Raw genomic sequence first — 55,190 nt, forward strand, 5'->3', positions numbered from 1 at the left:
TCGTGAAGGTGCCGCGCCTCGTCGTGACGGTGACCGCCGTGAGGGTGGTTACCAGAAGCGTGATGGCGCTCCGCGCCGCGACGACAGCCGTGGGTCAAGCGGGGGCCGCGGTTTCCCGCAGCGCGGGGGAGCCGGGCGCGAGCGTCCTGACCGTCAGGCCGACGATCGTCCGCGCTACGACGCGCCGGAGATTCCCGACGAGATCACGGGGAAGGACCTGCACGCGTCTGCTCGTAACGAGCTGAAGACGCTGAGCAAGGAGAACGCCGAAGAGGTGGCACGTCATCTCGCGATGGCCTCGCAGCTGATCGACGAAGATCCCGAACTCGCGCACAAGCACGCTCTCGCGGCATCCCGTCGTGCCGGTCGCATCGCGATCGTGCGCGAGACGCTCGGCATCACCGCCTATGCGATCGGCGACTTCGCCCTCGCGCTGCGCGAGCTGCGCACCTACCGCCGCATCTCCGGCAAGGACGACCAGATCGCCCTCATGGTCGACAGCGAACGCGGTGTCGGTCGCGCCGACCGTGCCCTCGAGGCAGGACGCGCCGTCGATCGTGCCGCGCTGCCGACCCCCGTGCGCGTTGCGCTGGCGATCGCCATGTCCGGTGCCCGCCTCGACCAGGGCGAGCCGGAACTCGCGCTCGGCGAACTGCAGATTCCGGAGCTCGACCCGAACCGTGCGTTCGAGTGGAGCCCGGCTCTGTTCGGCGCCCACGCCGCGGTGCTCGAGGATCTCGGACGCGATGAGGAGGCGGCTTTCTGGGCCACCCGCGCCGAAGTCGCCTCCGAAGCCCTCGGCATGAACGATGACGACGAGGACGAGATCTTCGTCGAGGACGGCCTCATCGAAGGCGAGTTCGACGACGAGCCGGCTGTCGAGACGCCGGTGACGGACGACGAGCCGGCTGACGAGACGCCGGCGACCGACGACGAGCCTGCCGAAGCACCGGTGGTCGACGACGAGTCGACCACCGAAGAGCCCATTGAGGACGCACCGACCGAGGACACCCCGGCCGCGGAAGAGCCCGGTGAGGACGCGCCGAAGGAGGATTCCTGAGTGGGACTCTTCTCCAAGGCCCGTCCGACACCTCTGGACGGCGTCGACGTCGTCCTCGCTGACCTCGACGGCGTCGTCTACGCCGGCGCAGGCGCGCTCCCGCATGCAGTGGAGAGCCTGAACCGCGTCGCCGAGAAGCGCCGGGTCGGCTACATCACCAACAATGCCTCCCGCACCGACGCCTCTGTCGCTGAGCACCTCACCGACCTGGGCCTCTCGGTCGCGGCGAACGACGTCGTCACCAGCCCTCAGGCGGCGATGCGCCTGCTCGCGTCCATTGTCCCTGCCCCAGCAACTCTGCTGATCGTCGGGGGAGAGGGCCTCGTCGTCGAGGCGGAGAAGGCCGGCTACCGGGTGACCCGCAGCGCAGAGGATGCGCCGGATGCTGTGGTGCAGGGCTTCTCGCCCGACGTCGCCTGGACCGACCTCGCCGAAGCCGCGTTCGCGCTCAAGCTCCCCGAGGACGAGGGCGGCATCCCCTGGATCGCCACCAACAACGACTGGACGATTCCGCGCGAGCGCGGGGTCGCTCCGGGCAACGGCACGCTCGTGTCCGCCGTGCACACCGCCGTCGGACGCCTCGCGACCGTCGCCGGCAAGCCCGAGATCCCGATCTTCGAAGAAGCCATCGCACGGTTCGGGGCGAACAAGACGCTCTTCATCGGCGACCGGCTCGACACCGACATCATGGGCGCTGCCCGCGTCGGCATCGACTCGGTCCTCGTGCTGACCGGTATCGATCGCCCGAAGCACGTACTCGCCGCACCCGAGGGCTCGCGCCCGACCTACGTGCTCAGCGACCTGCGCGAACTGCACGAGCCCTACCCGCAGACCGAGCGCAAGGACGGCGTCGTGACCGTGAACGGCGCGTCGGTCCGCGTCGTCGGCGGAGACGTCCAGATCCTCGCAACCGGCAAGCGCCACATCGACCTCGTGCGCGCCGGTGCGACCGCGATCTGGGAATCCGGCACCCCGATCTTCGTGCTGAACGTGCCCGAGCAGCTCTACGACGACCCGTTCCACCGCCCCTGAGTGCGCCTCGGCGGCCCGGCCGTCGACGCGTCGTAAGGTGGAGGGGTGAGTGACGAGATCCCCCAGCCGACCGATGGCCTCTGGAGCCGTCTGCGCCTGATCGAGGGGCAGCCGCTTGCGGCTCGTGCAGACGCCTACACGGTCGTCCACGATGAGCTGTTCCGCCGGCTCGAGAGCGGAGCGAAGCTCGACTCCCAGGAGAAGTCGGGAGACCGGTGACGCGCCTCGACGCTGAACTGGCATCGCGCGGTCTCGCGCGCTCCCGAACCCACGCCGCGACGCTGATCGCCGCCGGACTCGTGAGCGTCGACGGCCGCGAAGTCATCAAGCCGTCGACGGCCGTCGACGATGCCGCCGAGATCGTCGTCGCCTCCACCGATCACTACGTCAGCCGCGGCGCGCACAAGCTCGTCGCCGCACTCGACGCGTTCGACGTTCCCGTCGAGGGGCGACTGGCACTCGACATGGGGGCCTCGACCGGCGGGTTCACGCAGGTGCTCCGTGAGCGCGGCGCTAGCAAAGTTCTCGCCGTCGACGTCGGACACGGGCAGCTCGCGGCATCCGTCCGCAGCGACCCCGGCGTCGTCGACGTCGAGGGATACAACGTCCGCCACATGACCCGCGAGAACCTCACCGAGGTCACCGGCGAAACTGCAGCGCCCGACCTGATCGTCGGCGACCTCTCCTTCATCTCCCTCGAGCTGATCCTCCCCGCCGTCGCAGCGGTCGCGGCATCCGGAGCCGACATCGTCGTGCTCGTCAAGCCCCAGTTCGAAGTCGGGCGCACCGCCGTCCGAGGCGGGCTCGTCACGGACCCCGCCACCAGGGCCGACGCCGTCGCGCGCGTCGTCTGGCACGGCTGGGATGCCGGCCTCGGGATGCTGGGGATCATCGCCTCACCGATCCTCGGCACGCACGGAAACGCCGAGTTCCTCGTCCACATGGCGCCCGGACGCGGGAGCAATCCGACAGAATGGACAGGACGCATCGACGAGCTGACAGGAGGACGATGAACGAGCGCAACATCCTGGTCGTCGCCCACGCCGGCCGGGACGACACCGTCGCCGCAGCCCGCCGTGTCATCGAACTGCTCCGCAGCGCCGGCGCGCGTCCCGTGCTCTCGGTCGACGACCGCGCCGAACTGTGCGCGGTCGACGGCGACTTCTTCTCAAGCGTCGACACGCTGATCGACGATGTCGCCGTCGACGATCTGGAACTCGCGATCGTCCTCGGCGGCGACGGCACGATCCTGCGTGCGGCTGAACTCGTCCGCGGCATCCACAGCGCACCGGTGCTCGGGATCAACATGGGGCACGTCGGTTTTCTCGCCGAGATCGAGCGCGACGCCATGGACGAAGCCGTGGAGCGCGTCATCGCACGCGACTACGTCGTCGAGGAGCGCCTGGCCCTCGCCGTGCGCGTCAAGGATGCCGCAGGCAAGGTCGTCTACGAGACGTGGGCACTGAACGAGGCCACGGTCGAGAAGGCGAGCCGGGAGCGCATGATCGAGGTCGTCGTCGAGATCGACGGACGACCGCTCTCCAGCTACGGCTGCGACGGCATGGTGATCTCGACGCCGACCGGATCCACCGCCTACAACTTCTCCGCCGGAGGGCCGGTGATCTGGCCGACTGTCGAGGCGATCGCCGTCATCCCGCTCTCCGCACACGCCCTGTTCGCCCGCCCGCTGGTGCTCGGACCCGAGACGTCCGTGGCGATCGAAATGCTCGAGCGCACCACGGGTACCGGCATCCTCTGGTGCGACGGCCGGCGCTCTCACGAACTGCCGCCCGGCGCACGCGTGGTGGTGCGACGCTCGTCGCGCCCCGTGCGCCTCGCACGTCTGCACCCGACCGAGTTCACCGACCGGCTCGTCCGCAAGTTCCAGCTGCCGGTCGCCGGCTGGCGAGGGGCTTCCGCGTGATCGAGGAGATGCGGATGCAGGGCCTCGGCGTCATCGATGACGCGGTCCTCCCGCTCGGCCCCGGATTCACCGCGATCACCGGCGAGACCGGCGCGGGAAAGACCATGGTCGTGACCGGACTCGGGCTGCTGCTCGGCCAGCGCGCCGATTCCGGTGCGGTGCGGGCCGGCGCGAACCAGGCGTCCGTCGCAGGCGTCTGGATCGTCGCTTCCGAGGGCGCCATCGCCGACATCGTGGCGGATGCCGGGGGAGAGCTGGAGTCGTTCGGCGACGCGCAGGGCGAGCTCTACGTCTCGCGCACCCTGAGCGCCGAGGGACGCAGCCGCGCCAGCGTCGGAGGACGCGCGGCACCTGCCGGCGTCCTGTCGGCCCTCGCCGATGAGCTCGTCGTCGTGCACGGCCAGTCCGAGCAGCTGCGGCTGCGCTCGGCGGCAGCGCAGCGCGACGCTCTCGACCGCTTCGGCGGCGCTCCGATCGCCACCGCCCTGGACGCATACACCGCCGCCTACGCGCGGTGGCGCGAGCTGGATGCCGAGATCACCGAACTCTCCGACAACCGCGACCGCCGAGCCGAAGAGGCCGACCGGCTGCGCGAAGCGCTGGCGCTGATCGAGGCCACCGCTCCTGAGGAGGGCGAGGACGTCGTCCTCGCCGAGCGCGCCGAGCGGCTCGCCAACTCCGAGGAGCTGCGGCTCGCGGCATCCCTCGCCCGGAACGCCATCTCGAGCGAAGAGGGCGAGGCCGACGCCGCAGCACTCGTCGCCGAGGCCCGCCGTCACCTCGAGAAGGCAGCGGACTCCGCCCTCGGAGAGATCGCCGACGGCATCGCCGATGTCGGGTACCGCCTCGCCGACCTCGCGCTGCAGCTGTCCGCATATCTCGCCGATCTCGACGAGAGCGGTCCGCACGAACTCGCCGCCGTCGAGGAGCGCCGGGCCGCGCTGACCACCCTCGTCCGCGCGCACGGAACGCTGGACGAGGCGCTGGAACTGTGGCGCACCGGCTCCGCTCGCCTCGCCGAACTCGACGACGACGGCGGCCGGCTGGAGCGACTGCAGGCAGAGCGCGACGCCGCACGCGGCGATCTCAACACGGCCGCCGCAGCGCTGACCGCGGCGCGCACCGAGGCGGCAGGTCGCCTGGGCGCCGAAGTCACCGAAGAGCTGCACGCCCTCGCCATGCCGGACGCCAGACTCGAGGTCGCCGTCAGAGAGGGCGCGGAGAGCTCCCACGGCCGAGACGACGTCGCGATCCTGCTCGCCCCGCATCCGGGCGCCGAGCCGCGTTCGGTGGCCAAGAGCGCTTCGGGTGGCGAGCTCTCGCGCGTCATGCTCGCGATCGAGGTCGTGATCGCCGGCACCGACCCTGTTCCCACGTTCGTCTTCGACGAGGTGGATGCCGGCATCGGCGGCGCCGCGGCGATCGAGGTGGGGCGGCGACTCGCCCGACTTGCAGAATCGTCTCAGGTCATCGCCGTCACGCACCTGGCGCAGGTCGCCGCGTTCGCGTCCAATCACCTGTCCGTCGTGAAGTCCAACGACGGCGCGGTCACCGCCTCGAACGTCAGGCGTCTGGAGGGCGGCGAACGCGAGGCGGAGATGGCCCGCCTGCTGTCCGGCCTCGCCGATTCGGATGCCGCACTCACTCATGCCCGAGAGCTTCTCAGCCTCGGGGCCGCCGCGAACTGTTAGGATTGAAGCCCGTGATGAACTCTTCTGAGGCGGGGCCCGAAAACGACACGACCAAGCACATCTTCGTGACTGGTGGTGTCGTTTCTTCATTGGGCAAGGGGCTTACCGCAGCCAGCCTCGGCAACCTGCTCACCGCTCGCGGACTCCGCGTGGTCATGCAGAAGCTCGACCCGTATCTGAACGTCGATCCGGGCACGATGAACCCGTTCCAGCACGGTGAGGTGTTCGTCACCGACGATGGGGCGGAGACCGACCTCGACATCGGGCACTACGAGCGCTTCCTCGACATCAACCTGTCGCAGGCCGCCAACGTCACCACCGGCCAGATCTACTCGCAGGTGATCGCCAAGGAGCGCCGCGGCGAGTACCTCGGCGACACCGTGCAGGTGATCCCGCACATCACCGACGAGATCAAGCGCCGCATGCGCCTGCAGGCGACGGAAGAGCCGCGCCCCGACGTCATCATCACCGAGGTCGGCGGCACGGTCGGCGACATCGAGTCGCAGCCGTTCCTCGAGTCGGCCCGCCAGCTGCGTCACGAACTCGGCCGCGACAGCGTGTTCTTCGTGCACGTCTCGCTCGTTCCCTTCATGGGCGCGTCCGGCGAGCAGAAGACCAAGCCCACCCAGCACTCGGTCGCAGCGCTCCGTCAGGTCGGCATCCAGCCCGACGCGCTCGTGCTGCGCAGCGACCGCCCGGTGAGCGAGTCGAACCGCAACAAGATCGCGCTGATGTGCGACGTCGACGCCGAAGGCGTCATCAACACGGTCGACCTGCCGAGCATCTACGACATCCCCTCGACGCTGAACGATCAGGGTCTGGACTCGTACATCGTCCGCCGCCTCGGCCTCGACGCCAAGGCCGCGCCCGAGGTCGACTGGTCGCGCTGGCAGAAGGTGCTGCAGGCGGTTCACAACCCCAAGCACGACGTCACGATCGGCCTGGTCGGCAAGTACATCGACCTGCCGGACGCCTACCTGTCGGTCACCGAGGCGCTGCGCGCCGGCGGCTTCGCGCACGAGGCGCACGTCAACATCCGCTGGATCCCGTCGGACTCCTGCGAGACCCCCGAGGGCGCTGCCAAGGCGCTCTCCGATCTGGACGGCATCTGCGTTCCCGGCGGCTTCGGCATCCGCGGTATCGAGGGCAAGCTCGGCGCTCTCCGCTTCGCCCGCGAGCAGGGCATCCCGACCCTCGGCCTGTGCCTCGGTCTGCAGTGCATGGTCATCGAGTACGGCCGCACCATCGCCGGCATCGACGGAGCATCCTCCACCGAGTTCGATCCGGAGACCCCGGCACCGGTCATCGCCACGATGGCCGAGCAGGTCGAGATCCTCGACGGCGGAGACCTCGGCGGCACCATGCGCCTCGGCCTGTACGAAGCCGCCCTCGCCGAGGGATCGCTGGCAGCCGAAGTGTACGGCAGCACGAAGATCTCCGAGCGCCACCGTCACCGCTACGAGGTCAACAACGCCTACCGCGACCGCCTCTCGGATGCAGGACTGGTGTTCTCGGGCCTCAACCCCGAACTCGACCTCGTCGAGTTCGTCGAGCTGCCGCGCGATGTGCACCCGTACTACATCGCCACGCAGGCGCACCCCGAACTGCGCTCGCGCCCGACCGACCCGCACCCGCTGTTCCGCGGCCTGATCGGCGCGGCGATCGACCGCCACCGCTCCAGCGAGCTGTTCGATGTCGAAGAAGATGCCTGAGCTTCGGCACGATGTGCTGAGGGACGAGCCCTTCGAACCGGAGGTCATCCAGAGCGACCTGGTCTACAAGGGCTGGGTGTGGGATGTCCGCTCCGACCGCGTGGCGTACGGCGACGGTGAGATCGTCCGCGAGTACGTCGATCACACAGGTGCCGTCGCGGTCCTCGCGCTCGACGACGACGGCCGTGTGCTGGTGATCCAGCAGTACCGGCATCCGATCCGCCACCGCGACTGGGAGCTGCCCGCCGGCCTTCTCGACATCGAGGGCGAAGATCCGATGGTCGCCGCCCAGCGCGAGCTGGCCGAGGAGGCCGACCTCGTCGCACGCGACTGGCAGCCGCTCGTGTCGACGTGGACGACGCCCGGCGGCAACAGCGAACTGATCCGGATCTACCTCGCCACCGGCATCCAGGCGGCTCCCGACGCGTTCGCCAGGGAGGACGAGGAAGCCGACATCCGGCTGGAGTGGGTTCCGCTCTCGGATGCCGTCGACGCCGTGCTCGACGGGCGGCTGCGCAACGGCATCCTGTCCCTCGGCGTCCTCGCGGCCGAGCGGAGACTGCGGGGCTGACGTGCGCCTGGATCGTGCGATCGACGCCTACCTGCGGCACATCACGATCGAGCGCGGCCTGTCCGACCACACGATCGGCGCGTACCGTCGCGACCTCGCCGTGTACCTCGACTGGCTGACGGATGCCGGCATCGACGACACCACGGCCGTCACCGGCGCGATCATCGGCCGCTTCATCGCCGACCGCTCGGGCATGATGCCGGTTCCGGCGGCGACGAGCCTCGCCCGGCTGCAGTCCTCGGTCCGCGGGCTGCACCGGTACCTGATCCGTGAGGGGATCGAGGTGGAGGACCCGACCGGCCGACTGCGCCCGCCGAAGACTCCGCAGCGGCTGCCGAAGGCGCTGACGATCGACCAGGTAGAGCGTCTCCTGGCGGCGCCGTCTGCAGAGGAGCCCATCGGCATGCGCGACCGCGCACTGCTGGAGCTGCTGTACGCGACCGGCGCCCGCGTCTCGGAGGCTGTCGGTCTCGACGTCGACGATCTCGCGCACGGCGACGTGCTGCGGCTGCGCGGCAAGGGCTCGAAAGAGCGGATCGTGCCGATCGGATCGTTCGCGAGGGATGCCGTCGACGCCTACCTCACGCGAGTGCGCCCTGCCCTCGCGGCGAAGGGCAACGCGTCCGCCCGGCTGTTCCTCGGAGCGCGCGGCGCACCGCTGTCGCGGCAGAGCGCGTGGCTGGTGATCCGGTCGGCTGCCGAACGCGCGCAGATCACCGCCGAGGTCTCACCACACACCCTGCGGCATTCGTTCGCCACCCATCTGCTGCAGGGCGGGGCGGATGTGCGCGTCGTGCAGGAACTGCTCGGGCACGCATCGGTGGCGACGACGCAGATCTACACGCACGTCTCGGTCGACACTCTGCGCGACATCTACGCGACCTCCCACCCGCGCGCCCGCTGAGCCGCTCTCGGGGATCGCCGGGGCGGGAGCCCGCGGATCGGCACGTGAATCGCTAGAATCGACCAAGCACGAGGGAAGCAGGAGATTCGGTGGCTCAGAACGCGGCGAAGACCAAGGGTAAGACGTCGAAGGCTGACGACACCCCCATGGGTCCCACCGGGCGTCCCTATCACGGCTTCGCGATCCCCGCGCCGCTCGCTTCGCACGGACCTGCGCGCATCATCGCGCTGTGCAACCAGAAGGGCGGCGTCGGCAAGACGACCACGTCCATCAACCTCGCGGCGGCTCTCGCCGAGTACGGCCGCAAGGTGCTCGCCGTCGACTTCGACCCGCAGGGCGCTCTGTCTGCCGGCCTCGGCATCCAGACGCACGATGTGCCGACCGTGTACGACCTGCTGCTGGACACCAAGCGCGACGCGCACGACGCGATCGTGAAGTCCGGTGTCGAGGGACTCGACGTCATGCCCGCGAACATCGACCTGTCGGCCGCAGAGGTGCACCTCGTCAACGAGGTCGCCCGCGAGACGATTCTCGCCCGGGTGCTGCGCCAGGTGGCGGGGGAGTACGACGTCATCCTGATCGACTGCCAGCCCTCGCTCGGCCTGCTGACCGTGAACGCGCTCACCGCGAGCCACGGCGTGCTGATCCCGCTGGAGTGCGAGTTCTTCGCGCTGCGCGGCGTGGCCCTGCTCATCGAGACGATCGAGAAGGTGCGCGACCGGCTCAACCCCGCGATCCAGCTCGACGGGCTGCTGGCCACCATGTACGACGCTCGCACCCTGCACTCGCGTGAGGTGCTGGAGCGCGTCGTCGAGGCCTTCGGCGACGACGTGCTGGAGACCGTGATCGGCCGCACCGTGAAGTTCCCCGACGCGTCGGTGTCGGGGGTCCCCATCACCGAGTTCGCGCCGGAGCATGCCGCCGCCCAGGCGTACCTGCGACTGGCCCGGGAGCTGGTCGCCCGTGGCGCCGTCGCGTAGCGAGCTGCCAGTCTCGGACGCTTCGACAGGCTCAGCGGCCGAGTCTGTCGCGGTCCCTGAGCCGGTCGACGAGCCGTCCGAAGGATTCCGCGTCTCGCTGACGAACTTCGACGGCCCGTTCGACCTGCTGCTGAACCTCATCTCCAAGCACGAGATGGACATCACCGAGGTCTCGCTGAGCGCCGTGACGAACGAGTTCATCTCGTACCTGAAGGAGCTCGAGGCCGACGAGGAGCTGGATCAGGCATCCGAGTTCCTGGTGGTGGCAGCGACGCTGCTCGATATGAAGGTCGCCGGCCTCCTTCCGCAGGGCGAGCTCGTCGACGCCGAGGCTGTCGCGCTGCTCGAGGCGCGCGATCTGCTGTTCGCCCGTCTGCTGCAGTACCGCGCCTTCAAAGAGGTCTCCGCCTGGTTCGCCCGCTGTCTGCAGCGCGAAGACCGACGGCACACCCGCGCCGTCCGCCTCGACGAGAAGCACCGGCGTCAGACGCCGGAACTCGTCTGGACGCTCAGCGCCTCGGACTTCGCGGCCCTCGCGCTGCTCGCGTTCGCCCCGAAGGAGATCCCGAACGTCGGGCTCGACCACCTGCACGCTCCGCTGGTCAGCATCCGCGAGCAGGCGGCGATCGTCGTCACCCTGCTGCGCAACACCGAGTCGCTGACCTTCCGTGAGCTCGTCGCCGGCACCACCGAACCCGGCATCGTCGTCGCGCGGTTCATCTCGGTGCTCGAGCTGTACCGGCACGCGGCGCTGTCCTTCGAACAACTGGAACCGCTCGGCGAGCTGACGCTGCGCTGGGCCGCCGACTCCTGGTCGGACGAGACACTTGCGAGCCTGGGGGCCGACTATGACCGATGAGATGACCGAGACGATTCCGTCCGAGACGCAGTTGCCGCTCACCGAGCGGCTCGAGGCGATCCTGCTCATCATCGACGAGCCGCTCGGTCTCGTCGCCCTCGCCGCCGCAGTCGGCGCGCCCGTGCCCGCCGTGCGGCAGGCGATCGAGACGCTCGTCGACGACTACGACGGCAACGGTTCAGGCCCCAGGCGCGGCTTCGAGCTGCGCGAGGTCGGCGGCGGCTGGCGCCTTTACGTTCGCGAGGACCACGATGGCCTGGTCGCCGAGTTCGTCGGCGGACAGGCGCCCGCGCGGCTGTCGCAGGCCGCGCTCGAGACGCTCGCCGTGATCGCCTACAAGCAGCCGGTCACGCGCAGCCAGGTGGCATCCATCCGCGCCGTGAACGTCGACTCCGTCGTACGCACACTGCTCGCGCGAGGGCTGATCACCGAGCTGTTCGCCGACTCAGAGACCGGCGCCATCAACTACGGCACCACCGACGCCCTGCTGCAGAACCTCGGCATCAACTCGCTCGACGAGCTGCCACCGATCTCGCCGCTGCTCGACGACGGCGCCGACGGATTCGACGAAGGAACCATCCGATGAACATGAACATCGAACCGTTCGGCGAGGCGCCCCAGGGCGTCCGCCTCCAGAAGGTGCTCGCCGCCGCGGGCGTGGCATCACGTCGCGTCGTCGAGCAGTACATCGTCGAAGGGCGCATCCGCGTCAACGGCGTGGTCGTGGAAGAGCTCGGCCGACGCATCGACCCCGAGACCGATCTCGTGGATGTCGACGGCACGGCCATCCAGCTCGACGTCTCCAAGCGCTACGTCATGCTGAACAAGCCCACCGGCGTCGTCAGCACCATGAAGGACGAGAACGGCCGCCCCGACCTTCGCCGCTTCACGAAGGACTACGAGGAGCGCCTGTACAACGTCGGCCGATTGGATGCCGAAACCAGTGGCCTCCTCATCCTCACCAACGACGGCGAACTCGCGCACGTGCTCGCGCACCCGTCGTTCGGCGTGACCAAGGTGTACATCGCCAAGGTCGAGGGCACGGTCACCGCGCAGGTCATCCAGAAGCTCACCACCGGATTCGACCTCGAGGACGGCTTCATCAAGGCCGACAAGGCCCGGCTGCTGGACACCTCGAAGGGCGCGAACCCGTCGAGCCTGGTGGAGCTCACGCTGCACTCCGGGCGCAACCGGATCGTGCGCCGCATGCTCGCCGAGGTGGGGCATCCGGTCACCGAACTCGTGCGCCGTCAGTTCGGCCCGCTCCACCTGGGAACCCTCCCGGCGGGGAAGTCCAGGGAACTGACTAAAATCGAACGTGGTGCGCTTCTGACTCTCGCGCGCCACGATGCCCCTGCGGACGCCACGCCGGGAGACGCCCAGGAGATAGAGTGACCGACACTGCCAGGACCCATGGCAACGGCAATGCGCCGCGCCTCTCGGGGACCGTCCGCATCGTCGGCGCAGGGCTCCTCGGCGCGAGCATCGGGCACGCGCTGCGAGCCAAGGGCGTCGACGTCGTCCTCTCCGACACGTCACCGGCGCAGCTGCGCCTGGCGATCGACTACGGCGCCGGACGCGCGGCCCGCGACGACGACGCGCCCGCGCTGATCGTCGTCTCCGTGCCGCCGGACGTCACGGCCGACGTCATCGAGGCCGAGCTGACCGCGTTCCCGGATGCCGTCGTCACAGACGTCGCGAGCGTCAAACTCGAGCCGTTCCGCGCCCTCAAGGACCGCGGCCTCGACCTCACCCGGTACATCGGCTCGCACCCATTGGCCGGCCGTGAGCGCGGGGGAGCGATCTCCGCGCGTGCAGACCTGTTCATCGGACGCCCGTGGGTCGTCTGCCGCGACGAGGAGACTCGTGCCGCCGACCTCGCGCTCGTGGAGGACCTCGCGCTCGATGTCGGCGCCATGCCGCTCGAGATGACGCCGGAGGAGCACGACCGCTCGGTCGCGCTCACCTCGCACGTGCCGCAGGTCGTCGCCAGCCTGCTCGCCGCACGCCTCGCGACGGCGGACGAGGACGCGCTCCGGCTCGCCGGTCAGGGCGTGCGCGACACGACGCGCATCGCGGCATCCGCCCCGGAACTGTGGGTGCAGATCCTCGGCGCCAACGCGGAACCCGTCGTCGACGTGCTCGATGCTCTCGCCTCCGACCTGACGACGGTGGCTGAAGCGCTCCGCGCGCCCGAGGCGCCCGGCGCCCGACGGGTCATCGCCGAGACGATCCGCCAGGGCAACGACGGCGTCGAGCGTCTGCCGGGCAAGCATGGCCAGAACCGCAAGTTCGAGCAGCTCGTCGTCATGGTCGACGACACCCCCGGCCAGCTGGGGCGCCTGTTCGGCGAACTCGGCGAACTGGGAGTCAACGTGGAAGACCTGCGCCTGGAGCATTCGCCGGGCGCGCAGTTCGGTCTCGCCGAGATCAGCGTGGCACCTGCCGCACTGCACGGTGCGACGGAGGGGCTGCAGGAGCGCGGATGGCGGATTGCAGGAGCGACCAATGAGTGAGTTCATCGCGATCGACGGGCCGGCGGGCTCCGGCAAGTCGAGCGTCTCCAAGGCGATCGCCCGCCAGCGCGGCTACGGCCTACTCGACACCGGTGCCGCCTACCGGGCGCTGGCCTGGTACGTCCTCGAGCAGGGCGCGGACACGGATGACGTCGATGCGGTGCTCGCCGCGGCATCCGATTTCGATCTTCGGCTCGGGCTCGATCCCGACGACCGCACAGTCGCCGTCGGCGACACCGACATCACCACCACGATCCGTGAGTCGCGGGTCTCCGGCGCCGTCAGCGGCGTCGCGCGCGTTCCCGCCGTGCGCGAGCAGGTGAACATCTTCTTCCGCTCCCTGGTGGCGAACGCCGCGTACCCGGCCGTCGTCGTCGAGGGGCGCGACATCACCACCGTCGTCGCACCCGACGCCCCCGTGCGCATCCTGCTCACGGCATCCCCCGAGGTGCGCGCCGCACGACGTGCCGGTGAGCTGACCAGCGAGAACGCCGCCGATGTCGCCGAAGCGCTGCACAAGCGCGATGCCTCCGACAGTGCGGTCGTCGACTTCCTGAACGCCGCGGACGGCGTCGAAGTGGTCGACACCACGCATCTCGATTTCCCACAGACCATCGACGCCGTACTCGCGGTGATCGACCGAAAGCAAGGAGCGGAACATGGCCGCTGACGAAGAGTACGAAGGCGGCCCCGACCGCCTCGCCGAGAAGATGGACGAGCTCGACGAGCAGCTCGCCGAACAGCGCGCGGAGGCTCTGCGCGCAGGCCTCGCCGACTACGACCTGGACGAGGAGGATGCCGCGCTGCTCGCCGGCCTCACCCTCGCCGAGGGTGGCGTCGAGTTCCTGCCCGCCCTGCCGGTCATCGCGATCGTCGGGCGCCCGAACGTGGGCAAGTCCGCGCTGGTAAACCGCATCCTCGGTCGCCGCGAGGCCGTCGTGGAGGACACCCCCGGCGTCACGCGTGACCGCGTGACCTACAAGGGCGAGTGGAACGACCGTCGGTTCTCGCTGGTCGACACCGGCGGCTGGGAGCCCGACGCGAAGGGCATCGACCGTTCCGTCGCCGCGCAGGCCGAGGTCGCGATCGACCTCTCCGACGTCGTGCTGTTCGTGGTCGACGCGATGGTGGGCGCCACGTCCACCGACGAGCACGTCGTGAGGCTGCTGCGCAAGAGCGGCAAGCCGGTGTTCCTCGTCGCCAACAAGATCGACGACACCCGCCAGGAGCCCGAGGCCGCGGCTCTGTGGAACCTGGGTCTCGGCGAGCCGTACCCGACCTCTGCCGTGCACGGCCGCGGCGTCGCCGACCTGCTCGACGCCGTGCTCGAGAAGCTGCCCGAGGTGTCGGCGGTCGCCAAGCAGGAGATCGGCGGGCCGCGCCGCGTGGCGATCCTCGGACGCCCGAACGTCGGCAAGTCGTCGCTGCTGAACAAGGCCGCCGGCGAAGAGCGCGTCGTCGTCAACGACCTGGCCGGCACGACCCGTGACCCGGTGGACGAGGTCGTCGAGCTTGGCGGCCGCCTGTGGCGCCTGGTCGACACCGCCGGCATCCGCCGTCGCGTGCACCTGCAGCAGGGCGCCGACTTCTATGCGTCTCTGCGCACCTCCGCCGCCCTGGAGAAGGCCGAGGTCGCCGTCGTCGTGCTCGACGTCTCCGAGTCGCTCAGCGAGCAGGACGTGCGCATCATCGACCTGGTGCTCGAGTCGGGCCGCGCGCTCGTGCTCGCGTTCAACAAGTGGGATCGCCTGAACGACTCCGACCTGGAGAACCAGGACCGCCGTCGCTACCTCGAGCGGGAGATCGAGCAGGATCTCGCACACGTCAGCTGGGCGCCGCGCGTCAACATCTCCGCGAAGACCGGCCGCCACCTGGACAAGCTCGTCCCGGCGCTGGAGACCGCGCTGGAGAGCTGGGATCGTCGCATCCCGACCGGCAAGTTCAACGCCTTCATCTCCGAGCTGGTCGCCGAGCACCCGCACCCGCTGCGCGGTGGCAAGCAGCCGCGTATCCTGTTCGGCACGCAGGCGTCGACGCGTCCGCCGACGTTCGTGCTGTTCACGACCGGATTCCTGGACCCCGGCTACCGCCGGTTCATCCAGCGCCGCTTGCGTGAGCTGTACGAGTTCGAGGGCACGCCGATCGTCATCAACATGCGCGTTCGGGAGAAGCGCCAGCGCTGAGTCACCTCGGTGCCAACGCGTCCTGGATGCTCGCGCTGAGCCCTGGCGGGATGTCGACCTCGACAGCGAGGGCATGCAGGGCGCGGCTGAAGTAGTTGCGCACCGATGCTGCCAGCGCGATGTCGACGATCTCGCGGTCGGTGAATCCGACGTCGCGCAGACGGAGGCTGTCGGCATCCGTCATGGATGCTGAATCACGGCTGAGCTTGGCGGCGAAGTCCATCAGCGCCATGTCCGCGTCGCTGAGGCGGGCGTCGTGGTAGTCGCGGAGGATCCGCTCCAGCTGCTCCTCGTCGAACAGGTTCAGCGACTTGCGCGCGTGCGCGTACCGGCATGACTGCGACCCGATCGCGTCGGCCGCGGCGAGAGTGGCGAGCTCGTACCTGCGCACTCCGAGCTGTGCGACGATCGTGCGCACCAGCTGCTGGAAGGCGCGGAAGGCCTCCGGGTTCACCGCCATCATGCGGGTATGGCTGGGAACGTAGCCGAGCTCGGCGATCTCTGAGGCGTACAGGTCGGCTACGGCCTCATCGGCGTCATCCGGGGTGGTGATGATGGACATGGCAGATTCTCCTCGGTTCAGGTGGTCATGCGAACGGCGTCGCCAGTCCGTGCTGCAGGGCGTACAGGCTGGCGCCGACCCGATTGCTCGCGCCGATCTTGACGTAGACGTGCTCCATGTGGTTGCGCACGGTCTTCTCGCTCAGCACGAGCGTCTCGGCGATCTGCCGGTTGCTCAGCCCGCGAGCGACGTGTGCGAGCACCTCGCGTTCGCGCGCGGTGAGACCGTCGTCGCTACGAACTCGTCGGGCCTCGTGTCCGGCGACGCTCAGCACGGCCTCAGTGCACTCGGGATCCAGCTGACCGTGCGCGCTGCGCTCGCGCACCTCCGCGGCAGCCGCGGCCGGATCCCGAGCTTCCCGATATGGTCGCGGCTCGAGTGCGGATTGGTAGGCGACGGCGACGGCCAGGATGCGTTCGCCTCGGCCGAGCGAGGTGGCCGACGTGCCGAGCGGGTAGCCGCTGCCGTCGAGATGCTCATGGTGGGCGCGCGCATACGTCCGCTCCCGTTCCAGGCCGGAGATCCGCGACAGCACCCGGTCTGTGAGGTACGGGTGCATCCGCACTCGTTCCCACTCCGACGCCGTGAGGTCACCGGGCTTCGACCAGATCTGGCTCGACACGCCCAGTTTGCCGATGTCATGCAGGTGCCCTGCCCGGCGCAGGGCGTGGACCTCGTCGGCCTCCCGGCCGAGCAGTGCCCCGGCGTCTGCCGCAAGCGTGGCGACGGCACGCGAGTGCCCCAGCGTGAAGGGACACTTCAGATCGGCGAAGTCACCGATCGCGCTCACGAGCCGGCCGAGGCTCTCCTGGTCCAGTCGAGTCTCGGCATCCGGAGCCTCCTGGATCGCCGCAGACCAGACATCGCCGTCCGACGCCTCGGCGAACAGCGGTTCCGGGTCGTCCACGACTGCGTCGACGATGACCGGATCGAAGTGCCCGCCGCGGCGAGCGCTCAGCGTCGCGACGGCGGCGTCGATGCCGCGCATCCGATGGTGGACCTCGGCGACATCCGCGATCTGGGCGATTCGCATCTCGATCGGGATCTCGTCCCCTGTGCATCCGCGGGGCAGTCCGGAACCGTCGAATCGCTCGAAGGTGAATCCCACGGCCTGCTCCACGTCTGAGGGCAGCCCGATGTGATCGGCGAGTTCGGCGGCAGACATGCAGTGCGAGTGCATGAGCGCACCGAGCTGTCCGCGGGCGTCGCGGAGCAATGTTCCGATCGTCAGCACGCGCTTGGCCACGGGTTCGCCGCGGCCGATGTTGCCGAGCAGGAAGCGCATGAACGGCATCCCGGACCAGTCGACCGAGTACGAGTCGCGGCGTACCGCGATGTCGTCGCCGAACCACCGTGCGTACTCCTGGGAGTCCGCATTGCAGCCGATCCACATGATCAGGGCCGTGTAGTACGTCGTGGCACGCTGTGCGCTGCTCAGCCCGAGTCGGTCGGCGAGCCAGCAGGCGATGACCGCAGTGCGGAGCATGTGCTCGGCGGGCTGCCCGAGGCCGAGGTCGATCGCCACCGAGAGCCCGGCCAGGACCTCGATTCGGCGTGGCAGGAGTCCATGCCTCTGCGGCGCACTGGGGTCCATTTCTCAAGTGTGCTCCGGATCAGTTGCGAACGGGAGTGCTCGTCCGGACGGGGGCGAAGCTCGCTCGCCCCACGAAGAAGATGCCGCGCTGGGGGAGCCAGAAATCGGCGAGGTGGCTCTGCTCGGGTAGCGGCCCGATGCGGCCCAGATCCTGGCCGTCGAGCACGGCCCGACCACCGGCCACGCGCCACACCTGCTGAGGGGCGGCCTTGTAGAGCGGGCCGTTCGGAGTGGCCCCGCGCAGCCTCGTGCGTCCGATCCCCAGGAACGCCGCTGCCATCGGTCCCATCGACGCGAGTACTGCCTCGCTGTTCCAGGCGTCGTCGGGCAGGGCGCCGCCTGCTGCGGTCATCATTCGCGTGGCCGGTGTGCTCGCCAGCTCGAGCCGCCACGACAGCCGGTCGCCCATCGTGACCTCGCACGTCCATTCATCCGGCCATGCGATGTCGATGGACGGCACCTGTTCGCCTGGTGCTTCGGAGCCGAAATACCGCGGGCAGCTCGCCTCGGGCGCGACCGTGGTGAAGATCTCCCACCCGGCGTCGGGGTCCCGATGCCACACAGCCCGGTAGGCCGGGCCGATCGAGGTGGCGACGAACGCCCGCAGCGCGAGGTAGTGGCCGCTGGCGTACGGCAGCCCCATGACGCCGTAGCCCGTGAATCGTTCGTCGGTGCCTTCGGCGAGGTGAGGACCGACCTCCTGGGTCGCCGCGGCCGCGCGGGGTGTGGTGCTCATGAGTTCAGCGTGCGCCCGGGGGAGGCAGTGCGCCTGAGGCATCGGCCTCAAGTCTGCGCACCCTTGCCGAAAGGCAGACCGGGTGGTGCAATGGAAGGTGGATGCCGTGACCACGCGGCATCCACTACCCGCGCCCACAAGGCCTGCCGAAAGAGGATGCAATGTCGCACACCCTGCCCCTTCCCGAGTTCTCCCACGAACGGGTGGAGGTGATCACCGGCCGGCGCAGCGGACTGTTCATCGCCGTCGCCCTGCACTCATCCGTTCTCGGCTCCGCCCTCGGCGGCGCGCGACTGTGGACCTACCCGCACTGGAGCGATGCGCTCGGTGACGCGCTGCGCCTCTCGGCCGCGATGACGCTGAAGAACGCGACCGCCGGCCTCAACGCCGGCGGAGGCAAGTCCGTCATCGGGCTCGAGCCCGGGACTGTGCTCGACGCCGAGCGTCGCCGTGACGCGTTCCTCGACCTCGGCGACGCCGTCGAGTCATTCGGCGGGCTGTACCGCACGGCGGAGGACGTCGGCTCGACCATGAACGACATGGCCGTCGTCGGCGAGCGCACCGCGCATGTCGTCGGGCTGCCCGACAGCACCGGCGGTTCCGGCGAGCCCGCCGGCCCGACCAGCCTCGGCGTGTACGAGTCGCTGCGCGCAGTGCTCGAGCGCACCACCGGCAGCGCCGATGTCGCCGGGCGCCGCATCACCATCTCGGGTCTCGGGCAGGTCGGTGGCCGGCTGGCCGTGCGTCTTGCCGCAGAAGGTGCGGCTCTCGCCGTCACCGACGTGAACCCCGACCGCCGGCACCTCGCCGGAGAACTCGGCGCCAAGTGGGTCGAGCCGGGCACCGAGCACCTGGTGCCCTCTGATGTCTTCGTGCCGGCCGGCATCGGCGGGCTGCTGACCGACGAGGTGATCGACGCGCTCGACACCCGTGCGGTGTGCGGGCCGGCGAACAACCCGCTCGCCTCGCACAGCGGTGCGGAGCGGCTCGCCGGGCGCGGCATCCTGTACGCCCCCGACTTCGTCGTGAACGCGGGTGGCGTGATCTACCTCGACCACGAGGCCAAGCAGCTCGGCACGCGTGCCGAGATCATGGAGCGCGTCGCGCAGATCGGCGACACGGTGCGCCGTATCCTCGCGGATGCCGAGGAGCGTTCGATCACTCCGCTCGAAGCTGCCGAGGAGCTGGCGGCCGAGCGGCTTCGCGCCGGGGCATCGGCACTGGCCGGCTAAACCCCGTAGACCTCGCGGACCCGGTCGCGCAGTTCGTGGCTGCACGCCGTGACGGCCTCGGTCCAGGTGGTGTTCGCATCATCCTGGGCCCGGTCGGACACGGCCTTCCAGATGCGGATCGGCACGTCGAACTGCGCGGCCACCCAGGCGTACGCGAACGACTCCATGTCGACCAGGCGTCCGCCGAGGGAGAGGATGAGCTGCACGGCCTCGGCGTCGTCGATGAAGCTGTCGCCCGTCGCGATTGAGATGTCGCCCTCGCCGAGCTGCATGCGCTGCGGCATCGACACGTGCTCGCCGCGGACGCCCTCTTCGTTGATGACGTCGTGCTGGAAGGTCCAGTGGATCTCGTGGACGCCGGCACCGATCGTCTCGTCGAGGGCTCCGGCGGTGCCGACAACGAGGATCTCGTCGTACTTTGCGGCGTCGAGGGCGCGGGTCAGCGCATAGGTCGCCTTGAGCTTGCCCGGACCGGTGACGAGCCGGTCGAAACCGGGCAGCTGCTCGGGGAAGGCGACGAGTTCGGAATCGAGGGCGGCGACGAGAAGCTTCACCCCCTCATTCTCCCAGACCCGCCCGCCCCTCGACTCTCGTCTCGCGGGCCCTCGTGCGTGGCCTCGTCTCGCGGGCCTTCGTGCGTGACCTCTTCCGCGGGCCTCCATGCGTGCGCTTGTTTCCGCGGGTCGTTGAGCGTAGGCGCGGAGCGCCGAAGACGAAACGCGTTGAGCGAGCCGCAGGCGAGTCGAAACGTCACCCAGGCCCATCGAAACGTAGCCCCAGCCGAGTAACCCACCGTCACCCACACCCCGATCCCCAATTCCTGTGAAAAGCTGAACAGGTGACGATCGTTCCCCCCGAACCCGGCGAACCGCGACGCCCGCTAGGACCGCGTGACCCGGGCGACGCATGGGTTGTCGCCGAGACGGGGGAGCGGTACTGGGGCCGATTCGGCGCAGCGGGCCTTCTCGCGGTGGATGCCGAGCGCGGCATCCTGCTGCAGCACCGGGTGAGCTGGAGTCACTTCGGCGGCACCTGGGGCCTGCCCGGCGGTGCCCTGCACGAAGACGAGACGCCGATCGATGGCGCGATCCGCGAGGCGACCGAAGAAGCCGGCATCCCTGCAGGCTCGGTCGAGGTGCGCTTCACCAGCGTGCTCGACCTCGGCATCTGGTCGTACACGACAGTCGTCGCTGACGTGGTCGCGCCGTTCGAGCCCGTGATCAGCGACCCGGAGAGCGTCGCGCTGGAGTGGGTGTCGTTCGACGAGGTGACCGAGCGGCCGCTGCATCCGGGGTTCGCCGACGCGTGGCCGCGCCTGCGCGAGCGTCTCGGATAGCGTTAGTCGCGTCCGCGCAGGCGGTCGATGTCGCGACGCTCGCGCTTGGTGGGGCGTCCGGCGCCGCGGTCTCGCACGCCCAACGCAGCCATCGGCTCGCGTGGCGGGGTGCGATCCTCGTAGGCGAGGGCGGCGACGGGTGCGCCGACGCGCTTGGTGAGGGTCTGGCGGACGATCAGGATGCGGTCGAAGCCGCTGATGCGCACGCGCAGCTCGTCGCCCGGCTTCACGGTCTGCGCGGCCTTGGCCTTGTCGCCGTTGACCCGCACGTGACCTGCACGGCACGCGGTCGTGGCTGCCGAGCGGGTCTTGTAGACGCGGATCGCCCACAGCCAGCTGTCCACGCGCACCGGCGACGTCATGAGCCGCCCGGTCATCGGGTGCCCCGCTTCCGCAAGGCGACCAGCGCTCCGGTGACGATGAGGCCCTGCCCGAGCGTGTAGGTGAGCATGACGAGGGGGCTGGTCCACGCGGGCATCGCCTCGGAGAGGAACAGGCGGAACGCGAGGATCGTGTCGCTGAGCAGGAAGAACACGCCGCCGGTGACGACGAGCGGGTGGCAGCGGGCGGCGAAGGCCGCGGTGCCGCCGAGCACGATTCCGTAGGCGGCGACGGCGGGCAGAAGCGCGCCGGTGTGCGGTCCGAGGACGGCGATCATGGCGATCCACCAAGCGACGTAGACGAGCGTCCACCACGGCATCCGGCGCACCCGCAGCACGCGGGCGAACAGCACGATGTACGCGATGTGGGCGAGTCCGAAAAAGAGCAGCATGAGCGGCAACTCGGGTCCGGCGGGGAAGAACGCGCCGGCGCCGTCGCCGAGCCATGACAGCACGATGGCTGCGAGCAGCAGAGCGATGGCGAGTACGGGTCGCAGGCGGAGCGAAACCAGCACTGGGATCGCGAGCAGCGGCATCAGCCAGAGCTTCGTGGGAGCGGCGATGTCGCTCTCGATTGCGAGGGCGGCGACGTGCACGATCGACATCGCGATGTACGGGACGAACGCCCAGGGCAGAAGCGTTCGAGACGGGATGCTGCGCGGCATCCCACCATCGTAGGGCGACGGGGTCAGGCGACTGCGAGGCTGACGAGCGGGCGTTCGGGTTTGGGTCCGTCGATCTTGGTGAAACCGGCCGCGAGGAACGTGGAGAGCGCGCCGTGGAACAGGTCGTTGACGCGGACGTTCGTCTGCGAGGTGTCGATCGGGTAGCCCTCGATGACGCGGGCGCCGGACTCTCGGGCGAAGGTGATCGCCGCGTCCAGGAGCGTGGCGTTCAGGCCTTGCCCGCGGTGCTCCTTGCGGACGACGAAGCAACTGGCCGCCCAGACGCCGTCGTCCTCGAGAGGCTCGTGAGTGGTGGCGATGACGTTACGAGTGCGGGCCAGTCGTCGCTGCGCGGGGCGAGGGCCGATGCGGACCCATCCGGCGGCTTCGCCGTCAACGTAGGCGACGATTCCCGGCGGGCGATCGGATGCCACTTCCTGCTGGAACAGCGCGGTGCGCTGATCGAGGTCGGTGGTCTCCCACTCCTTGTTCGTCAGCACCGGCCAGACGCATTGGCAGCTGCGACCGTCGCCGCCGCCGCTCAGCGCGTGCTGGATGTCTTCCCAGACCTCTGGACTTGCGAGCGCGGTGGTGATCGTGGGCATGTGCGGCAGGCTACGCCCAGGGTCGGACACGGGCAAGAGTGCTGGTTCGCGAAGGCTGCGCGGTGCGGCTAAGATAGGGGAGTTGCCTGCGTGAGAACGCACGACAACGGGCTGTGGCGCAGCTTGGTAGCGCACTTGACTGGGGGTCAAGGGGTCGCAGGTTCAAATCCTGTCAGCCCGACCGAAGAGAAAATACCCGATCAGAAGGTATCTTCGAGAGGTCGTGAGGTCGGCGTTCGCGCCGGTCTTGTACCCAAGATTGTACCCGCTGAGCCCCTTGACTCGACATGGTCAAGGGGTTCAGGCGTCTCTAGTTGCTCATCGCGGCCTCCCGAAGGTGCTCGTTCATTCGTGCTGCAGCGTTTTGCAACGCTGTGTTGTCAGTGTGAAGGTACGCACGCGTCGTCTCGACCGATGCATGTCCGAGGATGTCGCTCACAACGTGTATCGGGATGCCGATGTTTGCGAACCAGGTTGCACCCGCATGTCGGAGGTCGTGACGGCGCAGCCCTGGCAACCCCAGCGATGCAACCAGCTCGTCCCAGCCGGTTGCGTCACGCAATGCTGCCGTGGTGATGACACCGTCACGCGGCCCGCGCATTAGTGGCAGGTTGCGCGACCGTCGCGTTGTGAGCCTGCGCAGCACGGGCTCGAGCGGTTCGATGATCGGTACGCGGCGGGCGCGACGACCCTTCGGGGGTTTGATGCTCAGGCCGCCGGCGCCGGGGAAACACTGCCGTTCGATCGTGACCATCTTGTTCTCCCAATCGACATCGCCGACGATGAGCCCGCCCACTTCCGAACTGCGCGCGGCGAGAAACGCGCTGAGCATGACGTGGTCGCCATAGCTTGGGTGGATCTCAGCGCAGGATGCAGCGACCCGCGTGACATCATCGGGCGCAGGAATCAGCTTTGCTTGCGGAAGCTCAGTGTTCGGGCGATAGCGCCTGTCGGCGCGGTCGCGCACAGGATTGCGAGCGATGAGTTCATCGCGCACCGCTTCGTCGAGCACCCGCGTCAGTGCGGCGATCGTGTTCTTCAGCGTGGAGCGGGAGTGCGTCGCCTCCCAGCTGTCGATCGCTCGGTCGACAAGGCCCGTCGTGATGTCTCGAAGGCGGGTGTGGCCGAGCGTGGGGAGAACCCTGAGCCGGAGTCCGGCTCGGTATCCGGCTGCCGTCGATGTCGGATCGACGCCGCGAAGGAATCGGTCGCCGATCGAACACGCATAGTCGCTCGGGGTGATGACCGGATCAATGTCTCGGTTCGAGTTTGTGCACATGAGCTCGAAGAACTTCCGAACGGCTACCTCATCATCGACCGTGACCGATCGGCTCTGGCGTCGATGCGAGAACGGATCGGTCCAACGGACGCGAGCGCGGATTCGGGAACCGCGGCGGAGGGCGTCGAGGTGGAGGGGCACTCCGTGTGGTGGCAAGGCAGGACGATGAACAGTCATCCGATTGAGGATCTCCCCACATCCCTGCGAACTCAATGCTCCCGCGGAGACGCGATCGGATCGGCGTATCGCACGTTCCCCCAACCGCGATGATGACTGAGTGTCTGCAAGTCAACGGGGGAGAGAACCCAGGATCTCCGCGATCCGCGCATCCTTTTCGGCCGTTTTGATCATGCGCGTGAGGTTCGGACGATCAGTTTGCAGCGAGCGAGCGAGCTCGGCAACGGAGGCACGAGGATCACTTCCGGCGAGCTCGAGTAGACGGGTGAACCCCGCGAGACTGAACTTCAGGGAAGCGCGCGTCTGCTCAAGAGTGGCGTCCGCAGCCTCACGCAACAGCCACGCCTGGGCGATGCCCGCAACGATCGGGGAGAACGGCGCGATGTCCGGCGTCTCGATGTGTGCTTCCAGCTTCTCGTCAGTGCCACCGAACTCGGCCGCGAGAGCGTTCACCCATTCGGCGTATTTCGTGTAGGCGTCGAGCACGTTGTAGGTGTGGGTCGCCTCGATTCCGCCGTCTGCTAGGGTCCGGATGATCTTCGACTCCTTGGCCCCGACCTCCTCCGGGACGAGCGCGACGATCCGGTCTCGCCAGCCGCCAGATCGCCTCACACCGCCATTGTTGAGGCTCTGTGAGAGGAAGAGGCGAAGGGTGTCAGCATGGATCTCCGCCTTGTCGGTCGTGTTGAAGCGGTAGATGCGCGGTGTGCCGATGGGTGTCCACTCGTAGTCATCCGCCACGCGGATCTCGCCCTCATAGAGAAGGTGCTCACCAGCGGGCGATGTCCACACGAGCACTCGACCTTGCTCGGAGATATATCCGTAGAGGTGGTTCGTGTCCTCAGTATCTGCGCTGGCAGCAAGGGCGGAGACGTCATCGCTGTTCTTCACTTCGATGGCATGGCGCAGGGTGAGGGTTGCTTCGAGGGCGGGATGATGTGTCATGAGTACACACTACCCGTGAATGGCGAAGCGTTGCTATAGGCACCTCGCCTTGCCGCGGTACCTACAGCGACGGGTCGGACGGTCGTAGGGACTTAGATCAGCTGGTGAAGTAGTCCTCTTCGTCATAGTCGGTGGCGTCCAGCCACAGAACCTCGTTGTCAAATAGTGCGAACCCGATGCTTTCCCACGCTTGGCGGACCTTCTGACGGTTGTCACGTAGTGCGCGGCCCCTCATCTTGTGCCATCCGTCTGGCTGCGCGATCAAAGCGGCGACGGTGATTCGTCGCCGCCCGAGGAATCGAATGGCTGTCGCCACTGCTCGTGGTCCCAGCCGTTGTCCGCGATACTTCGGATCGATCCACACGCGATCGATGATGATCGCGTGTGATGGGAAGATCTCCGTTCGCTCGACGATGCCGTCATCCTGGAACAAGGCAGTACCCACGGCTCCGAGGTCTGCCTCGAGTGCGTCGAGTGCTTCGTATGCGCTGGTGTCGGAGTCCAGATTTACCAAGAAGCAGCGGATGGAGCCGATTGAGGTCACCGTAGGTTCGTCGCCATCGTCTGGATAGTCAGCGAGACTTAGTTCGGCCCACCAGGGCGTGACGGTGTTCTCGTAGTCTCCATCGTGCGCACCCGCAAGGACTCCTTCGCTGGAGTATCGAATCTGGATGTCATTGAGATCCACTGCGATTCGGGGGTGCGGGGAAGCTGATTCGTTGCTCTTCGGCATGGTTCGATCTCAGTTCGGTGATGACGGCGTGCTGACGTCAGCGTATCCGCAGGCTCCTGCGCGACGTGATGGACGCGGCCGGGATTGAGAACGTCACCCCGCACCGCTTCCGCCGCACCGTCGCCACGGGCGTCAACGACGCGCAAGACGCGCTCCCCGCCTCCGAGCTCCTCGGGCACACCGACCCGCGGATCACGATGCAGCACTACATCCAGCGCAGCGAGATCGTGAACCCCGTTACCGCGAGCACCTCGAGCGGGCCTTTGGTAAGGCTGGATGACGGGAAGACGATGCCTGCGGAGGGATCACGTGTAGGCATCCTCGATGCTCATCGTGCCGATCCTTACGGGAAGACATCAGTGATCGGTCCGCCCGTAACGCCAGGTTCGAGGACGAGCACGGGCTTGTAGCGGGGCTCATCCTTCCTATTGCCATCCCATTCATAGACGACGGTTCGCAGCGTATTGAGGTAGCGCCCAATGAGTACGGCCATCGTGTAAGGACCGTGGAAGGCGAGGTGTACCTCGGCGCGTCCTTGGCTGGCGGAGAGTTTCTTGATTTGCTGTGCGATGGCCGCGCTGAGACGAGCTGCTTCTCGTGGGTCGATTCGTTCTGTGCTCCCAAGTGAGATGATCTCGGCTGCGTCGAATCCATCGGCTGAGTCGTTCACAAGCTGTTCGAAAGCGGTCCGATCTGCATGTGGCGTCAGGGTCACGAAGATCGCCACGCGATGTTGGAGTTCTCCCGCTTGGTCCTGTTCGAATTGGGCGGGCTCGATGGTCAGCTCGGTGGTCTGCGGGTCGTCGTCGGACACGGCGGATGTCCAGGCATTGCCCTCTGGATCGGTCACGATCACCCTGCCGATCTTCGTTTCGGGCAGAGCCGCACCAACTGCGAGGCCGACTGACAAGTGGGCTCCGCCCGATACGCGGACGCTCTTTGCGCCTGCCGCATACACGGCATCGCTGGTGAGCGGGAGAGTCTTCTGGAGCAGTTCCAGGCCGCCTTGGGAAGGTAGTCGACCGTCGTCCGACGGTTTGAGTCGGATGTGAAGGTCCTCCTCGTCGGCGTCCAGGGCAGATGATGCGGGGCGGCTTTGCACGCGAATCGTGAAATCGCGTGCTTCTTTGCGAATGCTGGGCTTTCGTTGCTCGATGCGGTGCATCAGAAGGTCACGCACGATCTCGACTTCGCCAGACGGCTGGCGCATGTTCGCCTGCTTTTTGTCAGCCAGGGTTCGTGCTGGCGCGAGCCGCAGGAGCCGATCCGGGGCGTCGTAGTCACACTTCAACTCTTCACCTACCCGTGTGACCGTGTTTGCGATGCACAGGCTGAAGTTGGGATCGGCGTCGAGCTGTAGCAGACGTGGCAGTTCGCGTTCGCGGACGATGTCGCTGTGGGCGATGTCGGGTGTGACGACGAGCACGCCTGCCGAGAGACCTCGGGTGAGCGCCTGTTCGAGGCGGTCGGTAGTCGTCCCGGGTCGCAGATCGGTGCGGTCTCTCCATACAACGAGCCCGGCGGCCCGGAGTAGATCTTCAAGAGCGTCGGCTTGCGGGGTGCCGTCCGATTGGCGGTAGGAGATGAATACTGGGCCGTCGCCGCGGACGGCACCGTCCGGTAAAGGACCGAGGGGAGGGAATCTCGAAGGAGGAAGCGAGACGACTGCTTCCTTCGTTGTGGTTTTCCCGAACCGTTGACGCCGGGCGATGAGTCCGTAGAACCTACCGGTTGCGCCGGGCGCAAAGACGAGCAGCGCGATCGGGTTGGAACTGACCTTGGCGGTCGCGCGCATCGCTGCGTGATCGACGGTGCTCGGTCCAGATGGGGAGGGGTGGCTGTGCCACTCACCGACGTAGCCGATCGGATCGTCGTCAGCTCGTTGGTCCAGAAACTCCTGCAAGAGCTCGTCCGCGCGAATGTCGTCGCGAACGTAACTGTTCGTCGTTGCCCCTTGCCCATCAACAACCAGGGCGTGAGTTGCCACGATGGTGCCGTTGTCCTGGTAGCCGAGGAGGATGCCACCGGTCTCCCGAGGGAGGTGGTTCGCTGTCTCGAAGGCGATGGTCTCGTAGGCGTCGACGAGCAGGTCGATGCGCGTTGGTGGTCGAGTCATTCGTGACTCCTTACTTCGCCGATCGACAGGTCTCGCGTTTCCCCCGCGGGGTGGAGAGGGCGATCGACGAGCAGGCCGACGGCGTGGCGCACGGTCGCTGCTGCCGCCTCGATCACCGCGTAAGGGGGCGTCGGAGAGATTGGACTGCCGCAGCCGGCTTCGAACAGTTCAGACTCAGGCTGATCGACAACGCTGGACGAGGGTGGCAGCGGTTCGGCTCCGTCGAGCGGCGGCAGCACATCGATTCGGTAGCTCGTGCCGCCGTTCTGGATCGCCGCTGAGACGATCCGCCTGGACAACGCCCGTGCAGCGACATGGAGGAGTGCAGTGGTGGCGAAATCGGCGGTCGCGTTCACCACGAGATCGTGGTCGGTCAGAAGCTCGACAGCTTCGTCGCCTGAGGTGAGCGCGTGATCGATCACCTCGATGTCGGCACCTGCAATTCCACCGCGGTCAATCAGATGCTGCTTGACGGCCTTAACCTTCGACCGGCCCACGGCTTCAGGGCCGACAAGGTGACGGACGAGATTCCCGGGCATAACGACGTCGCTATCGAGCAGGGTGAGTTTCTGGACACCAGAGCGCACGAGTATGTCCACGATGAACGAGCCGAGGGCTCCGACGCCCACAACTGCGACTCGCCGTCCGCGGAGCTCGGGAGCAAGCTGACCCGAGCGTGCGGCTTTGGCGGCATCGGTGTCAGCACCTGAGCTCAGGCGCCTGACTGCTATGCCGCCAGTTTCGGTGGGCCATACTTCGAGGGTGATTGCGCCGTCGTGAGAGCCACGGCTGTAGATCAGCACCACGATCTCTATCGTGTGCTTGCGAATTCTGCGATCCAGGTCGACGCTGGGGTTGATGCGACCGGAGATGTCGTCCCATGATCTGGGGGGCACGTCTACATCGCCGAGGTCGGCAACGTATCCGAAGCGATCCTTGCTGTGCTTCGAGGACTTCGCTGGCTTGGTGCCGCCGCCGATTCGCATCAGGTTGTTCGCTGCCGGGCGGAACCGAACGAATCCGCTGGGATAGCGGGTCAGATCATCGTAGAGATAAAGCCGCTTATCATCGGAGGGCTTGAAGTAGCGGTCGAGGTCTAGGTCGGGTCGGTCGTCTGGCCAGCCTGCTGCAGCCTGTTCGAACCAGGCAGTGACGTGTTCGAGGAACGCTGGCGCTTCCGTCCACCACAGTCCCTCGTGATCGTCCTCGGCGATCAAGCACAGCGCCCCGTCCAACTCCCGGTGCCAGGACCACGCGACCGCATCTGAGTCGATCGGAACCACACGGGGTGGCTGAAAGGGGTAGCGGGAACGCAGCTTTATGAGAACCTCGGTCGCGCCCCCAGAGTGAACGATTGTCCCTCGCCAGCCGCTGTCATCTTTCGTGAAGCCGGCTCGGATCAGCCCTTCCTCGAAGTGCTGTTGTGAGTATGCGACGTAGTCGTCGTACTCGGTGAGGGTCACCCGAAGGTCCTCGTGCCCGCCGGGACGGTCCGTGCGCCAGCCGAGATGGCGGAAGCGCGCTTCGACCCATCCTCATTGAATCCGGGGGGCATCGGGAACACTGTCTCGTCGTCGCCGTTCTTGCCCAGTAGCTTCTGGAACGCCAGTGCTGCCTTGCCCTCGTCCTCCTCGGCGAGCGCTTCGCGCGCGGTTTCCGCTGCGTCGGCAAAACGTGCTTTCGCTGCGTCCAGCTCATCATCTGTCGCACGAATGCGGATGGTGTGCCCAGGCAGAGTGGGGTCGTTCACCGCGATGCCGAAGGTGACATAGCTGTCGATGATCTTGCTGACCTCTTTGAGCGCAGAGACGTAATACTCTGCGTGATCGTTGCCTGAGACCAGGCCGGAGGCGAAGGCCTGGTAGGTCGCGACCTCGATGAAGAACCCACCAGGCTTCTTGCTGGCGCCGAGTATCGAGCGTCGGGTCTGACGCAGCAGCTTCACCGTGGGAACGTAGTAGCCGTCATGTGCCGCGTTCATCTCGGTCGACAGCGACGTGAGTTTCTCCGGATTGGTACGCACCCACTCGTCCTCATCGCCCTTCTGCGGGATCTCCCACGTTTCGCCGTCCCAGTAAGGGCGGGCAGGCACCGCGTCGACATACAGGTCGTACTCGGGGAACGACACTTGCAGACTGCGATCCTGACGCTTCGTTCGTCGGTGACCATCGTCATCGCTACCGAACTCCGCATGCAGAACGGTGAAGAATCGGTCGAGGATGTTTTTCGACGTGACGTCGTTCGGTAGGTCCGGGAGTCGCACGAACACGTCGACGTCCTTGACCCGCTTGATCGACACGTTCCTCTTGTACGAGCCGATCAGCACTGGGTCCACTCCGTACTCGGTGAGCTTCGTGTCGGCTTCGAGTGCATCGCGCACCAGTCGGTGCGCCTCCGGTGCGTTGGCCTTGTCATCGCCGGGCTCGATGGAGCTCAGCGCATCCTTGAACTGCTGCTTGAGGTGAGCCATCGGGCCCTCCGATCTCGTTGTGATTGTCTTGGACTTCTCCGAGCCTGTCCCATGCCACCGACATTTCGGCGAGCATGGAGAGCAGGTGGTGTACTACTTCTTGCCGCGTTTGCCGGTGCTCTCGTTGGTCGTGGTTTTCGGGTGACGCTTCACTGTGGACTGCTTCACGAACCGCCCCGTGACTGCGCTGCGCCCTCTCTTGCCTGCCATGTTCCTCACCTCCTCGATGTTCCAGACTCGATGCTGTGTTTCAATTCTAACACGCTTCGTGTCGAAGGCGACGTGCTGTCGCAGATGTGACACACTGGGAGCATGGCCAAGACCACGATCAACACGGCCGCGCTGTACTCCGCCCTAGACGCCGCTCGTCAAGAGAGGCAGCTTTCTTGGCGAGCGCTCGCCGGTGAAGTAGGGGTGAGCCCCTCGTTACTCTCCCGGCTCGGCAACGGCCTCAAGCCGGACACCGACGGCTTCGCCACGATCATTGCCTGGCTCCGACTCCCGGCCGAGGACTTCTTCGAGCACGAGGGGCAGCACGACAACGCACGTGAGCCCGACCTCATGGCGCAGCTCGCACCGCTCCTGCGCGCCCGGAAGGACCTCAGCGAGACCGACGTCAAGTACCTGCAACAGGTCATCGGTGCGACCATCGAACGTGCACGGGCTCAGGGATGACTCGTGCGTCGAGGATTCAAGACCGAGGCGAAGAGCCTCGCGCTGGAGCTACGAGCCGAGATCGGCCTCGACGCGCATGCGCCTTTCGACCCCTACGCCTTCGCTTCTGAGTACGGCATCCCGGTGGTCCAGCTCAGCGACCTTGATGGTGTCGCGCGTGACCACTTCCTGCGGGCGGACGGAAGCGCACTGTCCGGGGCGCTGATCCCGAACGGGAGTGGCGTGGTCATCCTGGAAAACGATGCTCAGACCCTGACTCGTCGTCGCACCACCATGTGCCACGAACTCGCCCACGTCGTCCTGGAGCACCAGTTCGGCGTCTCGCTTTCCGACGAGAGGAAGTGTGGGCTCGGCGGCGACCAAGAAGCCGAAGCCGACTGGCTCTCGGGGGAGATGCTGATCCCCAACGACGGAGCATTCCGGCTTGCCAGAGCAAATGCCACCGACGAACAAGCCGCTCACGCCTACGATGTCAGCCTCGCGATCGCTCGATGGAGGATGAACCACAGCGGTGCGCGCAAAGTCATGCAGCGAGTTCGGGCAAGACGGGCGTAAAGCACAGATGACCAACCAAATCAGCGCCATTCCGCTCAGGGCATCGAAGGCGTCTCCAGGATCATCGGCGATCGGCAATGATGGGCGCGACTCTGCGCATTCCGATCGCAGCGTCCTGCAGGCTAGGCCTGCGTTCGCGGATCGAAGCCAGCCGCGGTGCGCGGCACGAGCGTGGGCTCGATCGCCTCACCGAGATGGTGGATGCGCCAGCTGCTGATTGGTACCACCGCGATCTCTGGGCGCCACACGAGCGTCACGTGCATCGTCGCAGGGACGGCGTCGATGTCATCATTGAGATACGCATCGGTCTCGACGAGGCGCACATAGGCCACGTCCGGTGCGCCGATGCCGAACAGTGCCGTGGTGCTGATCTTGAGGCCTGAAGAGAAGACGGATCGAGCTCGGGAGAAATCTTCCCAGGTGCCAAGCGATTCAGGGGTGACGAATGCGCACCCCAACAGTTCGCTCGCATTCGCTTGTTCCATATCTAGGCCGGTACGAAATACATCGACGAAGAGCGATGGGTGCCAGTCGGGAAGCGACTCGTAGGTCACCATGGCGTCGTCTTCTTCGGTCCAGCCAGCCGGCTCGTCACTCATCTGCCCATAATGTCAGGGGTCGCCGACATGGCGGCGAGCTGTTCCTCCGGAGCCCGGTTGCGCTGACGTGTCGGTTCTAGGGGGCTTCTGTGTCGCTGAGGGCGGTGCGCACGCTGTAGGCAGGGTCGTCGGCCAGTACAGCGCGCACATCTGCATGAGCGCCATCGGCTTGGCCCGCGAGCTCGCGGGCGAGCGTTCGCCGCACGCGCACGTCGGAGTCACGCGCCAAGCGGATGCCGAGGTGCTCAGGTTCGCCGTGCTCGACCCACTTCAGTGCGACCAGACTTCGGATGGCCCATCCTTGCATCGAGAGGAACGCAAGGTCGTCGTTCACAGCATCACCAAGACGCTGCAGCGCGATGGTCGGCCAGTAATCGGCCTGTTCGCCGAGTAGAGCGTAGACGACGCGCCGGACTTCCTTTCGCTGGTCATCGTTGCCGGCGAGGCTGGCGGCAAGCGCCAGCGCCTGCCCGCGACTTCCCTGGGGCATCCCGTTCATGCGGAAGCCGCCTAGCTTGTGGGTGTGCTGGCTATTGAGTTCGTCGTACTTTGACGGGGTGGGCGAGGTTGCGAGTCGCATGGCAGTCTCAAAATGACTTGCATGGTGGGCTTCATTGAGATGGCGTGTGAGATTGCCTGCCGCGTTTAGATAGTCTGCGCGATCGCTGGAAGCAAGGTGCGGATCATCTGCGCGAATCAGTAGCTCGGCGACGGCAGCGTTGATTGAGTCCGAGGGCAGATGGCGAATGAGGAGCGAGTCACCGATCGCGTTCGTACCCACGCTATAGACACCAGTGAGGTGCGTGAGAGGTGTGGTGAGTCGAGCCAAGGCATCGGCGGCAACAGCCGGATCGATGTCCGTCGGGTCGGCGAGTGCCAGTGTTTCCTGTGCCCAGTGGTTGCCGGCTGCGGCGAGCGTGGTGAGTCCGTCCCGCGCAAGCGCCTCGTTCTTCGCAATCGCATCGTGGGCAGTCTCACTTCGCGCGCCCTGAGCTCTGCCCAGGAGCGGCACAAGGTGGGCGATAGCACGTGGAGCGAGGTCCGGATGCCTGAGCGCGATCTTCGCCACAGCAAGCGCCTCATCGTCATCGTGGAACCGGTAGTGGTTCTCCTGAACCTCCGGTTGCTGCTCAAAGTGTGCCAACGCGGCCGTCGCCGGTGCGTGAGCAATGCGGCCGGCAATACCCGCCAACGCCTTGATTGCGTTGTTGTAGCGCGAGGTCGCAAAGGAGCGCAGATCGGGTCGGGTGCCTTCCTCGGCTGCCGCGAGCTCCGCGATGATGTGCTCGGCGATGAAGTCCACGAGGGTGTCGGGAACGAGATCCGCCTGGGAAGCGATGAGGCGGTAGGTGGCACCCACCGTCCAGTAGTTCGGTGCGTCCAGATTCTCCGTGATGTCAAGGAACTGAAGCGGCAATGACTTGCCCAGTGAGTCGATCCGTTTTGTCGCACCTATCTGCGCGAGGTGATGAGCGGCGAGGGTAGGTTCGTCGGACTCGATCATGATCGAGGCAAGCACGCGCCGCGCGCGTTCTTCTTCTACCAAGTCGCTAGTCGCGACCGCATCACGCAGCGCGCGCTGCGCGGAGATCGCCGCAGATCGCAGGCTGCCCTCGTTCAGTCCTGACAGTGCGTCGACGTAGGCGTCATGGGCCGTCGGCACGATTGGCTTGGAGATACCCATTTCTCGGACAGCGGTTTGCAAAGGAAGTAGTTCGTTACTTGTGAACGGGTTCCAGCGTGAGCGGAAGGCACGCCTGCTGAAGATCCACGTCGATGCCTCGCCCCACTGAGAGGCAAGCGACGCAAAGCCGGAGGCCTCATCCCAGGCTAGGTCGGCTTCCTTGAACTTCTCGTACCGAGCGAGGCTGCGTGCGTGGCGAGCGGCGATGAGTCCGGAGACGCTATATCCGTGGGTGATCTTTCGAGCGTCGGTGAGAAGCTCTGCCCAGTCCTGCGTCGACTCGGCGATGATCAGGCGAAGGCGAGTACGTCGCATTTGATCGAGACCAGGAAGACGGGACAACTCGGCCAGGGTGGGGACAGCGCTGCTCAGCCAGTCGGAGCGGTCGTTAGCAATAGCTGTTTCGCCTGCGAGGAGCGCGAGACGTACCTGGTCCTCGGGCTCCCCAAGCCGCAGCTCCTTGACGTCCGGAAGATAGCCGAGCGGATTCATATAGAGGTTGATTGCGCATTCGGCGACCTTGCGGCAGGCATCTACTGTTGGGGCAATTTCGGCCTGAGTTGTTAACTCCGCTAGACGTGACTGCGTTATCTGGGCGGTTGTCGCGAGGCCTTGCTCGAGTGCCGACCAGAACTCATCGAGAGTGTGGCGTGACGCCTCCTCGGCTCGTCCGTTGAGAGCCAAGAGGCGCACGCGCTCCTTCTCGTGAGACGCCGCATGAGGCTTGAACCCTGCATTGTGCAGGGCAGCCTGCCCCTTCTCGATGAGCGCAAGCGCCTGTTCGGGATCGGTCGTTTCAGCCGCCTTATCAAAAAACTCCTGAGCACCCGTCGAGACCTCGGGAGTGCGTGCGATTGCCTCTCGCACCGCGGCAGCATCGGCGGTGGGTACCTGGGTAACATCGATCTTGAACTTGTGACAGAACGCCTCTGCCGTGGGCATACCGAAGTACTCGATCACGATCTCTGGCCGTTTACGCAAGAGCGCCGAGAGCTCCTGCGCATCCCAAAGGTCGAGAACGACCGGTCGAAGCTCCTTACGCTGAACAGCCAGCTCCTCGACTGCACCGGTGCTCTTGACTGCGCATGCCACGCCCAAAATCAGGCGCTGAACCGTGAACGGTCGCTCCGTAGTGAGGAACTTCTTGACCGCGGCGGTGAGCTGTGACTTCCCGAACCGCTTGTAGTTCTTGCTCTGAAGAGCGACGCCTGCGCCGTCCGGTGCCAGCGCAACGATGTCGAGTCCGAGTTGAGCCTGCCCGCGGTCTCCGTAAAGCTGTGCTTCACGAAGTCCTTCGACGTCTCGCATCATCCGCAGTTGAAGGCGTTCGAAGTTCTCCCATGAAAGGGAAGTGAACGGGAGCTCCTCCAGCTTGCCGATCACCGGAGCCGGGGTGGTGACCGACGCAGGTGCATACAGCGTTGAAGCCAATGACAGATGTTTCCAGTCAGCCACAAATGCCCCCTTGCCCCGCCCGGTCGCGCCCTTACTCAGGGCCGAGCCTGTCGACTCCATCCTACGAGAGGCGCTGAAGGGCGCTCCCTCACCAAGGTTCGACGCCAATCGTGGGGAACACCCACTGACTAGCATGCTTCGCATGCGACGGGAAGGGCCCGCCTCCAGTGCCAGAAACATCCGCTCGGAGGGCACGTGTACCTTTCGTGTCTGCCCGGCGTCGCTGGTGAGAGATGGGTCGCCGCTGCCATGCTGGTATCGTGCAGACGAATCTCGACGAGGCCCGTGAGTGGGTGGGGCGGGCGAGCGGGCGAGCCCTATTCCTCTTGGGCGCGGGGGCCTCTAAGCCTGCGCTTCCGGTCTCCGCTGAGCTCACTGAGATCGTGCTCGCGAGCATTGATGAGGCGACACTCAACTTCGCTGCTGAATCGCGGGTCCCGGAGCTCTGGCGGGATATTCGTCCGGTGCTCGCATCGATGGGCTCAAACATCGAGGATCTTTACCAAGCGGTCGAGACGCTGACCTATCAGGACTCTGACCCGACGCGGTTCTGGGTTAAAGGTTTCATGGAGTTCCCTACCTACGGCGGTAACACCGCAGAGCTGGCACGAGACGCTCAGTGGATCCTCGACATGGTCCAGGGGCACACCCTCGGTGCGCTTGATACCGCCCAGGCAGATGCGCCACTTGGTCACTTTGAGCCGTTGCTTCGTGCCGCCAAGACGGGCATCGTCACGCTTAACTACGACCAGCTCATTGAGCGGGCTGGTGAGAAGTTCGGTGTCGAAGTCTCCACAGGAGCCGAGCTGTGGGATGGAGGCTTCCAGTGGCAATTCGGGACAGCAGCCGTGCATCTCCTGAAGATGCATGGCTCCATGACCTGGCGCGGCTCTCGATCAATCAACCATGAGAGCGGGAACCTCGTCCCGGCTGTCGGCTTCTATGAAACGAGCGGTCTCAACGAAGCTGCGCCCAATCGACTTCTGACCCCGACCGTCATCTTCGGATCGGGTTCGAAAACCACTCCCTTCTCGGCTTTCCCGGCGTTGACTCGTCAGTTCCACGACTGGCTTGAAAGATCAGAGCTGCTGGTCGTGGTCGGCTACTCCTTCCGCGATCAACATGTGGATGCGGCGATCCGCCGCTGGGCTTCGTTGTCACCGTCTCGTCGCATCGTCGTGATCGACCCTTATCCGCGTCGCCACATCCGCCAAGACGAGGACACCCTCGGCGGATTGCTTTGGGCGATGGATGCGGAGTACCGGACGCCGGACGCAGATGCTCCATCCGTGGCTGCCACTCTGGGAAAAAACCGGATGATCTTCCTGACCGGAGGCGTGGAGAGCCTCCTCCCAGCGCTAGTTGCTTAGCCTCTAAGCAACCGGGGCTGACCGCGATCTTCGGGTGATCGTTGCGACACGGATTTGTCCATCTCAGTGAGTTCGCTGGCGAACGGAGGAGGTCGGCGGTCGAAGCGGGGGACCAAAAGGGGACCAGAATCATGCAAACCATGCATGTCGTGACGTGTTCTGCACGCTCAGATCCCCGAAAACATGCGGATTTCGGTTCCATCGAAGCCGTCTGGACGCCTGGGGGTCAAGGGGTCGCAGGTTCAAATCCTGTCAGCCCGACCGACCGACTAGCCCCGGAATCTCGCAAGAGTTTCCGGGGCTTTCTCTTTGCTCGGAAGCCAGGGGCCTCCAGGAGGCCTCCGGTTGTCCACAGCCCCTGCCAGGGGTCAGGGGATCAGGGCGGTGATCAGCCGATCCAGCACCCCGTGTGCGCGGTCACGGGCCGTTGCAAGGTCGTCATGCTGCGCGATCCAGAGCGCCGCTTCGTTCATCGCGCCTGACAGAAGCATCGTGGTGGCATCAAGATGATCGTCGGCTACTCCGACATCCTGGAGCGCTTCGCGCAGATGTGCGGCGGAGTTCTCGGCATCGAGTCGCCGCCATGCATCCCATCCGATTGCCGCGGGGGCGTCGATGAGCAGAACTCGCACCGCCGCTCCCGTCGTGATCGCATCGAGAAAGGCGTGGGACCCGGCGCGGAGTTGCTCTGCGGCCCCTGAACCTGCTTTGTCGGCAGCGTCGACAACCAGCGCGGCGACGCTGGACTGGAGCTCGCTCGCCACCGCTCCGAAGAGCCCTACTTTGCTTCCGTAGTGATGGTAGACCGCTCCGCGCGTGACGCCCGCGGCCCGAGCGATGTCGTCGAGGGACACGTCGGCGTATCCATGAGCGGAGAACAGCCCTATAGCTGCCTCGAGGACTTGTCGAGCCGTGAGAGCGGCGTCGGCGGCGGAGGCGCGAGGCATGATCATTCCTTTACGTACGTAGAGTATGTATATTGGTCGTTACATTCCCATTGTATGTAAAAGGAGTAAGACGTGACTCTCACCAGCCTTTACCCCGTACTGATGTCGGACGACGTGACGTCGGCTGCTGCGTTCTATCGCGACAAGATCGGCTTCGAGTTCACTTTTGAATCGGACTGGTATATCAGCATGCGTTTCGGCGCCTTCGAACTCGCGGTTCTTGCATACGAGCATGAAACGGTGCCCGAGGCGTACCGCAGCCTTCCCCGGGGAGTCATCGTGAACCTCGAGGTTGACGATGTGGATGCCGTATATGAGCGCGTCACCGGTCAGCTCGGACTGGAACCTCTTCTCGCGATACGGGACGAGGGTTTCGGGCAGCGTCACTTCATCGTCGCCGCACCGAACGGAGTCCTGCTCGATGTGATTCAGCCGATACCGCCGAGCGCAGAGTATGCCGCCGCGTACGCCACGGCATGAGGCTGCTGCCCATGGCCATTCCTCAGGGCTCCTCAGGTCCGGTTGAATCCGACACGCGTACCCTTCACTCATGGACACGACCCCGAAAGTCGTCGAACACCTAGAGCCCAACGAGATCTTCGTGTTCGGCTCGAACGCGGGCGGATTCCATGGCGGCGGTGCCGCCCGCGTCGCTCACGAACGCTTCGGCGCAGTGTGGGGCGAGGGGCATGGCCATCACGGCCAGAGCTACGCCATCGACACCATGAGCGGGCTCGAGGTGCTCGCCAGCGAGGCAAGCAACTTCGTCACCTACGCCGAAGCGCATCCCGAGCTGCGCTTCCTGCTGACGCCGGTGGGCTGCGGGATCGCCGGGCATACGCCCGAAGAAGTGGCGCCCCTGTTCGCCGGCCTGCCCGACAACGTCACCGTCCCGGCATCCTTCGCTCCTTTTCTCTGACCGTGACCACGACGCTGCTCCTCCTCGCCGACACGCACGTGCCGGCTCGCGCGAGACAACTCCCCGATGCGGTGCTCCGTGCCGTCGACGATGCCGACCTGGTCATCCACGCCGGCGACTGGATCGACATCCCCACGCTCGACCTGCTCGAGACACGCGCTCGTCGGCTCTGCGGCGTATACGGCAACAACGACGGCCCCGAACTGCGAGCGCGATTGCCCGAAGTGGCGCACGTGACAGTAGAGGAGGTCGACATCGCGGTCATCCACGAGACCGGCCCGGCCACCCGGCGTGAAGAGCGCATGGACGCCGCGTTCCCCGTCGTGGACATGCTCGTCTTCGGACACTCGCACATCCCGTGGGACACCGTGACTCCCGCTGGCATGCGACTGCTCAACCCCGGGTCGCCAACCGATCGGCGACGGCAGCCCGCGTGCACGATGATGCGCGCGGTGATCGACGGCGAGCGCGTCGAAGTGGAGCTGATCCCGGTCGAGCGACCTTCTCGCGCCCAGCACGACTGACTGAACGTTCCCAACGATGGGGCGCTCCCGTTGACCCCGTCACAACGCGAGAGTAGACAGGGCGTATGAGCGAAGCATCGGGCGTGATGAGGACTTTGATTCAGCGGATCGGTCGCACGAAAGAGCTCGACGGCCCGGCTGAGACAGTGGACGGCTGGGTCAAGAAAGCCACGCGAACCAAGAGCGTGAAGAATGCTCTCTCCGGCTCCTGGCTCGGCCACCAACTGCATCCGATGCTCACCGACTTGCCGATCGGAGCCTGGGGAGCCGCCGTCGCCCTCGACCTCACCGGAGGAGAAGAATCCGCTGCGGCAGCGCGGCGCCTCGTCGGTCTCGGCATCCTGGCGTCCGCGCCGACCGCACTGTCCGGGGCGTCGGACTGGTCGGACACGATCGGCGCAGACAAGCGGGTCGGACTCATCCACGCGGCATCCAACGCGACGGCGAGCGTGCTGCAAGCGAGCTCGTGGCTCGCCCGCCGGCGCGGTCACCGCGGCGCCGGCATCGTGCTCAGCATCCTGGGACTCGGACTCACCCTCTGCTCCGCGTACCTCGGCGGGCACCTCTCGTTCGTCCGCGGCATCGGCGTCAACCACACCGCGTTCCAGGGGGCGACCCGCAAATGGACCGATGTCGCGGCTGACAGCGACATCGCCGAAGGATCGCTCACCCGCGTGCTGGTCGCAAGCGTGCCGGTGCTGCTCACCCGGCAGTACGGCCGGCTGCACGCGATCTCTGCGGTGTGCAGCCACGCCGGCGGACCGCTCGACGAAGGGACGCTCGACGCCGACGGCTGCGTCACCTGCCCGTGGCACGGCAGTCGGTTCCTGCTCGAGGACGGCACCGTCGAACGCGGGCCGGCGAGCGTGCCGCAGCCGCTCTGGGAGGTCAGCGTGGATGAGGGACGGATCAGCGTTCGCGCTACGTAAGTCTCGTCGCCGCACCTAAAGCTCTGCTTGACTGGGCGCATGGAGCGTTTTCAGGTTCCGCTCTATCTCGCGGCCCTCGCCGTCGGCGCCTCCGTCGGCCTGCTGTTTCCCGTCGTCGCACCGCCCGCGGAAGTCGCCATCACACCCGCGCTCGGCCTGCTGCTGTACGCGACCTTCTGTGGGGTGCCGTTCGCGAGGATCGGCCAGGCATTCCGCGACTGGCGATTCCTGACGACGATCCTGGTCGTGAACTTCGCCGTTGTCCCCGTCATCGTCTGGATGCTGTCGCGCATCGTCGCCCAGGACCACGTGCTGCTCGTGGGCGTGCTGTTCGTGCTGCTCACGCCGTGCGTGGACTACGTCATCGTTTTCACCGGTCTCGCCGGCGGCGCCAAGGACCGGCTGCTCGCAGCGACGCCGCTGCTGATGCTCGCCCAGATGCTCCTTCTTCCCGTCTACCTCTGGCTCTTCCTCGGCACAGACTTCGTGCTCGACATTGACCTCGCCCCGTTCGCTGAAGCGTTCGGGCTGCTCATCGTACTGCCGCTCGCCGCCGCCGCGCTCACTCAGTTCGCCGCGGCGCGCACCCGCTGGAGCCGTCTATTGCTCAGCGCAGTCGAGACGACGATGGTGCCGCTGATGATGCTCACGCTCGCGGTGGTCGTCGCATCCCAGGTCGCGGGTTTGGGGGAGCGGATCGGTTCCCTCCTGATGGTGATCCCCGTCTTCGTCCTGTTCGCGGCGGTCATGGTTCCCGTCGGAATGGTCGCGTCCCGTGTCGCGCGGCTCGATGTTCGCGGCTCGCGAGCGATCGTCTTCAGCGGCGTGACACGGAACTCTCTCGTCGTCCTGCCGCTGGTCCTGGCGCTCCCCGGCACCTTCACCCTTGCACCCCTCGTCGTCGTCACGCAGACGCTCGTCGAACTCGTCGTGATGGTCCTCGCCGTGAACGTCGTCCCGCGACTGATCCCCGCGGCACACGATGCGAGAACGCTCTCGTAGTCGCATCCCTCCGCGTCGCCTGGATGCGCGGAAACATCTACCTTGCATCTGCTTCCCCCTGTGACGCGGGTTCGTTCGCCTCGGCAGGCCTGTCAACCCCCTCACCGATGCATTGCCGTATCGAGAACACTGTCCGTGAGGGCGGAGCGTCCGCCTCGAGAATCCACGAGGAGGAATCATGGAATCGACACCCGACGCTGTGTCCGCGGCCGGCGAGGACGAGCCGATGCAGCCGCTCCGAGACGAGGACGCCACCACCACCGCCGATCCCGCCGCCGACCCGGCGCAGGCGGAGTGGGAGCGCACGCAAGCCGTCGACGAAGGCGGCGAGCTCGACGGTGCGACCGCAACCGGACGCGACCCTGATGAGATCCCCGACCCGGACGACGAGATCCCCGCCGAGGATCTGCCCGGATTCGGCGCCCAGCCCGAGACACAGGGCGACGAACCCGTGAGCGCAGAGCTCGGCGAGGACGGACAGGGCGACCTCGCCCCTGAAGATCTCTGATCGCGAGAGGAGACGCATCATGATGATGGAATCGGACGCCGGCGGGCAGGCCGCCGCGTCACCCATGGATGCCGACGCCGCCGACGTGCAGGAGCAGCAGCGCCCTGCACAGGACGACCCGATCGATCCGGAGCAGTCCGTCGGGGAGCACCTGCCCGACGGCTCGGGCATCGAGTCCGACCCGGCCGATGCGCAGGACCAGTCGATGGAAGTCCCCGACGAGGACGAATAATGAGCGACCACGCCGTTTTCCGTGCGCCGATGCGATCGCGCGACGACAACGTGCCTGTCGGCGTCGCCGTAGACAGGGCGCTCGAACACGGCGTGTGCGGCGTCGGAGGGCGCCTCGATGCCCCTCCGGCGTCGCTCACCGACGCACTGTCCCAGACCGACGCAGCGTACGGTGAACGCTTCGCGCGCCGCCTAGAACGGTTCGCCGACGCGCCGGAGGGCTCCTTCGTCTGGACCCGCGACGTCTACGAGTTCCTCTGGTTGGGCCGGATCGGCAACCCGTGGAGCTACGACGCCGGCCCAGGAGCCTGGGCTGTCGATCTCGTCCATGTGCGGCCCTGTGACTGGATTCCCACCCCGATCCCGTGGGGTCAGGCACCATCCTCCGTGCACGCATCCTTCGCGCGCGGCGGACGCAACTGGCAGCGGATTCGCGCGGCCGACGCGCAGGGCACCTCTGGAGTGTGGGATCGTTACGAGCCGGATGCGCCGGTTCAGCTCACCCGGGCGGTCGGGTAGACGTCGCGGATCTGCTCGACGAAGAACCTCCCCTTGCTCTCGGCATCCATCAGCGCGCGATGGATCGCGTGCGGCACCGCGTGATAGCGGTACACATCGCCGCTGACGAACTCGATCTCCAGCACCGCGAACTGGTCGTCGTACCCCACGGACCTCACAGCCGACGATTCGACCTCGACGCGCCGCAACCCGGCCATCAGCGACTCGCCGCGCCTTCTCGCGCACGCGCCACGATGATGCCCCGCTGCGAGGTCCAGAACCCATCGAGCATCTCGCGCAACCGTTCGGCGTCGACATCGGCGCCGAACGCCTCGGCACCCGGCTCCAGCATGATCCCGGCCGCGAGCGGACCGGCGTGCACCGGATCGAACCCCAGCAGGTCGACGAGCGCCGACACCGCGGCGACGTCCGCAGCAGAATCTCCGGCGATCGCGATCGCCTTGCGTCCGGGCGATCCGGCAGGCCGCGCCTCGTCCTCGAGATCCCGGTAGCCCATGTGGCTCAGCGCCTTCACGACCCGCGCGCCGTCGAGATGGGCCTGCACGAGTTCGCTCGTCGAGGTGCGCGGATCGCTGAGATCATCGCGGATGCCGTCGGACGCCCACCAGTAGTTCATGGCATCGATCACCAGTGAACCGCGCAGGGCATCGGCGGGCAGCGTCCGGTATCGCCCGAGCGGGAGAGCCAGGACGACGGCATCCGATTCGGAGATGACCGTCGCGGTGTCGGCCGCCGTCGCGCCGACGGCGGCCATGGCCGGCGCGATCACCGCCGGTGCACCCGACCGGGCGACCAGCACGCGCAGCCCCGCCTCCGCCGCGAGCCGGGCGAGCACGGTGCCGAGTCGCCCGGCGCCGAGGATGCCGAGAGTCTGGATCGTGCGCGGAGTGTCCACCCGGCCATCGTATGACCGGAGCGCCGGCGCGGCTCAGCGCTGGTTCACGCGGATGAGGTTCCCGGCCGGGTCGCGGAACGCGCAGTCGCGCACGCCGTAGTCCTGATCCGTCGGCTCCTGCACGATGTCGGCGCCGCCCGCCTCGAGACGCTCGAACAGCCCGTCCAGGTCGTCGCTCGCGAGAGTGATCGCGGTGTAGACGCCCTTGGCGATCAGGTTCATGATCGTCTCGCGCTCCTCGTCCGTGATGCCGGGGTCGACCGCCGGCGGATGCAGCACGATCGAGGTCGAGTCGCCGGCCGGACCGACCGTGATCCAGCGCATGTTCTCGTAGCCGACGTCCTTGCGAACCTCGAAACCGAACAGATCACGATAGAAGCCGAGCGCCGCATCGGCGTCGGTGTGAGGCAGGAACGCGTTGTGGATGCTGATGTTCATGCAGGCAACGCTAGGCGGATGCCGCCGGCTGCGCTTCTCGATTCCTGACCGGTCTGGTCACCTGCTTGGCCAGACACGGCGGGATGCCCTCGACCGAGCGGGACGGATCATCGCGGTAGGTGCTCGGCGATACCCCGACGAGCTCGGAGAACCGTGTGCTGAAGGTACCGAGCGACGAGAATCCGACGGCGAAGCAGATCTCGGTGACGCTGAGGTCGCCGCGGCGCAGCAGCGTCATCGCACGCTCGATCCGCCGGGTCATCAGGTAGGCGTACGGCGGCTCGCCGTAGATGCGCCGGAACTCGCGGCTCAGGTGCCCGGCTGACATGTGCACGCCGCGCGCCAGGTCCTCGACGTTCAGCGGATGCGCGAACTCGCGGTCGATCCGGTCGCGCACGCGGCGCATGACCGTGATGTCGGCCCGATCGTTCGCTTCCGCCATGCGTACATCCTGGCAGGCGCGTCGCCGGCGGGGGATGCCGGATGCCGAATCCGTCAGGAATCGAGAAGAGCCGCGGCGGGCCGCGACGTAGCGTGGACGGCACACCACCCCGATCGAGGAGGCAGCACCATGACGAAGCAGGATGCCGGCGGGTTCTCCGCCGAGGAGCGCAGGGCGATGAAGGAGCGCGCGGCCGAACTCAAGGCAGACGCCAAGCGCGCGAAGGGCGCCGAGAAGGCCGCAGCCGAGGAGGCGGAGCTGCTCGCCAAGATCGCGCAGATGCCCGACGGAGACCGTGAGATGGCGGAGCGCCTGCACCAGATAGTGGCCTCGGTCGCGCCGGGGCTCGCGCCCAAGCTCTACTACGGCCAGCCCGGCTACGCGCGCGGCGGCAAGGTCGTGGTGTTCTTCCGCAGCGGCCAGATGGACAAGGAGCGCTACTCGACGTTCGGGGTGAGCGCGCAGGCGGCACTCGACGGGCCGAGCGGCTTCTGGCCGACGTCGTACGCGCTCATCGACCCGACCGAGAAGGCCTGGGAGCAGCTGACCGAGGTCGTGCGACGCGCGGCCGGCGCAGGGGAGTAGGGCAGGTCAGTCGACGCTGACGGTCTCGTCGACAGCAGCCTTATTGCGGCGCATCTGCCGCACGCGGATGATGATCCAGGCGACGACCGCGATGATCACGACCGCGATCACGATCTTCTGGAAGATGCCGGCGTAGTCCTCGACGATGTGCCAGTTCGCGCCGAGGTAGAAGCCGGCGAGCACGAAGATCGTGTTCCAGATGGCGCTGCCGGCCGTGGTCAGCAGCGTGAAGCGCAGCAGCGGCATCCGCTCGATGCCCGCCGGGATCGAGATGAGACTGCGGAAGATGGGGATCATCCGGCCGAAGAACACCGCCTTCGACCCGTGCTTCTCGAACCAGGCCTCGGTGCGTTCGACGTCTTCGGTCTTCAGCAGCGGCATCCGCTCGACGATCGCGTACATGCGGCGTCGGCCGAGCCATGCGCCGATGCCGTACAGCGCGAGCGCGCCGACGACCGAGCCGACGGTGGTCCAGATCAGCACCTCGACCAGGCCCAGCGTTCCCTGCGCGGCGGTGAATCCGGCCAGCGGCAGGATGATCTCACTCGGCAGCGGAGGGAAGAGGTTCTCCAGCGCGATGGCGACGCCGGCGCCGAAGCCGCCGAGGGTCTCCATGAGAGAGACGGCCCACGCGGCGATGGCGTTGAGGTTCTCGGCTCCGGCATCCATGGCTTCCAGCGTAGGAGAGCGCACCTGAGGATCAGCGCAGAGTCACCGGATGTTCACCTCGGCGCGGAACGGCCGCAGCTGCGGCATCCAGCACCGCACGGCGTGCACGTACGCGAGGTATGGAGCGCCGAAGCGCTCTGTGAGGTCGGCCTCCTCGAGCGGGCGGATGATCCAGTTCCACACCAGCGACCCGCACAGCGCGTAGACCACGACCAGCCACGAACTCGCCATGAGCCCCACCGCGACGCCCTGCGCGATCCCGGCCAGAGCCATCGGATTGCGCACGAACAGGTACGGGCCGGCGATCACCAGGCGGCGTGCCGTCGCGGAGGGCAGCGGCGTGCCCTCACCGCGCGTCGACATGGCGTTCGCCGCCCAGATCCCGAGCGCGCTCGCCGCCACGAGCAGAATGAGGCCGCCCCAGCGCACGGCCGTGGGCAGCGGGAGATGCAGGTTCCAGCGATGTTCGAGCACGGCGATGATCGCGGGGATCGCCGCCAGGAACAGGCCCCAGAAGACGACGATCTGCGCCGTCGTGCGGATGATGTGAGCGGCAGTCGACGACGGCGGCGCGAGCCGGAACGCGAACGGCCCGAACAGGATCCACTCGGTGGGCAGGCGCCCGAGCCACACGAGGAGTCCGGCCGCCGCACTGCCGACGGTGGCGGCGATCATGAGCAGCACGCCCCAGCCGGCGAGCCCCGTCATCGTCGCGTACAGTGCCATACCAGCCGTCACCACCGCGGTCCACGGCACCACGACCCAGACCGCGGTGCGCACTCCGACCGCGACCAGCACCGAGACGATCACGAAGAGCGGGATGTCGAACGCGGCGACCAGCACCGGATCGAGCTGTCCGAGGGTCAGCTCGCGAACCGTGTCGGACATCGCCACGCCGATCCACCAGGCCGCACCCGCGATGGCCTGGGCGGCGAAGTAGAGGCGTCCCAGCCGCGCGTCGGGAGGCAGCAGCGGCGAGGACGGCATGTGGCGATTCTACGAGGCCGTGAAAGCGCGGATGCTCTTGCCTCTGCCGCCCCGCTTCGTAGGCTGTAGCCATGGACAGGACGATCGTGATCGCGGTGCCGGCTCCGATCCCGCACGGGCATCGCGTCGAGGTGGTCGAGCGCGTGGACGACAGCGGCGAGCGCGTGGTCATCGGTGTGACGGATCTGGAGACGCGGATCCGGTATCAGCACGCCGCCGCGACGCCCGGGTCGGCGGCGTGGATCGGCCGGGTTCTGGAGTGCACCCTCACTCCCAGCAGGGCGGGCGTCAGCACGACGCTGCTGGTGGATCCCGTGGGCCCGGGAGCTGCCGAAGCCGACATCGCGCTGCGCGGAGCGGATGCCGCGGCATCCGCCGTCACGGAAGAGGCGCTCCGCTGGGGCGGCGCCGACCGCACGCCGGAGCCGGAGGAGCCGCGCTTCTGGTGAGGTGTCGTGCCTTCGGGGTCAGCGCAGTGCGGCGAGGATCACCTCTGTGACCGCATCCGGCGCGTCCATCGGCGCGATGTGGCCGGCATCGGGGATCACGTGCTCCTCGATGCCCTCGGCCGCAGCCCAGCGCGGCATGGCCGTCGCGATGTTGCCGGTGCGATCCGCCGCCCCGCGGATGAGTGTCAGCGGAACGGGTGAACGGTAGCCGGGCTCCGGATCGACCAGCTCGGCGGTCGCGCGCCAGACGTCGAGGAACACTGGTTTCGGCATCCGGGCGAAGCAGCGGCGGGCGTACTCGATGACATCGGGTGTCGTCGCAGATGCGGTCGCCATCAGCTTCGGCAGCCGGGAGGCGGGAATCATTGCCAGCGACGGCGCCGCGAGCCGCAGCCAGAACCTCTCCATGCGCGTCAGAGGGCCCGCGTTCCAGGTCGAATCGACCACGATCAGGCGACCGGCCAGTGCGTGCTCCCGGCGGGCGAGCTCCTGTACGAGGTTTCCGCCGAGGGAGTGACCGACGAGGGCGGGTCGGCGGAGCCCCAGGTGATCGATCAGCGCTGCGAGGTCGTCCAGAGCGTCTTCGCTGCGGAAGCGGACGCCGTGGTGGAGGTCCGAGGCGCCGTGTCCGCGCAGATCCCAGCTGACAGCGCGGAAGCCGGCGTCACGGGCGGCGGCGAACTGGGCGTCGAACATCGTGTGATCCACGCCTGCTCCGTGCGTGAACACGACGGCGTCGCCGAGGCCACCGGTGTCCTGATAGCGCAGCGTGGCACCGGGGCGGTCGAGCGTCTCAGGCAGATGCACCATGCCACCGAACCTATCGGGCGGTCAGCGGAAGTCGCGAGAGCGATGCTCGATCCCGGTGCGCAGATCCTGGAAGGCATCGGCGAGCACGTTGATCACGCCCTCGGGCGAACGCTCCAGCATGCCGCGCACGATCAGCGCGGGGGATTCCCTGGCGATGCGGCGGTAGCGGTCCCAGACCCCGGTCGAGCAGACCACGTTGACCAGACCGTGCTCGTCCTCGAGGTTGAGGAACGTGACCCCGGCCGCGGTCGCCGGCCGCTGCCGGTGGGTGACGAGCCCCGCCACCTCGATGCGCCTGCCGACCTCGTGATCGCGCAGCTGTGCGGCGGTGAGCACGCCGCGGTCGTCCAGCGCCGCGCGGAAGTGCGTCATCGGATGGTCGTCGACCGAGACGCCGGTGCTCGACAGATCTGAGGACAGCAGTTCGTAACTGCTCTGATCGGTGAACAGCGGCGGCTGCACCGACACGGTCGTGCCGGGCAGATATCGGGCGCGATCCTCTGCGGCGGCGCCCGCGAGCCAGACCGCCTCGCGTCTGCTCAGCCCGAGGCATTCGAAGGCGCCGGCCGATGCCAGCGCCTCCAGCTGGGCGGCGGTGGCATCCGTGCGGCGCACCAGGTCATGCTGGTCCCGGTACGGGCCGTGCGCCTCTCGCTCCGCGACGATGCGCTCGGCCATCGGCATGCCGATGCCGCGGACGCTGCCGATCCCGAGCCGCACGGCGAACGCGCCGTCGCGGCGATGCGCCGCCGACTCGTCCGGCGCATCCCGGTCGAACTCGCCCGGTGTCGGCTGCTCGTACACGGCGCAGGATGCGAGCCCGGTGGGGCCGGCGGGGCTGCCGCCCTCCTCGAGCGGCTCGAGCGCCGCAGCCGCGGCGGAGGCGTGCAGATCGGGTCGGCGCACCTGCACGCCGTGCCGGCGGGCGTCGGAGGTGAGCGTGGATGCGGAGTAGAACCCCATCGGCTGCGCGTTCAGGAGCCCGGCGAGGAACGCGGCCGGATAGTGCAGTTTCAGCCATGAGCTGGCGTAGACCAGCAGCGCGAACGACAGCGAGTGCGATTCGGCGAACCCGAAGTGCGAGAACGCCTGGATCTGCTCGTAGATGCGATCGGACTGCTCGACCGACAGACCGTTGCGCGCCATGCCGGCGTACAGCTTCTCGCGGATGCTGTCGATCCTCTCCAGCCCGCGCTTGGAGCCCATCGCCCGCCGCAGCGTGTCGGCCTCATCGGCGGTGCAGTCGCCGATCGTCGTCGCCATCTGGATGAGCTGCTCCTGGAACACCGGGATGCCCTTCGTGCGCTCCAGCACCGATTTCAGCTTCGGATGCGGGTAGGTCACCTCGTCCATGCCCATCTTGCGCCGCACGAACGGGTGCACGGCGCCGCCCTGGATGGGGCCGGGGCGGATGAGCGCGATCTGGATGGCGAGATCGTAGAACCGCCGCGGCTGCAGCCGGGGGAGCAGACCGATCTGCGCACGCGATTCCACCTGGAACACCCCGATCGAATCGGCCCGGCACAGCATGTCGTAGACCGCTTCCTCCTCCTTGGGGATCGTCTCCAGCATCCATCTCTCGCCGGTCGACGCGTCGACGAGATCGAAGCAGTTCTGGAGGGCGGCGAGCATGCCGAGCCCCAGCAGGTCGAACTTCACCAGGCCCATCCACGCCGCGTCGTCCTTGTCCCATTGGATGACGGTGCGATTGTCCATGCGGGCGTGCTCGACGGGCACCACCTCGCCGACCGGGCGCGCGGTGAGCACCATGCCGCCGGAATGGATGCCGAGATGCCGGGGCGCCTTCAGCACCTCGCCGGCGTACTCCAGCACCGTCTCGGGGATGTCATGGCCGTCTGCGGGCATCAGATCGGCGCCCCAGCCGTCGACCTGGCGCGACCAGGCATCCTGCTGGCCGGGAGAGTAGCCCAGCGCCCTCGCCATGTCGCGCACGGCGTTCTTCGGGCGGTACTGGATGACGTTCGCCACCTGCGCCGCGCACTCCCGCCCGTACTGCTCGTAGACCCACTGGATGATCTCCTCGCGCCGCCCCGAGTCGAAGTCCACGTCGATGTCGGGCTCTTCCTCGCGGGTGCTGGCGAGGAACCGCTCGAACGGCAGACCGTAGAGGATCGGGTCGACGGCGGTGATGCCCAGCAGGTAGCAGACCGCGCTCGCCGCCGCCGACCCCCGGCCCTGACAGAGGATGCCGCGGCGCTTCGCCTCGGTCACGATGCCGTGCACGATGAGGAAATAGCCCGGGAAGTCCTTCTCGTCGATCACGTTCAGCTCGCGCTCGATCCGGGCCCGTCCGGCATCGTCGAGACGGGGATACCGGGCGGGGGCCGCCTCCCACACCAGGTGCCGCAGCCAGGTCATCGGCGTGTGGCCGTCAGAGACCTTCTGGCTGGGCAGGGCGGGGCGGGCGCGGCGCAGCTCGAACGCCGACTCCTCGGCGATGACGAGCCCGTGCGAGATCGCGCCGGGGTAGCGGCGGAACCGTTCGGTCATCTCGGCCCCGCTGCGCAGATGCGCCGACCCGTGCGATGGCAGCCAGCCGTCGAGGTCGTCCATGCTGCGCACCGCGCGCACCGCGGCGACCGCCTCGGCCAGGCCTGCCCGCCGAGGCGCCGAGTAGTGCACGTTGTTGGTCGCCACGACGGGGAGCCGATGGGATGCCGCGAGATCGGCGAGGGCGTCGTTGCGGCGGGAGTCCTGCGGGTCGCCGTGGTCGAACAGCTCGACGGCCACGCTGTCGTGCCCGAACAGGTCGACCAGGCGTCGCAGCGGGGTGGCGGCATCCCCTCTGGCCAGTCCCTGCCGGACCCCGCCCTTGCGGCAGCCGGTGAGGATCGTCCACTGTCCGTCTGCGCTCGCCGCGAGGTCGTCGATGTCGTAGACCGGGCGCCCCTTCTCGCCTCCGCGCAGCTGCGCTCTGGTGATCGCGCCGGAGAGCCGGTGATAGCCGTCCATGCCGCGGGCGAGCACGAGCAGATGCTCGCCGACCGGGTCGGGCACGCCGCCCTGCGGTGCGGGCAGGTCCAGCGACAGCTCGGCGCCGAAGACGGTCTGCAGCGGAGAGCCCATGAGATCCGCGGTCTCGGCGAACCGGGCGGCGCCGTAGAACCCGTCGTGATCGGTGATCGCGAGGGCTGTGAGCCCGAGCCTGGCGGCCTCGGCGATCAGCTCCTCCGGCGCGGAGGCGCCGTCGAGGAAGGAGTACGAGGTGTGCGCGTGCAGTTCGGCATAGGGGACGGCGTGCTCGGGAGGGATGATCAGCGGGGGAGACGCCGCCCGGCGCTTGCTGATCGGCCCCGGGTCGGGTCTGGTCGGCGGCGGTTCGGGGGCCGGGCGCCCGCTGAGGGTGCGCTCGAGCTCTTTCCAGGGCATCGCCGGGTTGTGCCAGCCCATCAGCGATACCTCCCCTCGGCCCACCAGGCGCCGTCTTCCCAGAGCACCAGCCACGCGCGCTGGGACTCGTCGACGATCTGGAACCGCTGCGCAGTGCGGGAACGGTCGGCATCCCACGCCCGCTCCCGCAGCGGCCAGGGGCCCGCCCAGCTGAGCACGGGCGCGTCCTCGATCACGGCGGGGGGCGCGGACAGCGCACCGCGCTCGTCCACGGTCGGGGCGGTGCCGTCTGCGGTCATCACCCTGGCGGGAACCGGCGGGACGAACACCTCGGAGGGATGCGGGGGCGGAAGGCTCCCCGGCCAGGGGGAGGCCGCGTCGCGCTCGTGCGGGGTCTTGTCGCCCCAGGGCTGGAACAGCTGCCGTTCGGCGAGCCGGCGCCCTCCCGTGACCTGCGGGGTGACCACGCCGCGATGCCCGAGCAGCGCCTGGACGCGGGACACCGCATGGTGCAGGCGCTGCTCGGGGCCCTGCCCGAACAGCCCCGGCTGATGATGCGCGCTGTCGTCGACGCGCGTCGGGGTGATCCGCACCTCGAGGATGCCGGCGCCGACCCGCTCGGTCTCGGCGAACGCGCTCGCCATTCCCTCGAGCTGCCACCGCACCCGGTCGACCAGGTCGCTCGCCTCGAACGAGGTCGGATGCATCCAGACCCGCGACGAGACGCCGCCGTCGTCGTCGGTGAGATCTATGCGCACCTCGGTGCACACCTGGGAGAGCTCGGCGAGACCCGCGGTGACGGCATCCGCGGTCTGGCGCACGGCGAAGGCGACTTGCTCGGCCTGCGCCAGGGGACTGTCGAACACGATCTCCCGCGCGAGCTGCGGCTCGGGCTTCTGCGGCGTCAGCGGCCGCGAATCGGCCCCGGCGGCCAGATCGTGCAGTCGTACGCCCCGCTCGCCGAGCCGGTCGCGGACGTGACCGACCTCGAGCGCGGCGAAATCGGCCAGGGTGCGCACGCCGAGCTTCGTCAGCAGCGTCGTGATCTGCTCATCGGCCAGCACCTGCACGGGAAGCGGCGCGAGGAAATCACGCGAACCGCCGGCAGAGACCACGCGCACCGGATCGGCCAGACGCGCCGCCTGCTCGGCGGTGAACAGCCCGTCGGCGACGCCGGCACGGGAACCGGGATGGGTGTGCTCGGCGAGCGCGTCGATGAGATGCTGCGCTGCCTGCTCCTCGCCGCCGTAGTAGCGGGCGGCGCCACGGGCCCGCAGCGCGATCAGCCCCGGACGCAGAGGCTGCACCCCCGGCACCAGCTCTTCGAGCAGGCGCAGCACCGGCAGGAACATCCGCTGCTCCTGAAGCGGATCGGCGGGAAGGATCCGCAGGCCGGGGGAACTGGTCTGCGCGAGCCGGCGACGTTGACCGCGCCGCACTCCCTGCGCCCTGGCGGATGCAGAGCAGGCGATGACGGTGTTCGCCTGCACGACGGCGACGGGCTCGTCTCCTGGGGGCGCGCCGAGTGCCGCGCGCACCGGCCAGTCCGGCAGCCACAGCACGAGGTGACGGGGAGGTGCGCTCATCCTGCCGCCGCCCAGCGATCGGGCACCGGCATCACCGTCAGCGGCGTCGCCACTGTCGTGGTCACGGTCGTCGTCACCGGCAGCGGTTTCACCGGCTGCAGGGGAGCGGGTGCGTCTCCCACACGGCCGAGCGCGGTCGGCATCTGCACGCGCACCCGCCGACCCGACTCGAAGCGCCGCCCCGAGGCCCGCAGCGTCACGGTGCGATCGGAGAGCAGCCCCCACCCCGAGCCTAGGCCGTGCCACTCGGTCTCCTCGACGCGGATCGTCGCCTCGCTCTGCGGCCAGGGAGCGGTGACCAGCAGCGTGCAGCCGCGATCGCGCAGGCGCGCGTTCAACCGGGTGATGTCGGCATCCGAGACGCGACTGCGCGGATGCACGGCGATGATCGGGATCACCTCGGAGAGTGCCGTCGCGACGGTGAGCCAGCGCGGGCCGGGGTCGGGCACGAGGATGAGGCGCTCCAGCTCGACGCCGAGATCGCTCATCGCCTCGACGCCGATCGTCGGCATGCCGATGATCGCGCACCATGACCCCTTCTGCGACGGCGCGGCGAGCAGGGCGCCGAGCAGACTCGGGGACGGCGAGATCGAATACGACGATCCGACGCGCAGACCGGGGTCGGGCAGCAGCCCCTCCAGTGCCGGATCGAGCGGGAGGAAGGGCACGTCGCTGCGTCGCCGCTGCATGCGGGAGATCTCGCTGCGCAGGCGATGAACCTCCTGCGCGCGGGAGGCGACGCTCTCGCGAGGGAGAGCCGAGGGGGCGGAAAGTGCTGTGCCCATGCATCCATCCTCGAATGTATCTACGAATAAAGCAAGCTGTCCTCAGATCGTAATTCGCACATCGGACATCGACGTTATCCACAGGCCGGAACCACGGCCGCCTCGGTTCTCGTAACCTTCCGGCATGCCGTCCATCTCGCCGTACGAGGTCGCGGTCGTCGTCGCGCATGCGGCGCTCGCGGGGATCGGCATCTGGCTGCTGGTGATCGACGCGCGCACCCACCGGCTCCCGAACCGGATCGTGCTGCCGACGCTCGCGGCATCCCTCGCCCTGGCCGGGATCGACGCGCTCGCCATGCAGAGCAACGGCGCACTGATCGGGGCGCTGGCGGGGATGCTGATCCTCGGCGGCTTCTACGCCGTGCTCCGCGGCATGAGCCGGGGCGGGATCGGCGGGGGAGACGTGAAGCTGGCCGCCCTCATCGGCCTGGTGCTGGGATGGCACGGCTGGCAGGTGCTGGCGCTGGGCGCGGCATCCGCCTTCGTCCTCGGTGCGTTCTACGCCCTCGCGCTCATGGCGTTCAGGCGTGCGAACCGGTCCACCCGCATCGCGTTCGGGCCGTGGATGATCGTCGGCGCGGTCCTGGGCATCGCGATCGGGTGAGGACATCGTCGCCCGATGAAGACTATGGTGTGCTCATGGCAATCGCACGACTCCACGGCGGCCCGCTGGACGGGCAGATCGTCCCCATCCAGGACGCCGACGACAAGCTGATCGTTCCCTACAGCGAGACGCAGGTGGTCTACAACCGCCGCGGCGATGCGCAGAACACGGGATCAGACGACGGCCCCACCGAGATCGACTACTGGTTCGACGAGGCGCTCGAAGGACTGACCAGCAACGATGACTGAGGGTGCCAGGACCGTCGAGGTCGAGCGCAAGTACGACGTCGACGCCGGTACGCCGCTGCCCGCCTGGACCGGGATCACGGGAGTGGATGCCGTAAGACCTGGCGAGCTGCGTGAACTGGACGCCCGCTACTTCGACACCGAAGACTCGGTTCTCGCCCGTGCGGGCGTCGCGGTGCGCCGTCGCACCGGCGGGCCGGATGCCGGCTGGCACATCAAGGGTCCCCGTGAGGGCGACGGGCGTCTCGAGATCGCATGGCCGCTGAGCGATGACGACACGATCCCGGATGCCGTCGCCGATACCCTCGCACGATGGACGACAGCACCCCTGACGCCGCTCGCGCGCATCGAGAACAGCCGAACCGCCTACCTGCTCACCGGGCCCGAGGGTGTCATCGCCGAGTTCGTCGATGACCGGGTTCGTGCCACGGATCTGCGGCAGCCCGATCTTGCGGACAACCCGGTGCAGCGTGAGTGGCGGGAGTGGGAGGTCGAGCTGGGCCCGGCTGCTCCGGCCGATGACGCCGGTCGTGACGCGTTCTTCGCCGCGGTCGAAGCCGTCGTCTTCGCCGCGGGTGCTCGCGCCGCGGCATCCGATTCCAAACTCGCACGCGCACTCGGCCATTGACGATGTCGCGGTTCTGACACAACCCCCTTCTCCGGAGGATTCCGGAGTGCTTGAGTGACCTCATGAGTCACCCCGCCACACTTCGCTCCCTGCAGACGATCGTTCCCGGAACCGAGCTGCGGCAGGAGGACGTGCGGGATGTCTTCGCCGCCCAGCCGGATCTCGGCAGACTGGCCAAGCGACTCGTGACGGCGTCGTTCAACGGATCCGGCATCGACACCCGCTACACCGTGCTCGACGAGCTGTCGTTCTCGTCGACGACGGAGTCGCCGCAGTTCTTCGACCGGGAGAGCGGCACCCTGCTGTCGCCGGGGACGAAGGCACGCAACGAGATCTACGTGCGCGAAGCGTGGAAGCTCTACGTCGATGCCGCGCGGCAGAGCCTCGAATCGGATCCGCACATCACCGCCGCCGACATCACGCACGTGATCACAGTGTCGTGCACCGGGTTCTACGCGCCGGGTCCCGACTACGAGATCGTGCGCGCCCTCGGGCTGGCGGACAGCGTGGAGCGATATCACTTCGGATTCATGGGTT

At 67.5% G+C, this 55,190-nt stretch carries 60 protein-coding genes, 1 tRNA gene and 2 pseudogenes (1 of these 63 running past the window's edge); 37 read left to right on the plus strand and 26 right to left on the minus strand.

The features are described 5' to 3' along the window. The 16 genes and pseudogenes from MAE01_RS13220 to der form a co-directional block, all read left to right on the plus strand. Positions 1-1,060 (plus strand): annotated as a pseudogene (locus MAE01_RS13220) (primosomal protein); the annotation flags it as partial. Continuing rightward, positions 1,061-2,092: an HAD-IIA family hydrolase gene (locus tag MAE01_RS13225; protein ID WP_147040110.1), complete on the plus strand. Its 1,032-nt coding sequence runs from the start codon at positions 1,061-1,063 to the stop codon at positions 2,090-2,092. A gap of 45 nt (positions 2,093-2,137) precedes the next feature. Beyond that, a complete protein-coding gene (locus MAE01_RS16035; RefSeq protein ID WP_186806246.1) occupies positions 2,138-2,311 on the plus strand; it encodes a hypothetical protein in 174 nt (57 codons plus the stop codon). After that, positions 2,308-3,105 carry a TlyA family RNA methyltransferase gene (locus tag MAE01_RS13230; protein WP_147040112.1) on the plus strand — a complete coding sequence of 266 codons (798 nt, stop codon included), beginning with the start codon at positions 2,308-2,310 and terminating at the stop codon, positions 3,103-3,105. The genes MAE01_RS16035 and MAE01_RS13230 overlap by 4 nt, the downstream gene beginning before the upstream one ends. Further along, positions 3,102-4,016: an NAD kinase gene (locus MAE01_RS13235; protein WP_147040114.1), complete on the plus strand. Its 915-nt coding sequence runs from the start codon at positions 3,102-3,104 to the stop codon at positions 4,014-4,016. The genes MAE01_RS13230 and MAE01_RS13235 overlap by 4 nt, the downstream gene beginning before the upstream one ends. Then, positions 4,013-5,707: a DNA repair protein RecN gene (recN, locus tag MAE01_RS13240; protein ID WP_147040116.1), complete on the plus strand. Its 1,695-nt coding sequence runs from the start codon at positions 4,013-4,015 to the stop codon at positions 5,705-5,707. The genes MAE01_RS13235 and recN overlap by 4 nt, the downstream gene beginning before the upstream one ends. A 14-nt stretch (positions 5,708-5,721) precedes the next feature. Continuing rightward, complete coding sequence (pyrG, locus tag MAE01_RS13245) at positions 5,722-7,419, plus strand: CTP synthase (RefSeq protein WP_147040118.1); 1,698 nt, start codon at positions 5,722-5,724, stop codon at positions 7,417-7,419. After that, positions 7,400-7,990 (plus strand): NUDIX domain-containing protein, encoded by a 591-nt coding sequence (locus MAE01_RS13250; protein WP_229718154.1) that lies wholly within the window; start codon positions 7,400-7,402, stop codon positions 7,988-7,990. The genes pyrG and MAE01_RS13250 overlap by 20 nt, the downstream gene beginning before the upstream one ends. A 1-nt stretch (position 7,991) precedes the next feature. Continuing rightward, complete coding sequence (gene xerD / locus MAE01_RS13255) at positions 7,992-8,894, plus strand: site-specific tyrosine recombinase XerD (protein WP_147040120.1); 903 nt, start codon at positions 7,992-7,994, stop codon at positions 8,892-8,894. Positions 8,895-9,040: 146 nt separating this feature from the next. Then, positions 9,041-9,874 carry a ParA family protein gene (locus tag MAE01_RS13260; RefSeq protein WP_147040233.1) on the plus strand — a complete coding sequence of 278 codons (834 nt, stop codon included), beginning with the start codon at positions 9,041-9,043 and terminating at the stop codon, positions 9,872-9,874. Next, on the plus strand, positions 9,858-10,733 hold the full coding sequence (locus MAE01_RS13265; RefSeq protein ID WP_229718155.1) for a segregation and condensation protein A: 876 nt from the start codon (positions 9,858-9,860) through the stop codon (positions 10,731-10,733). The genes MAE01_RS13260 and MAE01_RS13265 overlap by 17 nt, the downstream gene beginning before the upstream one ends. Further along, complete coding sequence (gene scpB / locus MAE01_RS13270; protein ID WP_147040124.1) at positions 10,723-11,319, plus strand: SMC-Scp complex subunit ScpB; 597 nt, start codon at positions 10,723-10,725, stop codon at positions 11,317-11,319. Before MAE01_RS13265 ends, scpB begins: the two co-directional genes overlap by 11 nt. Then, entirely contained in the window at positions 11,316-12,128 is an 813-nt protein-coding gene (locus tag MAE01_RS13275) for a pseudouridine synthase (RefSeq protein WP_229718156.1), read from the plus strand. The genes scpB and MAE01_RS13275 overlap by 4 nt, the downstream gene beginning before the upstream one ends. Beyond that, a complete protein-coding gene (locus tag MAE01_RS13280; protein ID WP_147040126.1) occupies positions 12,125-13,249 on the plus strand; it encodes a prephenate dehydrogenase in 1,125 nt (374 codons plus the stop codon). The genes MAE01_RS13275 and MAE01_RS13280 overlap by 4 nt, the downstream gene beginning before the upstream one ends. Continuing rightward, a complete protein-coding gene (gene cmk / locus MAE01_RS13285) occupies positions 13,242-13,919 on the plus strand; it encodes a (d)CMP kinase (RefSeq protein ID WP_147040128.1) in 678 nt (225 codons plus the stop codon). The genes MAE01_RS13280 and cmk overlap by 8 nt, the downstream gene beginning before the upstream one ends. After that, the gene (gene der / locus MAE01_RS13290; protein WP_147040130.1) at positions 13,909-15,432 is read left to right on the plus strand and encodes a ribosome biogenesis GTPase Der; all 1,524 of its coding nucleotides are present in this window, start codon (positions 13,909-13,911) and stop codon (positions 15,430-15,432) included. The genes cmk and der overlap by 11 nt, the downstream gene beginning before the upstream one ends. Position 15,433: 1 nt before the next feature. On the opposite strand, the gene MAE01_RS13295 is transcribed toward der, so the two are convergent. Genes MAE01_RS13295 through MAE01_RS13305 form a run of 3 tightly spaced genes read right to left on the minus strand, consistent with a single transcriptional unit; the run spans position 15,434 to position 18,324 of the window. Then, positions 15,434-15,994, minus strand: coding sequence for a carboxymuconolactone decarboxylase family protein (locus MAE01_RS13295; RefSeq protein WP_147040132.1), 561 nt, complete (start codon positions 15,992-15,994; stop codon positions 15,434-15,436). A 25-nt stretch (positions 15,995-16,019) separates the two neighbouring features. Then, the gene (locus tag MAE01_RS13300) at positions 16,020-17,588 is read right to left on the minus strand and encodes an HD domain-containing phosphohydrolase (protein ID WP_147040134.1); all 1,569 of its coding nucleotides are present in this window, start codon (positions 17,586-17,588) and stop codon (positions 16,020-16,022) included. A gap of 19 nt (positions 17,589-17,607) precedes the next feature. Then, on the minus strand, positions 17,608-18,324 hold the full coding sequence (locus tag MAE01_RS13305; RefSeq protein ID WP_147040136.1) for a hypothetical protein: 717 nt from the start codon (positions 18,322-18,324) through the stop codon (positions 17,608-17,610). 161 nt (positions 18,325-18,485) lie between these two features. Here MAE01_RS13305 and MAE01_RS13310 point away from each other — a divergent pair, with 161 nt between their 5' ends. After that, complete coding sequence (locus MAE01_RS13310; protein WP_147040138.1) at positions 18,486-19,556, plus strand: Glu/Leu/Phe/Val dehydrogenase family protein; 1,071 nt, start codon at positions 18,486-18,488, stop codon at positions 19,554-19,556. On the opposite strand, the gene MAE01_RS13315 is transcribed toward MAE01_RS13310, so the two are convergent. Continuing rightward, entirely contained in the window at positions 19,553-20,110 is a 558-nt protein-coding gene (locus MAE01_RS13315) for a phosphorylase family protein (protein ID WP_147040140.1), read from the minus strand. The genes MAE01_RS13310 and MAE01_RS13315 overlap by 4 nt on opposite strands. 284 nt (positions 20,111-20,394) lie before the next feature. Here MAE01_RS13315 and MAE01_RS13320 point away from each other — a divergent pair. After that, a pseudogene (locus MAE01_RS13320) lies at positions 20,395-20,886 on the plus strand (NUDIX domain-containing protein); the annotation flags it as partial. Positions 20,887-20,894: 8 nt separating this feature from the next. On the opposite strand, the gene MAE01_RS13325 reads toward MAE01_RS13320, so the two are convergent. The 3 genes from MAE01_RS13325 to MAE01_RS13335 are packed head-to-tail and all read right to left on the minus strand — an operon-like array spanning position 20,895 to position 22,542. Next, positions 20,895-21,254, minus strand: a complete 360-nt coding sequence (locus MAE01_RS13325) for an RNA-binding S4 domain-containing protein (RefSeq protein ID WP_147040237.1) — start codon at positions 21,252-21,254, stop codon at positions 20,895-20,897. An 11-nt stretch (positions 21,255-21,265) separates the two neighbouring features. Further along, positions 21,266-21,937, minus strand: a complete 672-nt coding sequence (locus MAE01_RS13330) for a lysoplasmalogenase family protein (RefSeq protein WP_147040144.1) — start codon at positions 21,935-21,937, stop codon at positions 21,266-21,268. 23 nt (positions 21,938-21,960) lie between these two features. Next, positions 21,961-22,542: a GNAT family N-acetyltransferase gene (locus MAE01_RS13335; protein WP_147040146.1), complete on the minus strand. Its 582-nt coding sequence runs from the start codon at positions 22,540-22,542 to the stop codon at positions 21,961-21,963. Between the two features lie 107 nt (positions 22,543-22,649). On the opposite strand from MAE01_RS13335, the gene MAE01_RS13340 reads away from it, so the two are divergent. After that, positions 22,650-22,723: transfer RNA gene (locus tag MAE01_RS13340), tRNA-Pro, on the plus strand. A gap of 129 nt (positions 22,724-22,852) precedes the next feature. On the opposite strand, the gene MAE01_RS13345 is transcribed toward MAE01_RS13340, so the two are convergent. The 3 genes from MAE01_RS13345 to MAE01_RS13355 all read right to left on the minus strand — a co-directional run bounded on the left by MAE01_RS13345 (position 22,853) and on the right by MAE01_RS13355 (position 25,676). After that, positions 22,853-23,998 (minus strand): tyrosine-type recombinase/integrase, encoded by a 1,146-nt coding sequence (locus MAE01_RS13345; protein WP_147040148.1) that lies wholly within the window; start codon positions 23,996-23,998, stop codon positions 22,853-22,855. A 111-nt stretch (positions 23,999-24,109) separates the two neighbouring features. Further along, entirely contained in the window at positions 24,110-24,943 is an 834-nt protein-coding gene (locus MAE01_RS13350; RefSeq protein ID WP_147040150.1) for a helix-turn-helix domain-containing protein, read from the minus strand. Positions 24,944-25,040: 97 nt separating this feature from the next. Further along, entirely contained in the window at positions 25,041-25,676 is a 636-nt protein-coding gene (locus tag MAE01_RS13355; protein ID WP_147040152.1) for a GNAT family N-acetyltransferase, read from the minus strand. 68 nt (positions 25,677-25,744) lie between these two features. On the opposite strand from MAE01_RS13355, the gene MAE01_RS13360 reads away from it, so the two are divergent. After that, positions 25,745-26,086 carry a tyrosine-type recombinase/integrase gene (locus MAE01_RS13360; RefSeq protein WP_147040154.1) on the plus strand — a complete coding sequence of 114 codons (342 nt, stop codon included), beginning with the start codon at positions 25,745-25,747 and terminating at the stop codon, positions 26,084-26,086. On the opposite strand, the gene MAE01_RS13365 is transcribed toward MAE01_RS13360, so the two are convergent. The 3 genes from MAE01_RS13365 to MAE01_RS13375 are packed head-to-tail and all read right to left on the minus strand — an operon-like array spanning position 26,020 to position 30,262. Then, a complete protein-coding gene (locus tag MAE01_RS13365; protein ID WP_147040156.1) occupies positions 26,020-27,792 on the minus strand; it encodes an SAVED domain-containing protein in 1,773 nt (590 codons plus the stop codon). The genes MAE01_RS13360 and MAE01_RS13365 overlap by 67 nt on opposite strands. Continuing rightward, complete coding sequence (locus MAE01_RS13370) at positions 27,789-29,255, minus strand: HesA/MoeB/ThiF family protein (RefSeq protein WP_147040158.1); 1,467 nt, start codon at positions 29,253-29,255, stop codon at positions 27,789-27,791. The genes MAE01_RS13365 and MAE01_RS13370 overlap by 4 nt, the downstream gene beginning before the upstream one ends. Beyond that, complete coding sequence (locus tag MAE01_RS13375; RefSeq protein ID WP_147040160.1) at positions 29,252-30,262, minus strand: nucleotidyltransferase domain-containing protein; 1,011 nt, start codon at positions 30,260-30,262, stop codon at positions 29,252-29,254. Before MAE01_RS13375 ends, MAE01_RS13370 begins: the two co-directional genes overlap by 4 nt. A 312-nt stretch (positions 30,263-30,574) precedes the next feature. Between MAE01_RS13375 and MAE01_RS13380 the strand changes: the two genes are divergently transcribed. Both MAE01_RS13380 and MAE01_RS13385 read left to right on the plus strand, forming a co-directional pair. Beyond that, positions 30,575-30,937 (plus strand): helix-turn-helix domain-containing protein, encoded by a 363-nt coding sequence (locus MAE01_RS13380; RefSeq protein WP_147040162.1) that lies wholly within the window; start codon positions 30,575-30,577, stop codon positions 30,935-30,937. A 3-nt stretch (positions 30,938-30,940) separates the two neighbouring features. Beyond that, positions 30,941-31,492: an ImmA/IrrE family metallo-endopeptidase gene (locus MAE01_RS13385; protein ID WP_147040164.1), complete on the plus strand. Its 552-nt coding sequence runs from the start codon at positions 30,941-30,943 to the stop codon at positions 31,490-31,492. Positions 31,493-31,614: 122 nt separating this feature from the next. Here MAE01_RS13385 and MAE01_RS13390 read toward each other — a convergent pair whose 3' ends face one another. Both MAE01_RS13390 and MAE01_RS13395 read right to left on the minus strand, forming a co-directional pair. Beyond that, positions 31,615-32,091: a hypothetical protein gene (locus MAE01_RS13390; RefSeq protein ID WP_147040166.1), complete on the minus strand. Its 477-nt coding sequence runs from the start codon at positions 32,089-32,091 to the stop codon at positions 31,615-31,617. 76 nt (positions 32,092-32,167) lie between these two features. Then, a complete protein-coding gene (locus MAE01_RS13395; protein ID WP_147040168.1) occupies positions 32,168-35,230 on the minus strand; it encodes a hypothetical protein in 3,063 nt (1,020 codons plus the stop codon). Between the two features lie 260 nt (positions 35,231-35,490). Here MAE01_RS13395 and MAE01_RS13400 point away from each other — a divergent pair, with 260 nt between their 5' ends. Further along, positions 35,491-36,600: an SIR2 family protein gene (locus MAE01_RS13400; protein WP_186806247.1), complete on the plus strand. Its 1,110-nt coding sequence runs from the start codon at positions 35,491-35,493 to the stop codon at positions 36,598-36,600. A gap of 368 nt (positions 36,601-36,968) precedes the next feature. Here the strand turns inward: MAE01_RS13400 and MAE01_RS13405 are convergent, their stop codons facing one another. Then, a complete protein-coding gene (locus MAE01_RS13405; RefSeq protein ID WP_147040172.1) occupies positions 36,969-37,547 on the minus strand; it encodes a TetR family C-terminal domain-containing protein in 579 nt (192 codons plus the stop codon). Positions 37,548-37,619: 72 nt separating this feature from the next. Here MAE01_RS13405 and MAE01_RS13410 point away from each other — a divergent pair, with 72 nt between their 5' ends. From MAE01_RS13410 to MAE01_RS13445, 8 genes are all read left to right on the plus strand, one after another. Then, entirely contained in the window at positions 37,620-38,027 is a 408-nt protein-coding gene (locus tag MAE01_RS13410; protein ID WP_147040173.1) for a VOC family protein, read from the plus strand. 70 nt (positions 38,028-38,097) lie between these two features. After that, the gene (locus MAE01_RS13415; protein ID WP_147040179.1) at positions 38,098-38,466 is read left to right on the plus strand and encodes an A1S_2505 family phage non-structural protein; all 369 of its coding nucleotides are present in this window, start codon (positions 38,098-38,100) and stop codon (positions 38,464-38,466) included. Between the two features lie 2 nt (positions 38,467-38,468). Continuing rightward, entirely contained in the window at positions 38,469-38,990 is a 522-nt protein-coding gene (locus MAE01_RS13420; RefSeq protein ID WP_147040180.1) for a metallophosphoesterase family protein, read from the plus strand. An 86-nt stretch (positions 38,991-39,076) separates the two neighbouring features. Further along, entirely contained in the window at positions 39,077-39,919 is an 843-nt protein-coding gene (locus MAE01_RS13425; RefSeq protein ID WP_147040239.1) for a Rieske (2Fe-2S) protein, read from the plus strand. Positions 39,920-39,958: 39 nt separating this feature from the next. Beyond that, a complete protein-coding gene (locus MAE01_RS13430; protein ID WP_147040182.1) occupies positions 39,959-40,921 on the plus strand; it encodes an arsenic resistance protein in 963 nt (320 codons plus the stop codon). A 178-nt stretch (positions 40,922-41,099) separates the two neighbouring features. Then, the gene (locus tag MAE01_RS13435; protein WP_147040184.1) at positions 41,100-41,429 is read left to right on the plus strand and encodes a sugar ABC transporter ATPase; all 330 of its coding nucleotides are present in this window, start codon (positions 41,100-41,102) and stop codon (positions 41,427-41,429) included. Between the two features lie 19 nt (positions 41,430-41,448). After that, entirely contained in the window at positions 41,449-41,661 is a 213-nt protein-coding gene (locus MAE01_RS13440) for a hypothetical protein (protein WP_147040186.1), read from the plus strand. Further along, entirely contained in the window at positions 41,661-42,179 is a 519-nt protein-coding gene (locus MAE01_RS13445) for a GAF domain-containing protein (protein WP_147040189.1), read from the plus strand. The genes MAE01_RS13440 and MAE01_RS13445 overlap by 1 nt, the downstream gene beginning before the upstream one ends. Here MAE01_RS13445 and MAE01_RS13450 read toward each other — a convergent pair. Genes MAE01_RS13450 through MAE01_RS13465 form a run of 4 tightly spaced genes read right to left on the minus strand, consistent with a single transcriptional unit; the run spans position 42,155 to position 43,954 of the window. After that, positions 42,155-42,376 carry a KTSC domain-containing protein gene (locus tag MAE01_RS13450; RefSeq protein WP_229718158.1) on the minus strand — a complete coding sequence of 74 codons (222 nt, stop codon included), beginning with the start codon at positions 42,374-42,376 and terminating at the stop codon, positions 42,155-42,157. The genes MAE01_RS13445 and MAE01_RS13450 overlap by 25 nt on opposite strands. Beyond that, positions 42,376-43,074, minus strand: coding sequence for an NADPH-dependent F420 reductase (locus MAE01_RS13455; RefSeq protein ID WP_222591684.1), 699 nt, complete (start codon positions 43,072-43,074; stop codon positions 42,376-42,378). Before MAE01_RS13455 ends, MAE01_RS13450 begins: the two co-directional genes overlap by 1 nt. Positions 43,075-43,107: 33 nt before the next feature. Next, positions 43,108-43,512, minus strand: a complete 405-nt coding sequence (locus tag MAE01_RS13460; RefSeq protein ID WP_147040191.1) for a VOC family protein — start codon at positions 43,510-43,512, stop codon at positions 43,108-43,110. Between the two features lie 10 nt (positions 43,513-43,522). Next, positions 43,523-43,954: a helix-turn-helix transcriptional regulator gene (locus MAE01_RS13465; protein WP_147040192.1), complete on the minus strand. Its 432-nt coding sequence runs from the start codon at positions 43,952-43,954 to the stop codon at positions 43,523-43,525. A gap of 129 nt (positions 43,955-44,083) precedes the next feature. Here MAE01_RS13465 and MAE01_RS13470 point away from each other — a divergent pair, with 129 nt between their 5' ends. After that, on the plus strand, positions 44,084-44,539 hold the full coding sequence (locus tag MAE01_RS13470) for a DUF1801 domain-containing protein (protein WP_147040194.1): 456 nt from the start codon (positions 44,084-44,086) through the stop codon (positions 44,537-44,539). A 6-nt stretch (positions 44,540-44,545) separates the two neighbouring features. On the opposite strand, the gene MAE01_RS13475 is transcribed toward MAE01_RS13470, so the two are convergent. Together MAE01_RS13475 and MAE01_RS13480 are read right to left on the minus strand one after the other, a co-directional pair. After that, a complete protein-coding gene (locus MAE01_RS13475) occupies positions 44,546-45,208 on the minus strand; it encodes a DedA family protein (protein WP_147040196.1) in 663 nt (220 codons plus the stop codon). A 42-nt stretch (positions 45,209-45,250) separates the two neighbouring features. Beyond that, positions 45,251-46,195: a methyltransferase family protein gene (locus MAE01_RS13480; RefSeq protein ID WP_147040198.1), complete on the minus strand. Its 945-nt coding sequence runs from the start codon at positions 46,193-46,195 to the stop codon at positions 45,251-45,253. Positions 46,196-46,266: 71 nt separating this feature from the next. Here MAE01_RS13480 and MAE01_RS13485 point away from each other — a divergent pair, with 71 nt between their 5' ends. After that, positions 46,267-46,644, plus strand: coding sequence for a hypothetical protein (locus MAE01_RS13485; RefSeq protein WP_147040200.1), 378 nt, complete (start codon positions 46,267-46,269; stop codon positions 46,642-46,644). An 18-nt stretch (positions 46,645-46,662) separates the two neighbouring features. On the opposite strand, the gene MAE01_RS13490 is transcribed toward MAE01_RS13485, so the two are convergent. From MAE01_RS13490 to imuA', 4 genes are read right to left on the minus strand one after another with little or no spacing between them, the layout of a single operon-like run. Then, positions 46,663-47,454, minus strand: coding sequence for an alpha/beta fold hydrolase (locus tag MAE01_RS13490; RefSeq protein ID WP_147040202.1), 792 nt, complete (start codon positions 47,452-47,454; stop codon positions 46,663-46,665). A 21-nt stretch (positions 47,455-47,475) separates the two neighbouring features. After that, a complete protein-coding gene (locus MAE01_RS13495; protein WP_147040204.1) occupies positions 47,476-50,865 on the minus strand; it encodes an error-prone DNA polymerase in 3,390 nt (1,129 codons plus the stop codon). After that, the gene (locus tag MAE01_RS13500; protein ID WP_147040206.1) at positions 50,865-52,391 is read right to left on the minus strand and encodes a DNA polymerase Y family protein; all 1,527 of its coding nucleotides are present in this window, start codon (positions 52,389-52,391) and stop codon (positions 50,865-50,867) included. Before MAE01_RS13500 ends, MAE01_RS13495 begins: the two co-directional genes overlap by 1 nt. Further along, complete coding sequence (gene imuA' / locus MAE01_RS13505; protein ID WP_186806248.1) at positions 52,388-53,176, minus strand: DnaE2-dependent mutagenesis accessory factor ImuA'; 789 nt, start codon at positions 53,174-53,176, stop codon at positions 52,388-52,390. Before imuA' ends, MAE01_RS13500 begins: the two co-directional genes overlap by 4 nt. Before the next feature lie 124 nt (positions 53,177-53,300). On the opposite strand from imuA', the gene MAE01_RS13510 reads away from it, so the two are divergent. The 4 genes from MAE01_RS13510 to MAE01_RS13525 form a co-directional block, all read left to right on the plus strand. Next, positions 53,301-53,780, plus strand: a complete 480-nt coding sequence (locus MAE01_RS13510) for a prepilin peptidase (protein ID WP_147040208.1) — start codon at positions 53,301-53,303, stop codon at positions 53,778-53,780. 35 nt (positions 53,781-53,815) lie between these two features. Then, on the plus strand, positions 53,816-54,028 hold the full coding sequence (locus MAE01_RS13515) for a response regulator (RefSeq protein ID WP_147040210.1): 213 nt from the start codon (positions 53,816-53,818) through the stop codon (positions 54,026-54,028). After that, entirely contained in the window at positions 54,021-54,653 is a 633-nt protein-coding gene (locus MAE01_RS13520) for a CYTH domain-containing protein (protein ID WP_147040212.1), read from the plus strand. The genes MAE01_RS13515 and MAE01_RS13520 overlap by 8 nt, the downstream gene beginning before the upstream one ends. Before the next feature lie 62 nt (positions 54,654-54,715). Then, positions 54,716-55,190, plus strand: partial view of a type III polyketide synthase gene (locus MAE01_RS13525; protein WP_147040214.1) — the beginning only. It continues 680 nt past the right edge of the window; the window shows 475 of its 1,155 coding nt (coding positions 1-475); it begins with the start codon at positions 54,716-54,718; its stop codon lies off the right edge, out of view.

The organism is Microbacterium aerolatum (assembly GCF_007988825.1).
In the GTDB taxonomy this organism is placed as follows: domain Bacteria; phylum Actinomycetota; class Actinomycetes; order Actinomycetales; family Microbacteriaceae; genus Microbacterium; species Microbacterium aerolatum.

Coding starts and splice junctions, on each gene's coding strand:
- MAE01_RS13350 (WP_147040150.1), bottom strand. CDS start 24,943: ATGACACATCATCCCGCCCTCGAAGCAACCCTCACCCTGCGCCATGCC.
- MAE01_RS13500 (WP_147040206.1), bottom strand. CDS start 52,391: ATGAGCGCACCTCCCCGTCACCTCGTGCTGTGGCTGCCGGACTGGCCG.
- MAE01_RS13515 (WP_147040210.1), top strand. CDS start 53,816: ATGGCAATCGCACGACTCCACGGCGGCCCGCTGGACGGGCAGATCGTC.
- MAE01_RS13390 (WP_147040166.1), bottom strand. CDS start 32,091: ATGAGTGACGAGCCGGCTGGCTGGACCGAAGAAGACGACGCCATGGTG.
- MAE01_RS13380 (WP_147040162.1), top strand. CDS start 30,575: ATGGCCAAGACCACGATCAACACGGCCGCGCTGTACTCCGCCCTAGAC.
- MAE01_RS13430 (WP_147040182.1), top strand. CDS start 39,959: ATGGAGCGTTTTCAGGTTCCGCTCTATCTCGCGGCCCTCGCCGTCGGC.
- MAE01_RS13275 (WP_229718156.1), top strand. CDS start 11,316: ATGAACATGAACATCGAACCGTTCGGCGAGGCGCCCCAGGGCGTCCGC.
- MAE01_RS13345 (WP_147040148.1), bottom strand. CDS start 23,998: ATGACTGTTCATCGTCCTGCCTTGCCACCACACGGAGTGCCCCTCCAC.
- MAE01_RS13335 (WP_147040146.1), bottom strand. CDS start 22,542: ATGCCCACGATCACCACCGCGCTCGCAAGTCCAGAGGTCTGGGAAGAC.
- MAE01_RS13260 (WP_147040233.1), top strand. CDS start 9,041: ATGGGTCCCACCGGGCGTCCCTATCACGGCTTCGCGATCCCCGCGCCG.
- MAE01_RS13480 (WP_147040198.1), bottom strand. CDS start 46,195: ATGCCGTCCTCGCCGCTGCTGCCTCCCGACGCGCGGCTGGGACGCCTC.
- MAE01_RS13435 (WP_147040184.1), top strand. CDS start 41,100: ATGGAATCGACACCCGACGCTGTGTCCGCGGCCGGCGAGGACGAGCCG.
- MAE01_RS13475 (WP_147040196.1), bottom strand. CDS start 45,208: ATGGATGCCGGAGCCGAGAACCTCAACGCCATCGCCGCGTGGGCCGTC.
- MAE01_RS13310 (WP_147040138.1), top strand. CDS start 18,486: ATGTCGCACACCCTGCCCCTTCCCGAGTTCTCCCACGAACGGGTGGAG.
- MAE01_RS13235 (WP_147040114.1), top strand. CDS start 3,102: ATGAACGAGCGCAACATCCTGGTCGTCGCCCACGCCGGCCGGGACGAC.
- imuA' (WP_186806248.1), bottom strand. CDS start 53,176: ATGGGCACAGCACTTTCCGCCCCCTCGGCTCTCCCTCGCGAGAGCGTC.
- MAE01_RS13405 (WP_147040172.1), bottom strand. CDS start 37,547: ATGCCTCGCGCCTCCGCCGCCGACGCCGCTCTCACGGCTCGACAAGTC.
- MAE01_RS13355 (WP_147040152.1), bottom strand. CDS start 25,676: ATGCCGAAGAGCAACGAATCAGCTTCCCCGCACCCCCGAATCGCAGTG.
- MAE01_RS13510 (WP_147040208.1), top strand. CDS start 53,301: ATGCCGTCCATCTCGCCGTACGAGGTCGCGGTCGTCGTCGCGCATGCG.
- MAE01_RS13465 (WP_147040192.1), bottom strand. CDS start 43,954: ATGGCGGAAGCGAACGATCGGGCCGACATCACGGTCATGCGCCGCGTG.
- MAE01_RS13250 (WP_229718154.1), top strand. CDS start 7,400: ATGTCGAAGAAGATGCCTGAGCTTCGGCACGATGTGCTGAGGGACGAG.
- MAE01_RS13305 (WP_147040136.1), bottom strand. CDS start 18,324: ATGAGCACCACACCCCGCGCGGCCGCGGCGACCCAGGAGGTCGGTCCT.
- MAE01_RS13300 (WP_147040134.1), bottom strand. CDS start 17,588: ATGGACCCCAGTGCGCCGCAGAGGCATGGACTCCTGCCACGCCGAATC.
- MAE01_RS13460 (WP_147040191.1), bottom strand. CDS start 43,512: ATGAACATCAGCATCCACAACGCGTTCCTGCCTCACACCGACGCCGAT.
- MAE01_RS13330 (WP_147040144.1), bottom strand. CDS start 21,937: ATGCCGCGCAGCATCCCGTCTCGAACGCTTCTGCCCTGGGCGTTCGTC.
- MAE01_RS13440 (WP_147040186.1), top strand. CDS start 41,449: ATGATGATGGAATCGGACGCCGGCGGGCAGGCCGCCGCGTCACCCATG.
- MAE01_RS13445 (WP_147040189.1), top strand. CDS start 41,661: ATGAGCGACCACGCCGTTTTCCGTGCGCCGATGCGATCGCGCGACGAC.
- pyrG (WP_147040118.1), top strand. CDS start 5,722: ATGAACTCTTCTGAGGCGGGGCCCGAAAACGACACGACCAAGCACATC.
- MAE01_RS13495 (WP_147040204.1), bottom strand. CDS start 50,865: ATGGGCTGGCACAACCCGGCGATGCCCTGGAAAGAGCTCGAGCGCACC.
- MAE01_RS13360 (WP_147040154.1), top strand. CDS start 25,745: ATGGACGCGGCCGGGATTGAGAACGTCACCCCGCACCGCTTCCGCCGC.
- MAE01_RS13415 (WP_147040179.1), top strand. CDS start 38,098: ATGGACACGACCCCGAAAGTCGTCGAACACCTAGAGCCCAACGAGATC.
- MAE01_RS13485 (WP_147040200.1), top strand. CDS start 46,267: ATGGACAGGACGATCGTGATCGCGGTGCCGGCTCCGATCCCGCACGGG.
- MAE01_RS13425 (WP_147040239.1), top strand. CDS start 39,077: ATGAGGACTTTGATTCAGCGGATCGGTCGCACGAAAGAGCTCGACGGC.
- cmk (WP_147040128.1), top strand. CDS start 13,242: ATGAGTGAGTTCATCGCGATCGACGGGCCGGCGGGCTCCGGCAAGTCG.
- MAE01_RS13295 (WP_147040132.1), bottom strand. CDS start 15,994: ATGTCCATCATCACCACCCCGGATGACGCCGATGAGGCCGTAGCCGAC.
- MAE01_RS13490 (WP_147040202.1), bottom strand. CDS start 47,454: ATGGTGCATCTGCCTGAGACGCTCGACCGCCCCGGTGCCACGCTGCGC.
- MAE01_RS13520 (WP_147040212.1), top strand. CDS start 54,021: ATGACTGAGGGTGCCAGGACCGTCGAGGTCGAGCGCAAGTACGACGTC.
- MAE01_RS13375 (WP_147040160.1), bottom strand. CDS start 30,262: ATGGCTCACCTCAAGCAGCAGTTCAAGGATGCGCTGAGCTCCATCGAG.
- MAE01_RS13365 (WP_147040156.1), bottom strand. CDS start 27,792: ATGACTCGACCACCAACGCGCATCGACCTGCTCGTCGACGCCTACGAG.
- der (WP_147040130.1), top strand. CDS start 13,909: ATGGCCGCTGACGAAGAGTACGAAGGCGGCCCCGACCGCCTCGCCGAG.
- MAE01_RS13325 (WP_147040237.1), bottom strand. CDS start 21,254: ATGACGTCGCCGGTGCGCGTGGACAGCTGGCTGTGGGCGATCCGCGTC.
- scpB (WP_147040124.1), top strand. CDS start 10,723: ATGACCGATGAGATGACCGAGACGATTCCGTCCGAGACGCAGTTGCCG.
- MAE01_RS13470 (WP_147040194.1), top strand. CDS start 44,084: ATGACGAAGCAGGATGCCGGCGGGTTCTCCGCCGAGGAGCGCAGGGCG.
- MAE01_RS13450 (WP_229718158.1), bottom strand. CDS start 42,376: ATGGCCGGGTTGCGGCGCGTCGAGGTCGAATCGTCGGCTGTGAGGTCC.